We start from the raw sequence: 56,470 nt of genomic DNA on the forward strand, positions 1-56,470 counted from the left end.
GGAACGCCCGCTGCCCGCCACCGCGCCCTCGCCGTCCGCTTCCTCGGCGGCCTCGTCCTCGCTGCTGGCGACCAGGTCCTCCAGGCGCGAGCGGGTCGTGTGCGAGAGCCGCTCCATCCTGCTGCGGCAGAACCGGGCCTCGAAGTCCTTGACCGCCTTGCCCACCAACCGCCCGACCTGCCCCGGGGCTGGCGGCTCGACGTGGTCGTTGCGACACCGGGCCACCACCGCCGCCACGAGCCGATCCCGCGACAACTCCACCGGACACAACTCAGCGGCCAGCCGCTCCTGGTCCTCCTCGGTGATCGCCCGGAACCCGTACGCCGCTCGGATTTCCTTGCGGTGCCGCTTGATCCGGTCGCCTTGCCAGTCGTAGTCCACCCATGCCCCGGCGGGCACCTTCACCTGCTGGGCCACATACTCCACCGCTGCCCCGGGCATCTCCTTGGCGGACTCCGGGAACCGGGCCTCTACCTCGAAAAATTTGAGCAACAGGGCGAAACCCAACCGGGTCGCTCCGGACTTGTTCCGTACCTTCTTCATGTCGTCTTCGAGCAGCGTCCAGACCTCGATCAGGTCTTCCGGCTCCCAGTCCTGCCGCACCCGTGCTCCCTCGCCCAACCGGTTGGATCACCACAGCGTCGTGAGACGGAGCCAAGCGAAGACCAGAAGAACGCAACCGTTGCCAGATGGTTACTCAGCGCTACATGCCACCTGGTCGTAGCAATACGAGAACAGGGCCTACGCGGCGGGGCGCCGCCAAGTGGCCGGCCAAGGTCTCATCGAACACTGCCACTGGCAGCGCCAGAACCGCCTTGAGGCGTATCAGCGCGTCCTGACCGCTTGCGATGCCCTCGCCAGGGCCTTGGACGTCTGGCCTGTCCCTCTCAGCGAGAGCAAGGGTGGCGTCCACCGTTCCGTCCACGCACTGACTCAGGTCACTTGGGCCCTACGTTCGGATCACGCCTTGCTGGACGTCGGGCGCGTTGTGAGGGCAGATATCTGCGGTCCGGATCCCATATGCCGGACTGATCATGGCGGCTGTGAGCCGCGCGGGCAGTCTCCGATGAAACGAATGCCCAGTCGTCGACGTTCGACTGGGATGCCTCGACGTAGGTCGCGGAGCTGGCCGAGGGCCACAGCGAGTTCGGCGCGGAGCTGTTCGTTCTCCTCGCCGAGTTTGCGGTTGGCGTCCCGCAGGGCTCTGACCACGTTTCGTGTGAGATTCCCCCAGGGGCACCCGGAAGCAGAATCGGCGACCGCGGGGGGGTCCTCCCGCAGCCGCCGATCGTGAGTAACGAGACCGGCGTTTCCGCAGCTACGGCGTGGTGACGGTCGGCCGGGGCGCGGTCGCCATCCCGCTGCCGATGGCGAAGCTGGGATGCGGCGGCTGGTTGTACGCGGTGTTCTGCCAGGCCAGTGCCGTCCGGTACATGGTGTCGTGGAGCAGTGTGGTGATCTTCGTACCGGTCTCGTGCGGTGTGGAGTAGATCCGCAGGGCCGTGTTGTTGGTGGTCGGCCAGACGACTTCCTCGCGCCAGTCGCCGAAGAGGTCGCCGGAGATCGCGGGCGTGGCCTTGGTGCCGTTGTTGGAGTGGACCGTGGCCCCGGTCAGCAGGCGGGTGTCGGCCGAGGTGCCGTACTTGTCGATGTGGGTGCCGTCGAGGAGCTCTCGGGTGGTGTCGCCGTCCCACCAGGACAGGAAGTTGGAGCTGGAGGGCTTGCGGCTGGTGACCACGTCGCCCTTCGGGCCGCGTACTCCGGAGACGGCGGAGGACCAGGACTCGGCACCGGCGCTGCCGGACCAGATGTCGCCCGACACGCCACGCCCGTTGTCACCGCTCGCCGGCGTGGACCAGAGGATCTGACCGGTCCTGGCGTCCGCCATCCACGAGGACGGCTTCGAGCTGTCCTCGTCGACCTTGAACTCCTCGAGGCCCGCCCTGGACGGATCGAGATCCCCGACGTGCATGGCGTCGCCGTGGCCGTTCTTCGTCGTCCACAGTCCGCTGCCGTTGTCGTCCACGGCCATGGCGCCGTAGATGATCTCGTCCTTGCCGTCACCGTCGGCGTCGGCGACGGACAGCTGGTGGTTGCCCTGACCGTCGTACCCCTTGCCGGAGTTGGTGGAGCTGTTGGTGTCGAACGTCCAGCGCCGGGTGAAGGCGCCGCCCCGCCAGTCCCAGGCGGCGACGACACTGCGTGTGTAGTAGCCGCGCGCCATGATCAGGGACGGCCTGGCACCGTCCAGATAGGCGGTGCCGGCGAGGAAGCGGTCGACCCGGTTGCCGTAGGAGTCCCCCCACGAGGACACCGTGCCTCGCGCGGGCACGTAGTCGACGGTGCCCATCGCCGCGCCGGTCCTCCCGTTGAACATTGTCAGGAACTCGGGTCCGGACAGGACGTAGCCCGAGGAGTTGCGGTAGTCGGCAGAGGAACTGCCGATCACCTTGCCGGCCCCGTCGACGCTGCCGTCGGCGGTCTTCATCGCCACCTCGGCCTGGCCGTCGCCGTCGTAGTCGTACACCTGGAACTGCGTGTAGTGCGCGCCGGAACGGATGTTGCGTCCGAGGTCGATCCGCCACAGCCGGGTGCCGTCGAGGCGGATTCCGTCGATGACCGTGTTGCCCGTGTAGCCGGACTGGGAGTTGTCCTTGGCGTTGGTGGGCTGCCACTTCAGCACGAAGTCGAGGGCACCGTCGCCGTCGAGGTCGCCGACGGACGCGTCGTTGGCCTCGTAGGTGTAGGCGACGCCGTCAGGTGTCGTGCCGCCCGCGGGCGGGCTGATCGGCACGTCCTTGTAGCCGGCCCGGAACTGGATCGCGTGCACGGAGTCGCTCTGCTCGACGCCGCCGACCACGGCCCGGACCGTGTAGTCGGCGGTGGCGGGCGCGCCGGAGTGGAAGTAGTTCGTCGAGGCGCTCACCGGCGACGCGTTGACCTTGGTGCCGGCGCGGTAGACGTTGAACGACACGTTGTCGGGGTCGGTACCGAGCCAGCGCCAGCTGACGAGGTTTCCGCTGTCGGTGTGCACGCTGACGACGCCTCGGTCGAGCGCCTCGGCCTGCCGGGCGGTCGCGGCCTGCGAGGCCGGTCCGAGGGCCACGAGCCCGCCGGCGGCCAGCAGCCCCGCCGTCAGAGCGCCGACCAGCGCGCGGGTACGGGTGATACGGCGTCTGCGGCGGGGACGGGAACGGGGGTGGGGAAGCACAGGCTCCACGGGAGGCACCTTCTGGCCGGGGACGGCTTACGCCCCCTCAGTTGCTCCCGGAGGCCGAAAGGTTGCCGCCCGGTTTCGCTTGTGTCGACGCCGTCCCACGCCCCAGGCCGGCCGCGTGCGCCGCGGTGTGCAGTGAACGCAGCGCGAGCAGCAAAAAGCCGATGTCGTCGAGATAGACGGGGTCGGGCACAAGGTCGACGGGCGACACGGTGTAGATGACCGCCGCCCACACGAGTGCCTTGTTGTGCAGCGGGATGCCCGCGTCGGCCAGCAGCTTTCTGGCCCGGATCACGCGCACCAGGAGGACGGCGGCGGCGCCTGCCATGAGCAGGAGTACCAGCGCGCCGATGATGAGCCAGACCGAGGTGTCCATGGCTCATCGTCTCCCCGCGGGGCGGCCTGGTCCAGGAGGTGTCACCCGTGGCTCCTGGCGTGCTGCCGGGCACGACGGCGCTTCAGGGCACGGCGTTCGTTCTCGTCCAGGCCTCCCCAGACACCCGAGTCCTGTCCGTTCTCCAGGGCCCATTCGAGGCACGGCTCCCGCACCGGGCAGGTGCCGCACACGGTCTTGGCCTCCTCGGCCTGTACGAGCGCGGGGCCGCTGCTGCCGATGGGGAAGAACAGGTCGGGGTCCTCTTCGCGGCACGCCGCGTGCATGCGCCAGTTGTCCATTTCTCTCACTCCTTCTCCCAGGGGCGGTCCGTAGGTCTCCGCCGGGCTCGGCCTCGGTTTTCGGTCTTCGTACTCTGCGCGTGACCGTCATCGGGCGTTCGAAACCACAACGGGGCAACGGCCTTCAAGGGTTTTGGGCGCTCGGGCCGCTCTCCGGCAGGGGCTGCCCCGGGGGCGGCGCCGCCGTGCACGCGCCGTCCAGCCTGATGCGGTAGTCCATGACGGCGGCCGGCTCGTCGATGATGTCCACTCCGGTCCCGGGGGTCTCCAGGACCACCCGGTCACCGATCTCCGGGGCCGGGACGCGCAGCAGGTGAAGTGGCGGGACACCGGTCATGGGGTGCGGAGGAAAGTCGAGCGGCATCACCTGCACCGTGAGGTGCTGCCGCTGCGCGGCATCCTCCAGCGCCGCCCGCTGTTCGGCCATCACCGAGGGGCCGCCGACGCTCGTGTGGAGGGCGGCGGCCGGGAACAGGGCCCACAGCACCGCCCCGCGCTCCGCGAGCCGGCGCTTCCGCTCCGCCAGGAGTTCGAGACGGCTGTCGGTATCCGGCGCGGAAGCGGCGGTCAGGGCCCGGCACAGGGCCGCCTCGTAGGCAGGGGTGCGCAGCAGCTCGGGAATCAGCGCGGGGTGCCAGGTCCTGACGAGCGCGGCGGAGGACTCGATGCCGATGACCTCCTGCTGCCACGGCTCCATCGCGTCCCGCCACCGATGCCACCAGCCGGGCAGATTCGCGGCGGCGAGGCCCGCCATGATCGGCTCGACGTCCACGGCGGAGACCGCGTAGCGCTCCAGGAGTACGCGCACCTGACGGGCGTCGAGCCCGGTCTCGGCCCGCTCGATACGGCGGACGGTGGCGGGGTGGGCACCCAGTGCCACGGCCGCCGCCTGCAGACTGACGCCCGCACGCTCCCGCAGCAGCCGCAGGCGCGCCGCCAGGACTCGGTGTTCGACGGTGGGGCCGGACCGGGGCCTCATCCACGTACCCTTCTCGCGCGCTCCGATGCGGTGCGGTATCCGGAGCCGACAGACCCGATAACGGGCCATTCCGACATTCTGCCTCTTGCAAAGTATGCACTTTGCACGGAGAGTACATACATGTCCGAAATAGTCGCGAGCGCGCGTCCGGCCCCGGAGGACTCGGGCCGGCGGAGCGCACAGAGCTGGTGGATGCCCCGCGCTCCCCGGAGTGTCCCCATGGCAAGGCACCGGGTGCAGGAAGCCATGCGGAGCTGGGGAGAGCCCGACGACCGGGTGGAGAGGGCGGCCCTCGTCGTGACCGAACTGGTCACGAACGCGGTGGAGCACACCGCGGGCCGGCGCATCCGGTGCCGCGTCCTGCGGACCCCGGGCCAGCTGCGTATCTGCGTGTGGAACCGAGGCCGGCGGCACGCGTCCGGGCTACCCGGGCTGCCCGGGCCGCGCTCCCCGCAGCACTCCGGTGCGCCCGCCGACGGGCCTCGGGGCACGGATGGCCCCGGTCCGGTGGCCATGGACGGGCCGGACGGGAACGACGGCTTCAGTCTCGCGTCGGTGGCCGAGGACGGCCGGGGGCTGATGCTCGTGGACGCCCTGGCGACGCGGTGGGGCACACGCTCCAGCGTGTCCGGGCGGCTCGTCTGGGCAGACATCTGACCCGCCGCAGTCCGCCCCACCCCGGCACGGCTCAGGCGAGTGCCGCCCGGCACTCCGGGTGACCCCAGCCGTTCGGATTCTTGGCGATCATGTCCTTGGCCGCGTAGGGCTTCCCGCAGTGGCACCGGCCCGCGAACTTCGCCCGGATCGTCCCGCTCGAACGCGTCCGATGCGTGGAGCCGCTCGCCGCCCCACCCTCGGTCGCTCCCGCCGTCCGGCCCTTGGTCGAGCGGGCCGGGACAGGAACGGGCATGTCCGCCGTGCCGTACGCGGTCCCCGCCGCCTGCTGCGAGACGGCCACCTCACTCGCGGCCTGATCGGCCAGAGCGTTGAGCGGATCGCCTCCCACCTGGTGTGCCGGCACGTAGCGGAAGGTCACGCTGCGGCTGCTCAGCAGCTCGTCGATGCCGACCACCAGCTCGCGGTTGGCGACCGGCTTGCCCGCCGATGTCTTCCAGCCGTTGCGCTTCCATCCCGGCAGCCACTTGGTCACCGCGTTCATCGCGTACTGCGAGTCCATCCGCACCTCGAGGGGCACGGCGGGATCGGTCGACCTCAGCAGTTCCAGCAGGGCCGTGAGCTCGGCGACGTTGTTGGTGGCGGTGCCCAGTGGGCCCGCCTCCCACCGCTGGGGGTTCTCCTGGCCGTCGGCCAGGACCCACGCCCAGGCGGCAGGTCCCGGATTGCCCTTCGATGCCCCGTCACACGCGGCGATGATGCGCTCGTCCATGCCCTGATCATGCCAGCCGGGAGGACGGGGGCACGATCGAGCCGGGGAGACGCGGGGCTCCCGGTCGGCGGAAACCGGCCGGAAGCCCCGTCGCGTGCCTCAGAGAACGCCGGACTCGGAGACGGCGATCTTCGCCTTCGTGCTGCCGTTCGAGGAGCCGTACGTCTCGATCTTGCGGACGAGCTCCATGCTCGTCTCGTCGGCGACCTCACCGAACACGACGTGCTTGCCGTCCAGCCACGGGGTGAGGACGGTGGTGATGAAGAACTGCGAACCGTTGCTGTTCGGGCCCGCGTTGGCCATCGAGAGCAGACCCGGCTTGTTGTGCTTCAGGGTGAAGTTCTCGTCGGCGAACTTCTCGCCGTAGATGCTCTTGCCGCCGGTGCCGTTGCCCCGGGTGAAGTCACCGCCCTGGAGCATGAAGTCCGGGATGACACGGTGGAACGGCGAGCCGGCGTAGCCGTAGCCGTGCTCACCGGTGGCCAGCGCGCGGAAGTTCTCCGCGGTCTTGGGTGCGACGTCGTCGAAGAGGTTGAACACGATCCGCCCAGCGGGCTTCTCGTCGATGGTGATGTCGAAATACGCCTTGATGGTCATGGGTCCATCCTGACATCACCCACCGTCTCCCGATGCACAGACCCCGCCCTACGGCGGCTGTGGGCTGCACGAATACGGCGTACCACGGGGGTGAGCCGTGGTACGCCGTTTCAGTCAGGGAGAACGCCGATCCCCCCTACCGTGCTGTTCAGCGGTTGCCGCGGTGACCGCCGTCACGGTGACCACCGTCGCGGTAGCCACCGTCGCGGTAGCCACCGTCGCGGTAACCACCGTCGCGGTGACCACCGTCCCGGTAACGGCCCCAGGACTTGGAGTCCACCTTGTGCCCGCGGTTGTCACGGAGCGTCGCGGTGTCCCGGCTGTCCCAGACGTACTGGCGGCGGTCCTGGTACACGTCGTGCCGGGTGTCACGGCCGACACCGGTGTGGACGCGGACGGAGGAACGGGCGGGCAGCCGCAGGTCGAACGTGTAGGTCCGACGGCTCTCGTCCGACAGCGTCCAGCCGCGGAGGTTGACGGCGTGACGGCCCGTGTTGGTGACGGTGACCCACTCGGCGTTCAGACTGCGGTTGGAACCGTTGTCGCGGCCGGGGCTGTCGTACTGGATCTTGCCCAGGACGACCGACGAGCGCTGCGACGGCCGGTTGTGACCGTGGTCCCGGCCATCGGCCGATGCCGGCAGAGCCGCTGCGGCGAGCAGCGCGCCCGAGGCAAGAACGGTGGCGGTGATCCGTCGTGCGGAACGGGACATGGAAACCCCTCATCATGCAGGCCCGGAATGGAGCGCCGGGCGTTTTCCGACCCCGGCGTCGTGCCGGGAACGCAAACTTTGTCCCGCTTTCCCGGTGGCCGGAAGACGCCCTGATCCGTGTGACGAAGTACGGACATTTCTGTCACACACGACTGCATCCGACACGCATGCCGACGGTCGTAGACCTGTCAACCGTTGATCGTTGCACCGACCCTTTGGGGGGCTGTTCACATGGTCATCACATCTCGTTCACCCTGGACCCACTCCCCCAGCAGCCCTGCCCGGAGGGTGTGGATCCGTGTAACAGAAGAGACAGCGCTTACCTGGACAAAGGTTTCATTACCGCCGGGAAAGCAGCTCGTTCGTTCGAGCCTTCAGCATCCACCGCGAAGGGGCGAGACGGACGCGCTGCCCTCCACCGGTGACCAGCGCGTTCACAGGGGCCATCGGGTCCAACGCCATGGTCCTGGCCATGAGGACGCCGACGGCGAGCGGGAGCAGGGCCACGGCCAGGGCCGTGCCGGCGCTGGTGAGGTTCTTGATGCGGGGGCGCGTCGGCGCGTCGGGGACCATGGTTCCCATTCGACCGGTGGGCGCGCGTTCCCGGATCGGGGCACGTACTCAGACGCGCGGCCTCCCGTACTCAGTCCGGCCCGGGTCCGCTGACGGAGGGAGCGGATTCAGCCGTCCGCCCCTCGCCTGCCCTCGGCGTCGGCCCGTCCGCCTGCCCCGAGGAGCCCCGTGGGCTCGAACGCGGCCTTCCGCTCCAGCTTGGGCAGCTCGTGTTTCGAGAGCGCGGTGACGACCGGGGGCATGGCGGCACGCACCAGCTGCGTGGCGCGTAGCCATGCGGGCACGTACACGGAGGCACGGCGCCGCTCGACTGCCCGCACCATGTGACGCGCCACGGTCTCCGCCGGGTAGACCTTGCGCGCGGGCCTCGGCATGTGCGCCCGGAGCTCGCGCAGCACGGGGTGCTGGTCGGCGTCGCGGATCATGTCGGTGTCGGTCCAGTTCAGGTAGCCGATGCCCACCCCGACGTGCTCGTGGGCGAACTCGGCGCGCAGCGCGTGCCCGAAGGACTCCACACCGGCCTTGGAGGCGCAGTAGGCGCTCATCATGGGCGCGGCACCGATGGACGCGAGCGAGGCGATCTGGAGGTAGTAGCCCCGGGTCGTACGCAGGTGGGGCACGAAGGCACGTGCGGTGATCGCACTGCCGACCAGGTTCACCTCGATCACGCGCCTCCAGGTCGCCGGGTCGGACTCGGCGAAGGGTCCGCCCTCGGCGAGCCCCGCGTTGGCGACCACGGCCGAGGCGTGCCCGAGCTGTTCCCGGACCTCGTCCGCCACCTCGGCCATGCGGGCGTCGTCCGTGACGTCGGCCTCCCAGCACCGTGCCGGGCCGGGGAGCGTGTCCCTGACCTCGGCCAGTGTCGACTCCTCCCGGCCGATCAGCGCGACGGTGGCGCCCCGGTCCGACAGCTCCCTGGCGATGGCCGCGCCGAGGCCCCGTGCGGCGCCGGTCACGACGGCGACCCGGCCCTCCAGAGGACCTGCCGTGCCCGTCATACGCGTCTCCTCACGGTCGCCCCCGGCGGCGCTCCGTCCCACCGGCGTGCGAACGGACTGCGCGTGGACCCCAGCATTCCGGATGGCCGCTCACCCCGCGAGGCGAACCGGCGCGGGCGCGCTGCGGGGCGCGATGGAAGGGCTCCCCCGGGCGGCGGCCTCCAGCCACGGGACGTGGCTCCGTCGGGCCGCCGGGCCGGCCGGCGCTCAGTCCGGAGGGGTGGGCGGGCCCCAGTGGGAGAACCTGGGCAGCCACTTCACCCGGTAGTCCGGATGCCCGGCGTGCTCCGCTGCCGTCTGCCGCACGACGAACCCCAGTCCGACGGCGCGGCCCGAGATGAAGTCCTGGGCCGGGCGGTCGGTGTCCAGGACCGCGATCTCCTCGTACTCGTCCAGGAGAACCCTCGTGGTCTCGATGCGGCGCAGTGTGCGCGCCGGGTCCTGGAAGACGATGTGCCGGTCGTAGGCGCGCGAACGTACGACGAACGCGATACCGCTCGTGCGGTCGTGCACCTCGCCGGGTGCCTCGGCCGGCGTCCGCCAGCCGTCGCCGCCCGCCTCCCGCGCGATGTCCTCCTCCTCGGCGAGGCGTGCCCGCACGAATGTCAACAGGTCCGAGTTGTCTGCCATCTGGTTCCGAATCCTTCTCCGTCACAGACCGCGGCGGTGGGTCCACCCACCGCCGCGGGCCCGCTCTGCCCGTCCAGCAGAGGATGCCTCACCTGCCCGCCGGAGGCGCAGTCCACACCGGGCGCGTTCCGGATGGCGGACGGTCGCGCCCGGTTGTGACCGGTGTGGACGGGCGGACGGGCGGCACCCGGCGGGCGGCGTCCGGCCCCGCGGCCGAGGCGCTGGGCGGACGGCCGGAGCCGGTAGGCCTGTCAGGGCAACGAGGGCTCCGTGCCCGCCCGCGCGCAGACCGAGGCCGCGGCTCGGGAGGCGAAGGACAGCATGTCCCGTAGCTCCTGCGGATCCGGTGCCGCCGTGAAGGAACCGAGGGCCCCCATCCGGCTCAGCAGGCCCGCCGCGAACGCGTCGCCCGCGCCGATCGTGTTGACCACCTCGACCGGCGGGGCCGCGACGGACATGGGCGGTTCCGTCGCCGTGTACGCCGTACTGCCCCTCGCGCCCCTGGTGAGAACGACCAGCCGGCCCCCGGCCGCCAGCTTCCGGCAGGTCTCCTCCGGATCCGCCCCCGGCCAGAGCCGCTCCAGGTCCTCGTCGCTGGCCTTCACGACGTGCGCGAGGCCGCACAGTTCGCGCAGCGCCGCCGAGCCGTGGTCCGGGCCGAGGGTGCGGTCCTGGCGGACGTTGGGGTCCACGACGAGGAGCGAGTGCTCGGCCGCCGCGAGGGCGGTCGCCCGTACGACAGCCGCCGCCGGCCCGACCACGGCCGCGAGGCCGCCCACGTACACGGCTCCGAACCCGGCGGCCCGCGCGGACAGGTCCGGCAGCCGGAACGTCGCGGTGTCCTGGAGGTGGAAGTGGTAACCCGTTCCACCTGCGTCCGGCTCGGCGACTGCCAGCGCGGTGGGCAGGTCCGAGCGTCCGCAGAGTGTGAGGTCGACCCCGGCGGCTTCCAGCCGTCCCTCGATCATGCGGGCGAATCCGTCGCCGCCGAGGCCACCGGCGAACGAGACGGGGGTGCCGAGCCTCGCCAGCCCGACGGCGACATTGGCCGGGGCCCCGCCGAACTGGGCCGTCCGCACGCCCCCGTCCCCGGCCACGGGGACGAGGTCGACGAGTGCCTCGCCGAGCACGAGGACGGCGTCGGGCCCGCCCGTCACGGCTCGACCACGATCTTGCGGCCGATGCCGGCCTTGAAGCGGTCGATGGCCTGCGGGTACTGCGCGAGCGGAAGCCGGTCGCTGATGAAGACGGCCGGGTCGAGGACTCCGGTGGCGAAGAGCGCGGCGGCACGTTCGTAGCTGTGCAGGACGGCCATCGAGCCGGTGATGGTGATCTCCTGGTTGTAGATGCGGTACGGCTCGATCACCGCCGTCGTCGCGTAGTCGGCGACCCCGAACTGGAGGAAGGTCCCTCCCTTGGCGACGCGTCCCAGGCCGTCCTGGATGGCTGCCGCGTTGCCCGTGGCGTCGATGACGACGTCCCAGCCGCCGGGGCGGTCCAGCTCGTCGGCAGCGGCCGCCGACCGGGAGCAGCCGAGGAGACTCGCGGTGGCGAGGCGGTCGGGGTTGACGTCCAGGACGTCCACGCCTGCCGCCCCGGTGCGCTTGGCGAGCTCGAGCATCATCAGGCCCATGGTCCCGGAACCGTAGATCAGCACCTCGGCGCCAAGAGTGCTGTTCAGCACGTCGTAGCCCCGGACCGCGCAGGACAGCGGCTCGATCAGGGCGGCGTCCTTCACGTCGATGTGCTCGGGCAGCCGGACGCAGTTGGCGACGGGGGCCACGGCGTACTCGGCGGCGCCGCCGGAGACCGTGACCCCGATCGCGGCCCAGCGTTCGCAGAGGTTGCCGCGTCCGCTGCGGCAGTAGCGGCACTCGTGGCAGTGCAGGGACGGGTCGACGGCGACCCGGTCGCCGATGGCCAGCTCCGTGACGTCGCGTCCGACGCCGACGATCTCCCCGGCGAACTCGTGGCCGGGAACGAGGGGCAGTGTGGGCGCGAACTCGCCCTGCAGGATGTGCAGATCGGTGCCGCAGAGCCCGCAGGAGGCTACGGACACGACGACGTCGCGAGGGCCGGGGGTGGGGTCGGGGACGGTGGTGACGGAGACCTTGCCGGGGGCTTCGACGATCGCTGCCTGCATTATTTCACTGCTCCGAGAGACAGGCCCTGGACGAGTTTGTCCTGGGCGGCGTAGCCGGCGGCGAGCACCGGCAGGGACACGACGACGGACGCGGCGCACAGCTGGGCGAGGAAGAGGCCCTGGCTGGTGACGAATCCGGTGAGGAAGACGGGTGCGGTCTGGGCGACGACGCCGGTGAGCACCCGTGCGAAGAGCAGTTCGTTCCAGCTGAAGATGAAGCAGATCAGGGCGGTGGCGGCGATGCCGGGCGCGGCCATCGGCGCGACGACCCTGGCCAGGACGGTCGGCAGCCTCGCGCCGTCCACCTGGGCGGCCTCGATGACGGACACCGGCACGTCCGCGAGGAAGGACTGCATCATCCAGACCGCGATCGGCAGGTTCATCGAGGTGTACAGCAGGACGAGGAGCCAGATGTTGTCCAGCATCCCGGCGTTCTTGGCGAACAGGTAGATGGGGAGGAGTCCGGCGACGACGGGCAGCATCTTCGTGGAGAGGAAGAAGAACATGACGTCCGTCCACTTGCGGACGCGCCGGATGGACAGGGCGTACGCCGCCGGGAGGGCCAGCAGGAGCACCAGGACCGTGGAGAAGAAGGAGGCGCCGAGGGAGTTGAGCAGCGGCGGCCACGGGGTGACCCCGGTGTCGGCGCCGAAGAAGGCCCGGTAGCCGTCCAGGGTGAGCGGTGCGAAGAGGGAGGGCGGGTTCGTCGCGGCGTCCGACTCCGCGTGCAGCGAGGTCAGCAGCATCCAGAGCGCGGGCAGGCAGAAGGCGAGTCCTGCGGCCCAGGCAAGCAGGCCGAGCGCGGCGGAGCGCCGGCCGGACCTGCGCAGGACGCGCGGCGCGGACGGGGCCTGAGCGGGGGCGGTGGTGGTCATGCGCGGTTCGCCTCCTCACTGAAGAGGGACGAGACGGTCCGGAGCGCGAAGGTGGCGATGATGATCGTGCCGATCACCACGACGACTCCCGCGGCGGACGCCAGTCCGTATTCGTGAGCCTGGTAGAAGGTCTGGTAGATCGTGTACGGGAGGTTGGCGGTGCCGAGTCCGCCGGCGGTGATCGTGAACACCGCGTCGAAGTTCTGCACGATGTACACGGCGCCGAGCAGCACCCCGAGTTCGAGGTACCGGCGCAGGTGCGGCAGGGTCAGGTAACGGAAGGTCTGCCAGGCGCTCGCGCCGTCGAGGCGCGCGGCCTCGACGACCTCGGCGGGCCGGCTCTGGAGGCCCGCGAGCAGGATCAGCATCATGAACGGCGTCCACTGCCAGACCAGGGCGGCGACGACCGCGAGGAGCGGCATCTCCGCGATCCAGTCCGGCTGGCTCGGGGACGTGTCGCCGAACAGCTCACCGACCCAGCTCAGCGCGCCGTTGAAAAGGCCGTACTCCGGGTTGTAGAGCGCGTGCTTCCACAGCAGCGCCGCGGATACGGGAACGATCAGGAACGGGGTGATGAGCAGGGTACGGACCATGCCGCGGCCGAAGAACTTGCGGTCCAGGAGCAGTGCGAGGGCCAGTCCGATGACAACGGTGGCGATGACGACACTCGCGGTCAGCAGGATCGTGGTGAGGACCGATTCGCGGAGGGCGGCGTCGGTGAAGACGGACGCGTAGTTGTCAAGCCCGTTGAAGGCGCGTTTGTCGGGGTTGAGCGAGTTCCAGTCGAAGAGGGAGATCACCAGGGTCGCCACGAAGGGCAGTTGGGTGACGACGATCAGGAAGACCAGGGCGGGCAGGAGCGGGGCCCTGGTGGCCCAGGCCCGGGGACCGGTCTTCTTCGGCCGCGGGGGAACGGCCGCCCCGGGCGGTGACTTGGGTGTGGTGCCGACTGCTGTGGTCATCGGTACTCCTTGGCGACCTGCTCGGCCAGCTTCTGGGAGGTGGCCAGCGCCTTGTCGACGGACTGGCGGCCGGCGATGGCCGCGCTGATCTCCTGCGCGACCCTGGTGCCGAGATCGGTGAACTCGGGGATGCCGACGAACTGGATGCCGGGCACGGGGCGCGGCTGGGTGCCCGGGTTCTTCGGGTCGGCGCCGGAGATGGCCTGTTCGGTGACGTCGGCGAAGGCGCCCGCCGCCTCGACGTATTCGGGGTTGTCGTAGGTGGAGGCCCGTTTGCCGGCCGGTGCGTTGGACCAGCCGCTGGTCTCGCCGACGAGCGACTCGTACTCCTTGCTGGAAGCCCAGGAGACGAACTTCCACGCGTCGTCGGACTTCTTGGACGCCTTCTGGATGCCCCACGCCCAGGTGTAGAGCCATCCCGAACTCTTGGTCTCCTCGACCGGGGCGGGCACGTAGCCGATCTTCCCCTTGACCGGCGAACCGTCCGCCTCCAGGGAGCCGGCACCGGCCGTGGCGTCGTACCACATGGCGGTCTTGCCCTGCGTCATGTTGTTGAGGCATTCGGCGTACCCGGCCTGGGAGGCGCCGCGTTCCCCGTGCTTGCGCACGAGGTCGACGTAGAACTTGGTGGCCTTCTTGAACTCGGGTGAGGTGAGCCGGGGTTTCCAGTCCTCGGTGAACCAGGTGCCGCCCATGGTGTTGACCACGGTGGTGAGCGGGGCGATGAGCTCGCCCCAGCCGGGCAGGCCGCGCAGGCAGATGCCCTTCATGCCCGGCTCGGCACCGTCCGCCTCCGCCGCGAGGCCGGCCACCTCCTTCCAGGTGGGGTGCGCGGGCATCGACAGGCCCTTCGCGTCGAAGACGTCCTTGCGGTACATGAGGAAGGACGACTCCCCGTAGAAGGGCTGGGCGTAGAGCTTGCCCTCGGCGGTGAGAGACTCCCGCAGCGGTTCGAGGATGTCGTCCTGGTCGAAGGCGGTGTCCTCGGCCGCGTAGGTGTCGAGCGGGTGCAGCCAGTCGTTCTTCGCGAAGAAGGGCACCTCGAAGTTGCTGATGGTGCCGACGTCGTACTGTCCGGCCTGGTTGGAGAAGTCCTGGCTGATCTTGTCGCGGACGTCGTTCTCCGGGAGCACGGTGAAGTGCACCTTGATGCCGGTCTCCTCGGTGAAGTGCTCGGCGGTGAGCTGCTGCAGCTCGACCATCTGCGGGTTGTTCACCATGAGTACGTTCAGTGCGTCACCCCCTCCGAACGCGGTTCCGCCCGCTCCGGCACATCCGGCGGCGAGGAAGGTCATCACTGCCGTGCCCGCGACCGCACGCACGCGGGTCCCACGGCGTCGTTGCTGGTGGGGCATAAGTTCTCCTGATCGGTCGTAGCGGCTCGTGGATCTGTGCCCGTGCCCTGGTTCTCCTGTCGGTTCCGGGCATGGCGGGGCTGCCCTCCGGTCTCCGACGGGAGCGGGGAGGTGAGCGGGGGGTGGCGGCGGCTCCGGGGCCGCCGTGGGGTGGGGTCAGACTCTGATGACGTTCGGGCCGAGCAGGGAGTAGCGCTGGGCCTCCGCCGACGACAGACCGGTGTCGGTGACGATCGCCTCGAAGTCGTCGACACCCGCGAAACGGCAGAAGCTCACCGCTCCGAACTTCGAGTGGACGCCGGCGAAGACACGGCGGCGGGCACTGCGCATGGCCTGCGCCTTGACCTCGCCGACCGCCGGGTCCGGGGTGGTCAGGCCGTACTGGCGGGAGATGCCGTTCGCACCGACGTACGCCAGGTCGATGACGAAGTCGGCGAGCATGCGGGTGGCCCAGTGGTCGACGGTCGCCATGGTGCTGCCGCGCAGGCGCCCGCCGAGCAGGAGCACCGCGGTCTTCTCCGCGTCCGCGAGGACCGTCGCGACGGCCAGGGACGCGGTGACGACGGTCAGCGGCCGGTCCCGGGGGAGGGCCTCGGCGATGAGCTGCGGGGTGAAGCCCTCGTCGACGAACACCGTCTCGGCGTCACCGAGCAGGTCGGCGGCGGCCGTTGCGATCCGTGACTTCTGAGGCACGTGGTGCGTGGTGCGCATCGCCAGTGTGGTTTCGAACCCGGCGCTCTCGACCGGGTACGCACCGCCGTGCGTGCGACGTACGAGACCGTGCTCCTCAAGGGTGTGCAGATCGCGCCTGATGGTCTCCTTGGCCACCTGGAACCGTTCGGCCAGCCGGTTCACGTCGACCGCCCCGTCCTGCCGGGCCGTCTCGAGTATCCCTCGTCGGCGTTCCTCGGTGCCCACGACACCTTCCCTGCTCTAGTGGATCGATGTGGTTCCCGGCGTCCGTTCGGGCCCACGCATTGTTTGTACAAGCTAAAACGTCTGTTCGGCCAGTTCCTTCGCTCCACGGCCTGCGCCCGATCATGCCCGTTTCGCCACGGGGACCGGCGCTGGTGGCCGGACCGGACGGGCGCCCGGGCGGTCCGGAAGCGCCTGATTCACCCGTAACCGCGCCCGTTTCACGCCCGTCAGCGGTCACAGAGACGCCGGGACGCCTAGCACAGGCCTTCCGGCACCGCATCGACAACAGCCTGCAAATGTCCAATTGCACACGCCAATGCCTGATTTCGGCCAACAATTCATGTCTGATGACTCTTCGGGCAACCTCCGGTCGGGGTTGTCGTCTCTCACGGGCAAAGCGACTCCACCGCCCCAGGGGCAATCGGACATCGGAGAACGATGAGCACCAGCACCCCCCGCACCAGACTCCGGCGGCCCGTGGTCGCGGTCGCCGCCGCGATCACCGTGATCGCCGGAGTCGTCGCCGCCGCGCCCGACGCCGGACGGACGACTCCCCTACCGTGGCTCGGCCTGGTCGCCGCGTCGAAGTCCGTGACACTCGACTCGTGGAAGGAGGACCCGGGCGTCTATCTGGACCTCGGGACGTATCTCACGGCCTCCGGGGCCCCGTTGGAACTGCGGGTGACGCGGAAGAGCTACAAGGACCCGGTCGTCGCCACCCAGATCATCCGCAAGGGGAACATGACCCGGACCAGGGCCCTCCCCCAAGACCTGGTGAAGGATTTCTCAGGGCTGCCGGACTTCGTCCGCATCACGGTCCGGGACGGTGCGGGCAAGGAGGTGGTGAGCCGTACGGAGTCGTTCTGCCCGAACAACGCGTCAGGCAGGATCCTGCCCGACGCCCCGGCCACGTCGAAGTATCCCGAGAGCTGCCCCACGAACCCCTTCACGCTGGGCTCGGTGTGGGGCGTCGAGAACGGATGGGCATCCAACACCTACGCCGGCCACTACTCGGCGCCGGTCGCGCTCCCGGCCGGGAAGTACACCGCCGAGGTGGCGGTCACCAAGCGGTACCGCGACCTGTTCAAGATCGCCGACGAACCCCGGACGGTCGACGTGACGGTGCGGGAGCGAAGCTGGGAGGAGGAGAGCTCCGGCCTGACGCCAGGCGCGCGCTCCGCGTCCGGGCACGCCGCACATGGTGCCGGCCACTCGGGCCACACCGCGGCACGCACGCCCGCTCCGTCTTCCGCGACCACCGGTGCCGGCCCCTCGTACAACGTCGGCCACGGACCCCACCCGCCGGCGCCCGCCGCCGTGCCCTGGGCCGACGCGCGCGAGGGTTTCCGGCCGGCCCGGGGCGACGGGCCGGGACGCACGGACGGCTCCCGGCAGGCACCCGCCGTGCGGCCCAACGACCGGCGTCCCACGGGTACGGCCACGGTGCCGGACGTCCCCAAGCCCGACCTGCGTTCCCTTCCCGCCTACGGCATCACCATCGGCGAGGGTGACACCGGCACGCCCGGCAGGGACTATCTGGCTTTCAGCGCCAACGTGTGGAACGCGGGCCCCGCGCAACTGGTGGTGGACGGATTCCGCAAGCCGGGCAACGAACTGATGGACGCCTACCAGTACTTCTACGACGCCTCGGGCAAGCAGGTCGGCTACACCCCGACCGGCACCATGGAGTGGGACCCCCGTCCAGGTCATGAGCACTGGCACTTCACCGACTTCGCGAGCTACCGGCTACTGAAGGCCGACAAGAAGGAGACCGTACGCAGTGGCAAGGAGGCCTTCTGCCTGGCCAACACAGACGCGGTCGACTACACGGTGAAGAACGCCAACTGGCACCCGGACAACACGGACCTGTCCACGGCCTGCGGCCAGGAGAACTCCATCTCCGTACGGGAGGTGCTCGACGTGGGCTCCGGTGACACGTACACCCAGGACCTTCCGGGCCAGTCCTTCGACATCACCGGGCTCTCCAACGGCACGTACTACATCCAGGTGCTGGCCAACCCGGAGAAGCGGCTCAAGGAGACGGACCTCGGCAACAACAGCGCCCTGCGCAAGGTGGTCCTGGGCGGGAAGCCCGGCGCCCGCACGGTGACCGTGCCCAAGCACGACCTGGTCGAGGCCCCCTGACACGGCCCCGCCCGCTCGGTGCCCCCGGGAGACTTCCCCCGGGGGCACCGCCCCCGCACGAGACGACGAGGTCAACGGCTGCCGTCCGGGCACGAGTTGCTGTGGCAGACTTCGCAGGCAGACCGGTTCACCTCATCTGCAACGGAGCTCGTCATGACGGCTGGGACACCTCTGCCCCCGATAGACACCAGCAGGCCCCACTCGGCTCGCGTCTACGACTCGCTGCTCGGCGGCAAGGACAACTACCCGGTGGACCAGGCCGTGGCCCAGCAGCTGCCGGCCGAGGCCAAGGCCGGGGCGTTCCAGAACCGTGCCTTCATGAACCGCGCGACGGCCTGGCTCGCCGGCGAGGGCGTCAGTCAGTTCCTCGACATCGGTACGGGCATCCCGACCGAGCCGAACCTGCACCAGACGGCCCAGGAGATCAATCCGCGGTCGCGGGTCGTCTACTGCGACAACGACCCGATCGTCCTGCGGCACGCGGAGGCCCTCCTCATCAGCCGTCCGGAGGGTGTCACGGACTACGTGCACGCGGATGTGCTCGAGCCCGCCACGATCATCGAGGCGGCCCGCAAGGTCCTGGACTTCGACCGGCCCATCGCCCTGTCGCTCCTGGGCCTCCTCCACTTCCTCCCCGACGACCTGGACCCCCGGGCCATCGTGGGTACCCTGGCCGCCACCCTCCCGTCCGGCAGTTACGTGGTGCTGTCCCAGGGCGCCTCGGACGTGAACCCCGAGCGCGGGCAGCGGGGCGCGGCCGAGTACGGCAAGGGCGGCATCCGGCTGGCACTGCGCACCCGCGCCGAGTTCGCCCGGTTCTTCGACGGCCTGGACATCGTCGAGCCGGGGCTCGTGACGGCTCCCGAGTGGTTCCGCGGCACACCGGCCCCGCGGCCGGAGCTGAGCGGCGTCTACGTCGCGGTCGCCCGTATCCCGTAACAGCGGTCCGGAAGGAAACGTACTCATGGCCGACGGCCACCAGCACCCGGCAGCCGAGGCGTTCGACGCCATCGGGGCCGGCTACGAGACGGCCTTCGCCGGTTCGGCCGCGCACCACGCCTCGCTGAACCGGCTACTGGGGCAGCTCGCACCCCGCAGCAGGGTTCTGGACGTGGGCAGCGGAACGGGCCGGCCGACCGCCCACACCCTGGCGGCCGCGGGGCACGACGTTTTGGGCATCGACGTCTCGCCCGTCATGGTGGAGCTGGCGTCCCACCGTGTCACCGGCGCGTCCTTCCGGTGCGCGGACATCCGTGAGGTGCCCCTGGAGGAGGAGAGCTTCGACGCGGTCTGCGTCTACTTCTCACTCCTGCAGATGTCGCGCGACGAGCAGCGCGCTCTCGTCCGCCGTCTGGCGGGGGCGCTCAGGCCCGGCGGCCGCCTGGTCCTGGCGACCGTACCGCTGGACGTGGAGGGCGTGAGCACTGTTTTCATGGGTCAGGAGGTGCGGGTGACCAGTTTCGGCCCGGAGGGGTTCAGGGCGCTCGCGGCCGACGCCGGACTCACCGTCGTGAGCGAGGAGGACGCCGTGTTCACGCCGGACTGTCCTGGGGCCGTGCCCGAACCGCATCTCTATCTGGACTGCCGCCGCTGACCGCGGTGCTCCGTCACCCCGCGCCGTTCACTCCGGCTGCAGCAGTTGTTCCGTCCAGATGACCTTGCCCCCGTCGTCGGTGTAGCGGGTCCCCCACCGTTCGGCCAGCTGGGCGACGAGGAACAGCCCCCTGCCCCCCTCGTCCATGCCGGCCGCCTGACGCAGGTGGGGCGCGATGCTGCTGCGGTCGGACACCTCGCAGATCAGTGTCCGGTCACGGATCAGCCGTACGCGGATGGGGCCGGTGGCGTAACGGATGGAGTTGGTCACCAGTTCGCTCAGGATCAGTTCGGTCGTGAACGCCTCCTCGTCCAGACTCCACTCGGCCAGCTTGCGGGACACGTCGGAGCGGACCCGGGCTACCGCCGAGGGGTCGGAGGGGACGTCCCACTCGGCCACGTCCTCGGCGGCGAGGCGGCGGGTACGGCCGACGAGCAGCGCGATGTCGTCACGGGCCCTGGCGGGCACCAGGACGCGGAGGACGGCCTCGCAGGTCTCCTCCGGTGTCCGGTCGGGGTGTCCGGACAGCGTCTCGCGCAGCATTTCCAGGCCCTCGTCGATGTCGCGTTGCCGGTCCTCGACGAGCCCGTCCGTGTAGAGAACCAGCCGGCTGTCCTGCGGAAGCTGTACGTCGAGTGTCTCGAACGGCATGCCGCCCAGTCCCAGGGGCGGGCCGCCGGGCACATCCGCGAAGACGGCTTCGCCGTCGGGGCCGACGATCACCGGCTGGAGGTGACCGGCCCGCGCCATGGTGCAGCGCCCGGACGCGGGGTCGTAGATGGCGTAGAGGCAGGTGGCCCCCGTGACGCCTCCTCCCTCGTAGCCCTCGGACGACTCGTCCTGGTCGATACGGGCCACCAGCTCGTCCAGGTGCCACAGCAACTCGTCCGGCGGCAGGTCCAGGGTGGAGAAGTTGTGGACCGCCGTGCGCAGGCGGCCCATGGTGGCGGCGGCGTGCAGCCCGTGCCCCACCACGTCACCGACCACGAGGGCGACCCGGGCGCCGGGCAGCGGGATGATGTCGAACCAGTCGCCGCCGACGCCGCCCAGCCCACCGAGCCCGGCCTGCGCGGGGAGGTACCGGTAGGCGGCGTCGATGGCGCTCTGGTCGGGGAGTCCCTGCGGCAGCAGGCTGCGCTGCAGGGTGACCGCCACGTTGTGCTCGCGCGAGTACCGGCGCGCGTTGTCGATGCTGACCGCGGCGCGGGCGACGAGCTCCTCCGCGACGGACAGGTCCTCCTCCTCGAAGGGCTCCGGGCTCTGGGCCCTCCAGAACATGGTCACGCCGAGGATCACCCCCCTGGCTCGCATCGGGACGGCGATCAGGGAGTGCAATCCGCACTCCACGATGCGCTCGGCCCGCGCCGGGTCCGGTTGCCAGCCGGAGAGCCGGGTCAGGTCGGTGTAGAGGAGTGCCTCGCTCCGGAGCAGGCCGGCACCGATGTCCGTGTCCGGCAGGAAACGGAGCACCGCGCCCAGCGGGTGGAGTCCCGTGTCGTCCCGGGCGCCGCTGAAGGCCGAGCGTCGCAGGCCGTCGGTGGTGGCGCGGGCGAGCGTGGGTTCCTCGCCGCGCAGCACGCCCTCGGCCAGGTCCACGGTGGCGTAGTCGGCGAACCGGGCCGTGGCGAAGTCGGCCAGCTCCTCGCACGTCTGGATGACGTCCAGAGCGGTGCCGACCTCCGTTCCCGCGTCGTAGAGGAGCTGGAGCCTGCCGCGCGCGATGGCGGCCTTGCCCGTGAGGGCCTGCAGCTCCGTGGTGTCGCGCAGGGTCGTCACGCTGCCGGGCGGCCCGCCCTTCCGGTCGGTGGCCCGCTGGCTGACCGCGAGCAGTCGCGTGCCGACGGAGTGCACCTCGTCGGTCGCGCTGCGTCCCGAGACCAGCAGCCCGGTGATCACCGGGTCGAGGCCGAGCTCGGCCACGGGCCTGCCCTCGACGTCCGGGGGGAGGTAGAGAAGCCGTCGCGCCTCGTCGTTGGCCAGCAGGAGCGTCCTGTCGCCGCCGACGATGACCACTCCTTCCCGTACGGAGTGCAGAACGGCGTCGTGGTGCTCGTACATCCGGGTCATCCCGGTCGGGCCGAGACCGCGGGTCTGGCGTCTCAGCCTCCGGGTGACGAGTGCGGTGCCGCCCATGGTGAGCAACAGGATTCCACCGGCCGAACCGAACAGGAGCGGGAACTGGTCCTCGACGACCCCGCTGACACTGCTGATGGTGATTCCGGCGGACACCAGGCCCACGACCTCGTGGTCGGCGCCGAACACCGGCACCACGGCCTGGACGAGGGGGCCGATGGTTCCGTCGATCCTCTGGGTGACGACCCGCCCGTCGAGTGCGGGTCCCACGTCGCCGACGAACTTCTTCCCGATCCGGTCGGGCAGCGGATGGGTGAAGCGCACGGCGTCCAGGTTCATGACGACGACGAAGTCCACCCCGGAGCCCCTGCGCGCGGCCTCGGCCTTCGGCTGGAGTACGGCGGTGGGGTCGGGGCTCTGGAGGGCCGCTTCCATTCCGGGGGCGGCCGCGAAGGTCTCGGCAACGGCGACCGAGCGATTGCGGGCCTCGCGTACGCTGCCGGCCCGGGACTGCAGCACGAGCGCGGTCACGGATGCAGCGACGAGCAGCACCACGATCGCCACTTGCAGGAGAAAGACCTGACCAGCGAGGGTTCTCATTCGGAGAAACGAACGCGGGCGGCCGTAGCGTCCGGCCATGTCCCCCTTTCTACACGGCTTCCCGCTTCCCCGCCGCCCCGCCGTCCTCGCGGGCCAGCCGGTGCGGCCACCAGACGCGCGGTCCGATGTCGAGGAACAGGGAGGTGACCAGCACGGACCGCACGACGAAGGTGTCGAGGAGTACCCCCAGCGCGACCGCGAAGCCGATCTCCGCGAAGGCCACCACCGGCAGGGTGCCGAGTACCGCGAAGGTCCCTGCCAGCACCAGGCCGGCCGAGGTGATCACCGCCCCGGTCGCGGCGAGACCGGTGACCACGCCCGCACGGGTGCCCTGGTGCAGTGCCTCCTCACGGATCCGGGTGGTCAGGAAGATGTTGTAGTCGATACCGAGGGCGACCAGGAACACGAAGACGAAGAGCGGGAAGTCCGTCGTCTCGCCGGCGTAGTCGAAGACGTGGCGGAAGACCAGGGCACTGACACCCAGGGCGGCGGCGAACGACAGCACCACGGTCGCGATGAGCAGCAGCGGCGCCAGCAGGGCACGCAGTACCAGCGCGAGGATGATCAGCACGACCAGAAGCACGAGCGGGATGATCAGCACGTTGTCGTGCCGGGTGGCGTCGTCCATGTCGAGTGCCGCCGCCGTGTCGCCGCCCACCCGTGCGTCCACCCCCGAAAGCCCGTGGACGGCGTCGCGGACCCGCTCCACGGTGCGCTCGGCCTGCTCGCTGTCCGCGGCGTCCGCCAGGGTCGCCTCGAAGATCGCCCGGCCTTCGTGCACCGGTCGGGCACCGGGCGGCACGACCAGGGATCCCGGTACCACTCCGCGGGTCCCCTCGACGGCGGTGCGCACCTGTGCGCTCCGGTCCGCCGCCGCGATGACGACGAGGGGACTGCCGCTCCCGGCCGGGAAGTACCGGTTCTGTACCTCCTGTCCGGCGATGGAGTCCGGTTTGTCGGGGAAGGAGTCGGCGTTGCTGAGCCCTGCCGCGCGCAGCTGGACGAGCCCCAGCGACAGCGCGGCGAGCACCAGTGCGGTGGCCACCCAGACCCTGCGCGGGTGCAGGGCGAGCCGCTGTCCGGTCCGCGCCCAGAAGCCGTGCTCGGTGGGCTCGGGGGTGCCGAAGTGCGGTACCGCCGGCCAGAAGACCCAGCGGTCGAAGATCACCAGGAGGGCGGGGAGGAGCGAGAGCATGGCGATCAGTGCGATCGCCACTCCGATCGCCGCCACCGGCCCGAGACCGCGGGTCGAGTTCATCTCGGCCGCCAGCAGGACGAGCATGCTCAGCACCACGGTGCCACTGCTGGCCAGGACGGCCGGCCCGGCTCGGTGCAGTGCCCGGGCCATGGCCTCGTGCCGGTCCTCGTGGCGCCGCAGCTCCTCGCGGTAGCGGGCGACGAGGAGCAGGGCGTAGTCCGTCCCGGCACCGAAGACCAGCACGGTCAGGATGCCCGCGCTCTGGCCGTTCACGGTGAGGCCCGCGTGCGCCGCGAGCAGGTAGATGAGTGCCTGTGCGGTGAGGAGGGCGGCGACGACCGAGACGACGGGCAGTACGAGCAGCGTCGGACTGCGGTAGGTGATCAGCAGCATGACGACCACCACGGCCAGCGCGGCGAGGAGCAGGGTCGAGTCGATGCCCGAGAAGGCGTCGGCGGAGTCGGCCGCGACTCCTCCCGGCCCGGAGATGTGGACCGTGAGGTCCCCTTGACCGGTCCCCACGATGTCCCGTACGGAGTCGACGGCGGGGCCGATCCGCTCCCAGCCCTTCTCGTCCATGGTGATGGGAACGAAGATCTGGGCGGCCGAGGGGGCCGTCCTGCTGTCGTAGAGCGGGCCGCGCGTCTCCTCGCCCCGTACGCCGTGGGCGCTCAGCGCCATGAGCTGCCGCTTGTCCCCGGCGATACGGTCCCGGTCCGCCGCGGTCAGACCCCCCTCGCGCGCGTAGACGACGACGGCGGTGATGATCTCGGGTCTGAAGCCCTTGGACTCCTCCCAGACCTGCGTGGATTCGGCGCTGCTCGGCAGCCAGGACGCGGCGTCGTTGTCCTGGGCCCCCATGAGCTTCCCGGCGAGGGGTGCCGCGACCACGACGACAACGAGCCAGAACACCACGACGAGCCACTTGGTGCGCCGTCCGCACAGCAGCCGGGCCACTTCGCGCATGCCGGTCCCCCGCCTCGTCCTGTTCCGTGGCGGCGAGATTAGAGGGACGCGTGTACGGGCGGGTGCGCGACATGCCGTGTGCGCCGTCGACGGGCCACGGTCGGACCACCCGCCGGACGCGGTGGACGGCCCGACGGCGCGTACGCGCTGTGCGTACGCGCCGTCGGGTGTGAGGCCGCCGTTACTGGCCGGCGAGACCGGTGTGCGCGATACCGCGCACGATCTGCCGCTGGAAGAACGCGAAGACGATCAGGAGGGGCATCCCGGCGATCACGAGCGAGGCCATGATCTGGGCGTACCGCACCCCGAAGGTCGACTGGACGCTGACGAGGCCGACCGGCAGGGTCATACCGCCCGGGTCGGTGGTCACGAGGAACGGCCAGAGGAAGTTGTTCCAGGTGGAGATGAAGGTGAAGATCGCCACGGCCGCCAGCACGGGCCGGGACAGCGGTACGACGATCGTCCAGAACACCCGCCAGCGGCCTGCACCGTCGACGAAGGCCGCCTCCTCGAGTTCACGGGGGACGCCTTCGAAGAACTTCACCAGGATGAACACCATGGCGGGCACGGCTACCTGGGGAAGGATCACACCCCAGTAGGTGTCGACGAGGCCGAGCTGGACCATCTCCCGGAAGAGGGGCGCGATGAGCACCTGCGGCGGCACCATGATGCCGGCGAGGACCAGTGCGTAGAGCGGACGCCTGCCGCGGAAGTCGGTGCGGGTGAATCCGTAGGCGGCCATCGCGCAGGTCACGACGGTCAGCAGGGTGGTCATGAGGGAGATGTACGCCGAGTTCATGAGCCAGACCATCAGGTCGCCCGACTCCCAGACCTTGCCGTACGCGTCGAGGGTGACGCGCGAGCCGAGCCAGGAGAGCGGTGTCCTCGTCGTGTCTCCCTCCGGCTTCAGGGAGGTCGCGACGGCCCAGGCGGGCGGCAGGAGCCAGGCCGCGGTGAGGAGCAGGGCGATGACGAGCAGGGCGATCCTGCCGCGTGTCCAGCGCGGGCGGCGGCCCCCGGCGTCGGCGGACCGGTCGGAGCCCGGGGCGGGGCGGGTGGTGACGGTGGCGGAACCGCTCACTTCGCGGCCTCCTCAGCTCGGCGCCGGGGCAGCAGCGGCTGCACCAGGGAGACGGTAAGGATCAGGGCGAAGAAGATGTACGAGACGGCTGAGGCGTAACCGATGCGATAGCCCGTGAAGCCCTGCTGGTAGACGTACTGGAGGATGGGCCGGGTGGACTCGTCGGGGCCGCCGCCGGTCATGATGTAGACCTGGTCGAAGATCTTCAGCGAGGCCAGCACCTGGAGGACCACGACCAGTCCGGTGGTGCGGCGGAGCATCGGCAGGGTGATGTGCAGGAGCCGCTTGCCGGCGCCGGCGCCGTCCAGCTCGGCTGCCTCGTACAGGTGCGCCGGGACGGCCTGGAGTGCGGCGAGGTACAGCAGGAAGTTGAAGCCGACGGTCCACCAGACGGTGGTCGCCACGATGCTGAGCATGGCGTACCGCTCGTCGGTCAGCCAGCCGATCTCCGGGGTCAGGCCGACGGCGGCGAGCATCTGGTCGGCGAGACCGAAGTCGGACGGCAGGATCATGTTCACGAACAGCAGGCAGACGACGCCGGACGGCAGCAGGAACGGTGCGAACCAGCTGAGCCGCCAGAGCCACTGCACGACCCGCAGTTCGTGTGCGAGCAGCGCCAGCACGAGACCGACGACGACGAGGGGAACGGTGGACAGGACGGTGAACCAGACGGTGTTCCACAGCGAGGACCAGACGTCGGGGTCGCGTATCGCCTCGGTGTAGTTGTCGAGGCCGACGAACCCGCCGCCGGTGCCGGTGATGTTCTCGCTGGTGAGGCTCATGCCGAGACCGGAGACCAGCGGCCAGATCAGGAACATGGCGTACACGAGGAGGAAGGGCGCGATGAACACCAGGCCGTGTTCCGTCCACTTCCTGCGTACACCGCGGGCCTGACGCCCGGCCGCTCCTCCGGCGGGTTCCGCCACGGGCGCCGGCGCCGTCGCGGTGGTGGAGGTCATGACGCGGCTCCCGGGAGGGGGTTGCGGGTGTCGAGGAGTGCCCGCAGCCGGGTCCTGGCCTCGGTCAGGGCGTTGCGCGGGCTCCGGGAGCCGGTGAGGACCCCGGAGAAGACGGCACCGAGCTCGATCCACAGCCGGGAGGCGGAGCCGGCGAACCAGGCGGGTTCGTCCAGCGCCACGTCGTCGATCACCGTGCGGTACTCGGACTGCGGCTTCAGGGCGAGGTAGGCCGGGTCGTCGAGCACCGGCAGATAGGCGGGGACGTGGCCGCCCTGGGCCCAGGCCACGGAGTTCTTCAGCATCCAGGCGGTGAGGGTGTGGGCCGCCTCGTTCGTGGCGCCGCCGCGGTCCCTCTGGTGCGGCAGGACGAAGGCGTGGCAGTCGGCCTGGGTCGCCGCGCTGCCGAAGAGGGCGGGGATGCGGGTCATGGAGAACGGGAGGCCGGTGGTCAGGAAGGTGGTGATCTCCCATTCGCCGTTGAGGTGGAAGGCGGTCTTCCCGCCGTTGAAGACGCCGATGGAGCCCGCGTAGTCGACGCGGCGCACCATCAGCCCTTCCTCGACGAGACGGGCCAGGTACTCCAGCACCCGTAGCGCTTTGGCGTCGTCGAGCGCGAGTCGCTTGCCGTCCGCGGAGAGCACGGTGCCGCCGGTCTGCGCGTAGAAGCTGGAGAAGAGCCGCCAGGGGGTGATGCAGTCGGGCCCGAGTGTCTCGGTCACCAGACCTGGCTGTCCGGTCGACTTCTTCGCGGCACGTAGGGCGTCGGCGAACTCGTCGGCGCCGCTGATCGGCCTGAGCCGGCCGCCCGCCATGAGTCCGGCCTTCTCACAGAGCTCGGTCTGGTAGTAGAGGACGAAGGGGTGGGTGTCGAGCGGGACGGCGTACTGTCTCCCGCCCATCTGGCCCCGGCGCCAGATGTCCGGCGGGAAGTCCTCCTGCCGGATGCCGTGTTCGGCGAGCAGGTCGAGGTCGAACGGATCGAGGAGCCTGCCGGGGGCGAAGCCCGCGAGCCGGGCGAGGTGCAGGGCGGCGAGCTCGGGGGCCCGGCCGCCGGCGCCCGCCATGCCGAGCTTGGTGTAGTACGGGGCGCCCCACTGCAGGGTCGAGGCCTCCAGGGCGATCTCCGGGTGCCCGGCCCGGAACTCGTCGAGCATCCCCCGCATGTTGACGCCGTCGCCGCCGCCGAACAGATGCCAGTACCGCAGCAGGGTCTGCCCCGGGCCGGCCGCGGTCGCGGGCGCGGCGCAACCGGACAGGGAGCCCATGGCCCCGGCCGCGGCAAGGGCACCGGCACCGCCCGCGAGGGCTCGGCGCCGACTGAGGGAGGGTGGTTGCATGGCGGCTCGTCTCGTCTCGGCTCGGCTCGTTCCGGAGGTGCGGGGACGCGTGAAGGAGGAGCAGCGTGTTCGAAATCCCGGCAGCCGCCCGCCACTTCGGACGGGAACGTAGGCCCGGGAAAACCGCGCGTCAATGACTCGCGCTGAAATTGCGAACCATGTTCGATATACCGAACCTCCTCCCGTCCCAGACAGGCGGGAGACGCGTGCACGGGGGCGTGCGCGAGGAGATATCGCGGGGATGAGGGCACATTTCTTACTGGGGGGTAGGCCCACCCGGCCCCCTTGCTATACCTTCCGTCTAACAAGGAGACGGAGGAGCGCCCTGCGAGGGCCCGCACCGTCCCCCGCGCCGCCGCCTTCTCCGGTGGCCGGCACGGCACATGACGCACCGTCACCGAAGACGCTCAGGTGACAGCACCAAGGACATCGCTGACGAACCGAGGAGCCGCATCATGGCAAGCAGCACCGTTCGGCCGGACGCCGAGGACCGGCCGCCCGAGGACCATCTCACCCGCCGCCTGCTCGACTCGGCCGCCGTGCTGGCGTACGACCCCGCCACGGAGGTCGACTGGGACACGCCGCTGGACAAGGAGTTCCACGGCGCGAGCCCCGAGTGGAGCACCCTGTACGGCACCACGTACTGGGGTGAGCTCACCGAGGAGCAGCGCAAGGAGCTGACGCGCCAGGAAGCCGCTTCGGTCGCCAGCACAGGCATCTGGTTCGAGATGATCCTGCAGCAGATGGTCCTGCGCGACGTCTACGCGAAGGACCCCACGAGCGCGGACGTCCAGTGGGCGCTGACCGAGATAGCCGAGGAGTGCCGGCACTCCATCATGTTCGCCCGCGGCGCCGAGAAGCTGGGCGCCCCGCCCTACCGGCCGCACCGGTTCGCGGTGGAGCTGGGGCGGGCCTTCAAGACCCTCGCGTTCGGCGAGGCGGCGTACGCGGCGATCCTCGTGGCCGAAGAGGTCCTCGACGTCATGCAGCGCGACTGGATGCGGGACGAGCGGGTCGTGCCCTTCGTCCGCACCATCAACAACATCCATGTCGTCGAAGAGTCCCGGCACATGAAGTTCGCCCGCGCGGAGACCCGCAAGCACCTCAGCGGCGCCGGCCCGGTACGACGACGGATCAACGCGCTCGTCATCGCCATCGCGTCGTACGTCATCGTCACCAGCATGGTGAACAAGGACGTCTACGCCAACGCCGGGCTGGACAAGAAGCGCGCCCTCGACGAGGCGAAGGCCAACGAGCACCACAAGTCGATGATGCGGTCCAGCTGTTCGGGCCTCATGGACTTCCTGGCATCGGCCCGCCTGCTCACCAAGCCCGCCCTGGTGTTCTACAAGCGTGCCCATCTGATCTGAGCGGACGACATGACCTACGCCATCACCCAGACGTGCTGCAGCGACGCCACCTGTGTTTCGGTGTGCCCCGTCAACTGCATCCATCCGACGCCGGAGGAACCGGACTTCGGCCGGACGGAGATGCTGTACATCGATCCGCGGTCCTGCATCGACTGCGGTGCCTGCGCCGACGCATGCCCGGTGGAAGCGGTCTTCCCTGTGGACAGTCTTCCCGCCGCCCAGCGGGAGTACGGTCCGCTGAACGCGGCGTACTTCGCGGACCGGGAGCCCGGCCACGACCCCGAGGGGCCGAACTTCCACGAGTGGGGGGCGCCGTCCTTCAAGCGCAGCCTGCCGTCGGACTTCGCGCCGATCCGGGTCGCGGTGGTGGGTACGGGACCGGCGGGGATGTACGCCGCCGAGGATTTGCTGCTGCACACGGGCGCCGAGGTCACGCTGATCGACCGGCTGCCCGTCGCGGGCGGACTCATCCGCTACGGCGTCGCGCCCGACCACCAGTCGACGAAGAGGGCGGGCGACACCTTCGCCAGGTTCCACACGCATCCGAGGGTGCGCATGCATCTCGGTGTCGAGGTGGGCAGGGACATCACCCCGGAGGAGATCGCCGCGCACCACGACGCGGTGATCTACGCCGTCGGCGCGTCGGCCGGCCGCAGGCTCGGGATTCCCGGGGAGGACCTGCCCGGCAGCATCTGCGCGACGACGTTCGTCTCCTGGTACAACGCCCACCCGGAGGTCGCGCCCGATGCCGTCGACCTGTCCGCCGAGCGGGTCGTCGTGGTCGGCAACGGAAACGTCGCGCTGGACGCGGCGCGGATCCTGGTCTCGGACCCCGACGCGCTCGCCGCAGGGGACATCGCCGGGCACGCACTGGAGGCGCTGCGCGCCGGCACGGTGCGCGAGGTGGTGCTGCTGGGGCGGCGGGGGCCCGAGGACGCGGCGTACACCAGGTCCGAGCTCCTCGCGCTCAAGCATCTGGCGGGCGTGGAGCTGATCGTGGACGATCACGATCCGCGGACCGGCGCCACGATCGACGCGGCGGACCCGAGTGACCGGGCGGCACTGCTGCGGGGCGTCACCCGCGAGAGGGTGGACTGGTCGCGCCCGCCGTCGGCGGGACGCCGCATCGTGTTCCGATTCCACTCCGCGCCGGTGGAGGCGGTCGGTGACGGCGGAGTCACCGCACTGCGGGTCACGGACGGCGCGGACGGCGGCGGGGAAGGTGGTGCGGACGGCACGAGGAGCATCCCTGCCGGGCTGCTCCTGCGGGCGGTCGGTCAGCGTGGACTGCCGGTCGCGGGGCTGCCGTTCGACGAGACGACGGGGACCGTCCCGCACGAGGGCGGCCGGGTGACGGGCCTGCCCGGGACGTACGTCGTGGGATGGATCAAGCGGGGCCCCTCGGGCGGCATCGGGGCCAACCGCACCTGCGCCGCCGAGACCGTGGGCACGCTGCTGGACGATGCCGTCGGTGGCACGCTGCCGGAGCCGGAGCGCGACGCGAAGTCGTTCCAGCGGCTCGTGCGACGCCGTAACCGGAGGGTCGTGGATGCCCGCGGCCTGGCGGAGATCGAACGTGCCGAGCTGGCCCTGGGACGCCGCGACGGTCGCCCCAGGGTCAAACTGGCGACCCTCCCCGAGCTGGTGGCGGCGGCGCGGGGCGGCCGACGGAGGATGCCCGGCTGACCGTACGGGCCGGCGGCCCGTCGAGGAATCGGCGCGCCGCCGGCCCGGCTTCGGGGCCGGCCGGCAGGGGCGCTCTCACCGCGGCCGCGGGCCGTGCACCGGCTCCGTGCCGGCGCTGAGCGGAAGGCCGCTCCCGCCGCGCCGTACGGCGATGATCTCCGCCAGGACCGAGAGCGCGGTCTCCTCGGCCCCCCTGCCACCCAGGTCGAGACCGATCGGGGAACGCAGACGGGCCAGTTGCGCCTCCGTCGCGCCGGCCGCTCGGAGGCGCGCCACCCTGTCCTGGTGCGTACGGCGGCTTCCCATGGCACCCACATACCCCGCCGGGCTGCGCAGGGCGCGGCTGAGGACCGGGATGTCGAAGCGGGGGTCGTGGGTCAGTACGCATACCGCGGTCGTGGGGTCGATCAGGCTCTCATGGGCCTGGAACCAGCGATCCGGCCGATCGGCGACGACCTCGTCGGCGCCCGGGAAGCGACCGGGGTCCGCGAACGCCGGTCTGGCGTCGCAGACGGTCACCCGGTGTCCGAGGGCCGCGCCGAAGTCCGCAAGCGGCCGGGCGAACTCGGTGGCACCGAAGATCAGCAGCCCGGGCCGGCGGGCGAAGGACTGCACCAGGAGCTCGCGCACCGGCTCGCATGCGGGTCCGGCCGGTCCTCCCTCACCCCGCCGCTCACCGGTGCTCACCTCCGCCTCCCCCGCGCTCACCAGGCCGCTCTCGCCGCGGCCGAGCATGCCTTCGGCGGCCAGGACGCCGACCCGGTCGGCAGCCGCACCACCCAGCGTTCCGCTCACCGCCCCCCGGCCCACCGCCAGACTGCCGCGGCCTTTCAGCGGCGTGACGAGCGCGACCGGCACCCCCGCCGCCAGGCACGCCGAGACCCGGTCCAACGGCGTCTCGGGGCTCACTTCGCGGATCAGTACCTCGATCGTCCCGCCGCAGGTCAGCCCGACCGCGAAAGCGTCCTCGTCGCCGACCCCCCAGCGTTCGACGACCGGCGGTCCTCCGGCGAACACCTCCTCGGCCGCCGCGATGACGGCGGCTTCGACGCATCCTCCGGACACGCTGCCGACGATCCGGCCGTCCTCCGCCACCAGCATGGAGGCGCCGGGCCCGTGCGGGGCCGAACCCCAGGTCCGCACCACGGTCGCCATGACGCAGCGGGTGCCGGAGCGCTGCAGGGCAGCCGCCTGTTCGATGACATGTCGCATTCGCTCACCTCGGGCAGTGCAGCCGCGAGAGCCTCTCGCGGGCGAGGAATCGCAGAACGAATTGTTTCAGGTACCGGATGGGTTCGTGCGCGCCGACCGCCCGTCGGCGCGCCACCGGGCTCACCGAATTCATCGAGCGGCACGGTCCGTCCGTGGCGTGCTTCGGTGTCCCGGCCCGCGCCGCGCAGATCCGGCGACCTCTGCCGGCCCGCGGCCGGGCAGCTCGCCGGCTCCCGGCTGGTTCCGTCGGCGGGGGGTGACCCAGCGGATCGACCGGTCGGAGTCGGACGGGCTCATCTTGCCCGGCGGGGCGGTCGGGGACCGTAGCCGGGAACGGGACGGTCAGGACCGCGGGGTGGTCTGCTCAACGCCTGACGGAGAAGGGCCTCGGCACGGGGGACGCCGCGTTCGCCGAGCCCCTCGACGGCGAGGACCGGATGCCGGCAGGGCGGCCCGTCAGCCCTTCAGGCGCGCGCCGAGCTCTTCGGTGTCGGAGACGAACCACGTCTGGTTTCCCCGGTTGCATTCGCGGACGAAGTCACGAAGAGCGGAACTGGCCTCGGTGTGGCGGGAGACGTCACCCAGTACCACCAGCCCCAGCCGGTAGTTGGCGAACTTCTGGACGATGTCGCCGGCGACACGGGTCTCCAGCCGGAAGAAGCTCTCGCCGAGGCGTCCTGCGGGTACGACGACCCACCGGGCGCCCTGGTAACCCGCGTCACCGATGAGATCGAGGGCCTCGCGTTCGCCGTGAATGGTCTCGCCCTCGGAGGAGCACATCAGGAGGGGCACGTCGTGGAGAGTCTGCAGGGTGCTCATGAGTGGTCAGACTATGCGACGGCGCAGGAGGGCGCTCGGAGTTCGACGCGGGTGCCTGGCGGCGATCATCTCGCGGGCGACCGTCTCCGGCGGCCCGACCGGGTGCACAGTGCGGTGCGTCCGCGCCGGCCGCCCGCGCCCCTCACGACCCGCCCCACGACCAGCCTCAGTCGTCGTGCGGGCGAGGTCGGGCCGACCGACCTCGTCGGACTCTGCCGTGACATGCGCACCCCACCGGCCATGAGCGGGGCACGTCGATCGGACTGTGCCGGGAGCAGGGGCGGCACCGATTGCGTGATCAAAATCCGGTGCGGTTAACATATGAGCACCGCCTAGCTCGAAAGATGGACTTGTGACTGCCACCGAGGACTCGTTCACCAATTGGAAGACCCGCGAGGAGATCGCGGAGTCGATGATCCCGATCATCGGGAAGCTGCACCGGGAGCAGGACGTCACGATCCTGATCCACAGCCGCTCCCTGGTGAACAAGTCGGTGGTCAGCATCCTCAAGACCCACCGGTTCGCCCGCCAGATAGCCGGCGAGGAGCTCTCCGTCACCGAGACGCTGCCCTTCCTGCGCGCCCTCGCCGCTCTCGACCTCGGCCCCTCGCAGATCGACCTCGGCATGCTCGCCGCGACGTACAGGACCGACGACCGCGGCCTGTCGGTGGAGGACTTCACCGCCGAGTCCGTGGCCGGTGCGACGGGCGCCAACAAGACGGAGCGCCGCGAGGCACGCGATGTGGTCCTTTACGGCTTCGGCCGCATCGGCCGACTCCTCACCCGCCTGCTCATCGAGAAGACCGGCTCCGGCAACGGCCTGCGGCTGCGCGCCATCGTCGTACGCCGGGGTGCCGGGCAGGACATCGTGAAGCGCGCCTCGCTGCTGCGCCGCGACTCGATCCACGGCCAGTTCCAGGGCACGATCACCGTGGACGAGGCGAACAGCAGGATCATCGCCAACGGCAACGAGATCCAGGTGATCTACTCCGACGACCCGACATCGGTGGACTACACGGCGTACGGCATCAAGGACGCCATCCTCATCGACAACACGGGCCGCTGGCGCGACCGCGAGGGCCTGTCCAAGCACCTGCGTCCCGGCATCGCGAAGGTCGTCCTGACCGCACCGGGCAAGGGCGACGTCCCCAACATCGTGCACGGCGTCAACCAGGACATGATCAAGCCGGACGAGCAGATCATCTCCTGCGCCTCCTGCACCACCAACGCGATCGTGCCGCCGCTCAAGGCGATGGCGGACGAGTACGGCGTGCTGCGCGGCCACGTGGAGACCGTCCACTCGTTCACCAACGACCAGAACCTGCTGGACAATTACCACAACTCGGATCGTCGTGGCCGGTCCGCGCCGCTCAACATGGTCATCACCGAGACCGGTGCCGCGTCCGCCGTCACCAAGGCGCTGCCCGACCTCGACGCGAAGATCACCGGCAGCTCGATCCGCGTCCCGGTGCCGGACGTCTCGATCGCGATCCTGAACCTGCAGCTCGCGCGGGGCACCAGCCGCGAGGAGGTCCTCGACTACCTGCGCAGCGTGTCGCTGACCTCGCCGCTCAGGCGCCAGATCGACTTCATCACCGCTCCCGACGCGGTCTCGAGCGACTTCATCGGTTCACGCCACGCCTCGATCGTCGACGCGGGCGCCACCAAGGTCGAGGGCGACAACGCGATCCTCTACCTCTGGTACGACAACGAGTTCGGCTACTCCTCCCAGGTCATCCGGGTGGTCCAGCACGTCTCCGGAGTCGAGTACCCGACCTACCCGGCCCCGGCGGTCTGATCTCTCCCACGACGCCTCCCGGTGCTGCGAAGCGGCACCGGGAGGCGTCGTTCTGCGCCTCCCGGCTCCCGCGGGCGGCCGGGAGGCGCACCGGACGCGCGGGGCGGCAGGGAAGCGGAACCGCCCGCAGCGGTCAGGCACCCCCGAGGGGACCGCCCGGGTGGAACGCAAGCTTCGCGAAGCGCTCACCGATGCGGCGGTGCGTGACGGCATCAGGGTGCAGCGCGTCCGGCAGCGGCAGCTCGTCGGCGTCCGCCTCACCGTAGAGTTCGCGGCCGTCGAGGTGGTACAGGTTCGGGTCCTCGGCTGCCCGCTGCCCGACGATGCGGGCGAGTTCGTCCCTGATGATGCTCAGGGTGAGCTTTCCCGCAGCCGTTTCCGCGGGGTCCCCAGCGGCGCGGAAGTACAGCTTCCCCGCACTCAGGGCACTGGGGTCCGGCGCGCTGGGGCCGGGCGTGTGCTCGTGGATGGGGCACAGGATCGGCGATACGACCAGCAGCGGGGTGGTGGGGTGGCCTTCGCGGACCGTGTCGAGGAAGCCGTGGACGGCCGGGGTGAAGGCACGCAGGCGCATCGCGTCGGTGTTGACCAGATTGATGCCGACCTTGACGCTGATGCGGTCCGCGGGTGTGTCACGCAAGGCGCGGGCCGTGAACGGGTCGAGGAGCGCACTTCCGGCGAACCCCAGGTTGACCAGCTCGACACCGCCGAGGGCCGCGGCGAGTGCGGGCCAGGTGGTCGTCGGGCTCGCGGCGTCGGACCCATGGCTGATCGAACTGCCGTGGTGCAGCCACACCGTGCGGTCCCGCAGCGGGACCGGGCCGACCGGGGCGTCGGAACGCAGCGCGACCAGCTCGGTGTGCTCGTTGTGCGGCAGCCAGATCTCGACGTCCTTCGATTCGGCGGAGAGACCGCTGAAACGGAGAGTGCCCACCGGACCCGGCCGGACCTCGGCGGATCCGGTCGCCATGTCGATGGTCATGACGTTGCCGCCGGCCACGACGGCCCGGTCCGCGAGCCGGCCGTCCACCAGCAGGTCGTAGACCCCGTCGGGCCGGGGCGGGGCACCCACGTACGCACGCTTGGTGGGAAGGGTGTCCAGCTCCACGACCGTCGCCCGGGTGCGCAGGACGAGCCGTACGCCGGATGGCTGGGCCTCCGCCATGGCCAGCTGAACGTCCGCGTTCTGGGCGCGGGCACGGGCGGGCAGCCGGTGCGGCAGCAGACCGTGCTCGGTGCGCTCCAGATCGAGCGCGCCGCGCAGGAGGTCCGCGGTGATGGGGGTGCTTGTCAGCTGGGGCCGGATGCTCATCCTCCGCTCCCTTCCCGGGTGGGCGTGTCTGATTCGGCCGGGACGTTCTCACCCGGCCGGGGCGCGGGCCAGTTCCTCAGCAGGGCGTCGAGGGCGTCCAGGACCCGCGACCAGGTCTCGTCCGTACCGGGGGCGCTGTGGCTGAAGCTTCCGCCGGACTCCAGGCTGATGTATCCGTGGAAGACGCTGCCCAGCAGCCGGACCGCGTGCGTCTGGTCCGGCTCCGTCAGGTCGTAGCCGCGCAGTATCGCCCGCGTCATCTGGGAGTGCCTGACACCGGCGCCGGCTGCGGCGGCCTCCGGGTCGAGCCTGAGCCGAGCCGCGGTGTAGCGGCCCGGGTGCTCCCTGGCGTAGTCGCGGTAGGCGTTCGCGAACGCCTCCAGCGCGTCCTTGCCCGCACGCCCCGCCAGGGCGGCGGCGACGCGGTCGGCGAGTTCGGCGAGCGCCAGCAGGGCGATCCTCGTCTTCAGGTCCTGGGAACTCTTCAGATGCGAGTAGAGGCTCGCGTCCTTGACACCGAAGTGCCGGGCGAGCGCCGCCACGGTCACCTTGTCGAAGCCGACCTCGTCGGCCATCTCCGCTCCGGCCTGCGTCAGGCGCTCCGCCGTCAGCCCTGCTCTTACCATGGAAACCTCGCCCTCCAGTGGATTTCATTATGCATTTGCCTAGGAGTATTAGGCAAATCACCCAGCCCCCTAAGATCCGAACCGGCCATGACGGCTCTGTGGGCGTGACGTGACCGGACACGGCTACGCACCCTCGTCACGGCGTGTCTCGCACCCGCGGCCGAGTCCGAACGGCGAGCCGGCAGCCTCCGCGTACGGACCGCGTCAAGAAGTCCGCCGCCACCGTATGGAGCCCGTCAACGGCGCACACAGCGCTGCCCGCCGTGGGATTTGCTCATGCACGGCCGCAGAGGCCGATCCCATTTCCCTCACTTCACACAGGAGCCCACGATGGCCGATCTGGCCTTCGTCGTCACCACGATCGCGGTCTTCGCACTGGTGGCCATCGTCGCGAGGGGGGTGACGAAGTCATGAACGCCGACACCGTCGCCGGCCTGGTGGTGGCCGTCTCCCTGCTCGTGTACCTCGTCCTGGCGCTGGCGTACCCGGAGAGGTTCTAGACCGATATGAGCCCCGTAACAGCTGGTGTGCTCCAGATGCTCGCGCTGATCTCCGCGCTCGCCCTGGCATACCGTCCGCTCGGTGACCACATGGCCCGGGTCTACTCCTCGCACAGGCATCTCGGGCCGGAGAGGTGGATCTACCGTGCCATCGGGGCAGACCCCTCTGCCCCGATGCACTGGCCGGCCTATCTGCGCGGCGTACTCGCGTTCTCCGCGGTGAGCGTGCTCCTCCTCTACGCGCTTCAGCGTCTGCAGGGGTCACTGCCCGGCTCGCTCGGCTTCGTGTCGATCGACCCGGACCAGGCGTTCAACACCGCCGCGTCCTTCGTGTCGAACACCAACTGGCAGTCCTACTACGGCGAACAGGCCATGGGCCACGTCGTGCAGACGGGCGGCCTGGCGGTGCAGAACTTCGTCTCGGCCGCCGTGGGCATGGCCGTGGCCGTGGCCCTCGTACGCGGCTTCGCGCGTTCCCGCACCGGCGAGCTGGGCAACTTCTGGACGGACCTGGTGCGCGGAACCGTACGCGTCCTGCTGCCGATCTCGGTGATCGGCGCGCTCGTGCTGGTGGCGTGCGGTGTCATCCAGAACTTCTCCGGAATCCACGAGGTCGGCCAGTTCTCGGGCGGCAGCCGGCAGTGGAACGGCGGCGCGGTCGCCTCGCAGGAGGTCATCAAGGAGCTCGGGACGAACGGCGGCGGTTACTTCAACGCCAACTCCGCCCATCCCTTCGAGAATCCGACCCCCTTCTCCAATCTCTTCGAGATCTTCCTGATCCTTCTGATCCCGTCCGCACTGACCCGCACCTTCGGCCGCATGACCGGGGACCTGCGGCAGGGCTACGCGATCCTCGCCACGATGGCCACCATCTGGATCGGCTTCACCGCCCTGATGATGTGGACCGAATTCGCCCACCACGGGCCGGCCCCCGAGATCGCCGGCGGAGCGATGGAGGGCAAGGAGACCCGCTTCGGCATCGCCGGATCGTCGATCTTCGCCGTGGCGACCACCCTCACCTCGACGGGAGCGGTCAACTCCTTCCACTCCTCCTACACGGGGCTGGGAGGCGGCATCACCATGCTGGGCATGCAACTGGGCGAGACAGCGCCCGGCGGTGTCGGATCCGGCCTCTACGGCATGCTGGTCATGGCGGTGATCGCGGTGTTCACAGCCGGCCTCATGGTCGGGCGTACGCCGGAATACCTGGGCAAGAAGATCGGCACCCGCCAGATCAAACTCGCGGCGTGCTACATCCTGATCACCCCTGCGCTGGTTCTCGGCTTCACCGCGGTGGCCGTGGCGCTGCCCACTCCGGCCGACTCGATGACCAACAGCGGCGCCCACGGGTTCTCGGAGATCCTCTACGCCTACACGTCCGGCGCCAACAACAACGGCTCCGCCTTCGCGGGGCTCGACGCCGACACGCAGTGGTTCAACACCACCATCGGCACAGCGATGCTGCTCGGCCGCTTCCTGCCGATCGTGTTCGTCCTGGCACTGGCCGGCTCGCTGGCCGAGCAGCATCTCGTGCCGCCCACGGCCGGCACGCTGCGGACCGACACGCCGCTCTACGCGGGTCTGCTCGTCGGCACGATCCTGATCGTCACCGGTCTGACCTACTTCCCGGCCCTGGCGCTGGGTCCGCTCGCCGAAGGACTCGCCTCATGAGCACCGTAACCCCCACCCGTGCCCCGCACGAAGACCCGTCCGGCGGCGGCGTCGCGTCAGTTCGCGCCGGCGGGGGGCTCTTCGACCCGGAGCAGTTGCTGAGGTCCTTCCCGGACGCGGTGCGGAAACTCGATCCCCGCATCATGATCAGGTCCCCGGTCATGTTCGTGGTGCTCGTCGGCTCCGTGTTCACCACCCTGCTGGCGATCCAGGACCGGGGTGACGTGTTCGGATGGGCCATCGCGGCCTGGCTGTGGCTGACCGTGCTCTTCGCCAACCTCGCCGAGGCAGTCGCCGAGGGGCGCGGCAAGGCGCAGGCCGACACACTGCGCAAGGCGAAGACCGGCACGGTCGCCCGCCGGCTGGACGGCAGTGACGAGGTCGAGGTGCCCGGCACGGAGCTGCGGGTCGGAGACCTGGTCGTGTGCGAGGCCGGCGACACCGTTCCCGGTGACGGTGACGTCGTCGAGGGGGTCGCGTCCGTCGACGAGTCGGCCGTCACCGGCGAATCCGCCCCGGTGATCCGGGAGTCCGGTGGCGACCGCAGTGCGGTCACCGGCGGCACGAAGGTGCTCTCCGACCGGATCGTCGTCCGGATCACGACCAAGCCGGGTGAGAGCTTCATCGACCGGATGATCGCCCTGGTCGAGGGCGCTGCCCGGCAGAAGACGCCCAACGAGATCGCACTCGACATCCTGCTGGCGTCGCTGACCGTCGTCTTCCTGCTCGCGGTCGTGACGCTCCAGCCGTTCGCCATCCACGCCGGCGCGCGGCAGTCCATGATCGTACTGACCGCACTGCTGGTGTGTCTGATCCCGACGACCATCGGCGCACTCCTCTCCGCGATCGGTATCGCGGGCATGGACCGCCTGGTCCAGCGCAACGTCGTGGCCGTGTCGGGGCGCGCGGTGGAGGCCGCGGGTGACGTCTCGACGCTGCTGCTCGACAAGACCGGCACGATCACGCTCGGGAACCGGCAGGCTGCGGAGTTCGTCCCGGCGAGGGGTGTGACCGAGGCGGAGCTGGCGGCTGCCGCGCAGCTGTCCTCGCTGGCCGACGAAACCCCCGAAGGCCGCTCGATCGTCGTGCTCGCCAAGGAGAAGTACGGTCTCCACGAGCGCCGCCACAGTGAGCTGGCCCACGCCACCTGGGTCGCGTTCACCGCACGGACCCGCCTGTCGGGAGTGGACGTCGACGGTCTCAAGGCCCGGAAGGGAGCGGCCGGTTCGGTCATGGCATGGGTGCGGGAGCGGGGCGGCAGCGTCGCCGAGGACGACGGCCGGCTCGCCGACCGGATCTCGGAGACCGGCGGCACACCCCTCCTGGTCGCCGTCGAGGACGCGAGGGGCGCCCGGATCCTCGGTGTCGTCCACCTGAAGGACGTCGTCAAGGACGGGATGCGGGAACGGTTCGACGAACTGCGCCGGATGGGCATCAGGACCGTCATGGTCACAGGTGACAACCCGCTCACGGCGAAAGCCATCGCGAAGGAGGCGGGAGTCGACGACTACCTCGCCGAAGCCACCCCCGAGGACAAGATGGCCCTGATCAAGCGGGAGCAGGCGGGCGGCAAGATCGTCGCCATGACGGGTGACGGCACCAACGACGCTCCCGCGCTCGCCCAGGCCGATGTCGGCGTGGCGATGAACACCGGCACCTCGGCCGCCAAGGAGGCCGGGAACATGGTGGACCTGGACTCCGACCCCACCAAACTCATCGAGATCGTCGGAATCGGCAAGCAACTCCTCATCACCCGGGGCGCCCTGACCACCTTCTCCATGGCCAACGACGTCGCGAAGTACTTCGCGATCATCCCGGCCATGTTCGCGGTGGTCCACCCCGGCCTGGAAAAGCTCGACGTGATGGGTCTCGCGTCACCGGAGTCCGCGATCCTGTCCGCCGTCATCTTCAACGCGCTCATCATCATCGCCCTGGTCCCGCTCGCGCTCAAGGGGGTCCGGTACCGGCCCGCCGGCGCCGACAGGATGCTCCGCCGCAACCTCGGGATCTACGGACTGGGCGGCCTGATCGCCCCGTTCATCGGCATCAAGGTCATCGACCTGCTCATCTCCCTCGTTCCCGGGCTCTCCTGAACCAGAAACGGCTGATCAGCCTTGAACACCTCTCTCAAGAACACCGCCCGCCCGCTCGGTGCGGCGCTGCGCGCACTGCTCTGCCTGAGCGTCATCTGCGGCGTCCTCTATCCACTCGCCGTCACGGGCATCGCCCAGGCGCTCTTCGGCACGAAGGCCAACGGTTCCGAGATCAGCGACGCCAACGGCGTCACCGTCGGATCGTCCCTGATCGGGCAGACGTACAACCTGCCGAAACGGAACCCGGACGATCCGGAGGAGGTGGCGAAGCCGGACCTGCGGTGGTTCCAGCCCCGCCCCTCGAACGGCCTGGGCAACAACGGTGTGAACACCCGGTACGCGCTCATCCTCTCCGGTGCCACCAACCGCTCCGCGGACAACGCCGAGCTGGTCACATGGGTCACGGAAGCGAAGGCAGCGGTCGTGGCGGACAACTCCACCCCGTCCTGCACGGTGCGTCCCGAGGACGTACCGGCCGAGGCGGTCACGTCGTCCGGCTCGGGCCTCGACCCGCACATCTCCCCGGCGTACGCGAAGCTCCAGGTCCACCGGGTCGCCGAGCGGAACGACCTCTCCGTCCGGCAGGTCGCCGGACTCGTGGCCGAACACACCGAGGGCCGCACCCTCGGGTTCATGGGCGAGCCCCGGGTCAACGTCCTCGAGCTCAACACCGCGCTCAAGGACATGCGCAGATACTGACACGCGCGGTGCCGACGATACGTACGCTTCGCCCGGCCCCCCAGTTTCGAAAGTTTCGGAACGGTCCGACCCGATTCCTGATACTCAAGCCGCACTGATGGACAGAGCGAGTTATGCCTCTCGCCCCATATCCCATTCGAAGTGCGAAAACATCAAGACTCCGCTCTACACCCTGCACCGATGCTTTCGTAATTTCCGTCGAAAGCATTGACACCCGACGGAGCCGGATCAACACTGTTCGCCGTCTACAGACTCCATCCACGTCGATCCGGGTCCGCCCCGGGCCGGTCGTCGAGCGCCCCGGCCGGCCTGGTCAGGCCGGGGCGCGCAAGCCCACGCACCGCCGTCGCCATCGCCTGTTCGCCACACCCCCGAACGGCGTCGCTCGCCCGCACACCGCGCCGAAGGGGCGGCAGCGGTCCCGGCCGTCGCCGCCCCGCATCCAGCGGTTCCGCACCCGTCCGATCAGGAGAAGGACTCACGCCATGCGCATCACAGCACGCCTGTTCTTACGGCCCGTGGTCGCGGCGCTGGCCGTCGTCACCATGGCCGCGACCGCCACCGTCACCACCGGAACGACTCCCTCGCACGCCGCCACCGCCGCGGCCTGCAACGGGTACGTCGGTCTCACCTTCGACGACGGCCCGTCCAGCAGCACACCGGGCCTGCTCGACGCCCTGAGACAGAACGGGCTGCGGGCCACCATGTTCAACCAGGGCCAGTACGCCGCCTCCAACGCGGCCCAGGTCGCAGCCCAGGTCGACGCCGGCATGTGGGTCGGCAACCACAGCTACACCCATTCGCACCTGACGCAGCTGAGCCAGGCGCAGGTCGACTCCGAACTCTCCCGCACCCAGCAGGCCATCGCCGCTGCAGGCGGCGGCACGCCGAAACTGTTCCGCCCTCCCTACGGGGAGTCCAACGCGACGGTGCAGGCCTCTGCGGCCAGGTACGGCCTGACGCAGATCATCTGGGACGTCGACTCGCAGGACTGGAACGGTGCGAGCACCGATGCGATCGTGCAGGCCAATGCCCGGCTCACCGACGGACAGATCATCCTCATGCACGACTGGCCGGCCAACACACGCGCCGCGATCCCGCGTATCGCCCAGGGTCTGGCTAGCCGCGGGCTGTGCGCCGGCATGATCTCCCCGCAGACCGGTCGCGCCGTCGCCCCCGACAGCGGCGGAACGGGCGGCGGTAGCGGGTGTGCCGCCACCCTGACCGCGGGCAGCAGGTGGAGCGACCGCTACAACATCGACGTCGCGGTCTCCGGATCGAGCAACTGGACCGTCACCATGACCCTCCCCTCCCCCGCGAAGGTCCTCTCCACCTGGAACACAAGCGCCACTTATCCCAGCACACAGGTGATGACCGCCAAGCCCAACGGGAACGGCAACCGCTGGGGCGCCACCATCCAGGCAAACGGCAACTGGACCTGGCCCACCGTCACCTGCGCGTCCGGCTGACACCGGTTTCCCGGGACCGGTGGGGGCGTCCCGACCCTCCACCGGCGCCCGCAGCCCCGCGCCGGGGCCGGTGGAGGTGGAGGGCAGCCGCGGCACCGTGCTCCAGCGCCCCGGGCGTCGTCGACCCGGCGGTCCCGACGACGACTTCAGGATGAACAGGGCTCTCCCGCCCCCTCGTTCCCTATCCTGTTGGCAGCCGATCATCCGCTGCCGCGCACACCCAGGAGTCCGCCATGTCCCGACCGGAGAACGATGCCCCCGTCCAGCGCATCGACACCAGCAGACCGCATCCCGCCCGGATGTACGACTGGTTCCTCGGTGGCAAGGACAACTACCCGGTGGACGAGGCCATGGGCCGCCAGATGCTGGCCGTGGAGCCCGGAGTCCCGGTCATGGCCAAGGTGAACCGGGCCTTCATGCACCGCGCCACCCGGTGGCTGAGCGGCCAGGGGGTACGCCAGTTCCTCGACATCGGCACGGGGATACCCACCGAGCCGAATCTCCACCAGGTGGCCCAGCAGGAGGCGCCCGCCACGCGGGTCGTCTACTGCGACAACGATCCCATCGTCCTGGCGCACGCCGAAGCCCTGCTGAAGGGAACACGGGAGGGGGCCATCGACTACGTGCAGGCGGATGCCCGCGACGTGGACGCCATTCTCGAACGCGCGGGAAAGACACTGGACTTCAGCTGCCCGGTCGCCCTGTCGTTGATCTCGTTGCTGCACTTCGTGAGCGACGAGGACGGCGCGTACGACCTGGTGGACCGGCTGACCGCGGTACTCGCACCCGGCAGCCATGTGGTGATCTCGCACCTCACCGCCGACTTCCACCCGGCGGAGGCCCGTGAGGTCGACCAGATGTACAAGGCCAACGCACTGACTCTGGCGCCGCGCACCCGTGAGCAGTTCACCCGCTTCTTCGACGGACTCGACATCGTCGGACCCGGAGTCGTGGCAGCCGAGGCGTGGCACCCCGAGCTCGGTGAGCCGGTGCCGGGCCAGGACGACGTCATCAGTGCCGGCTACGTGGCGGTGGGCCGCAAGCCGTAGCCCCTCCGGTGCGGCCCGGTCCGGCCGCATCCGGCAGGCCGCGCCGCCCGCGCGGCCGGTCACCCTGCGTCCCGTGCCTCATGCGGAGCGGCCGGCGGTCCGGACGCAGGAGAGGACCACGACCAGAGGCCAGAACGACTGGGCGAACGTGATCACGCGCTCAGCCGCTCCGGCGGTGTCGAGTACGAAGAGTGCGAGCAGGAACCAGGCGCCACCGAGCCACATCAGCGCGGCCGCCGTCACGGACGGTCCGGCCCGCAGGCCCCACGGCGGGACGGCCGCGCGGGTCCTGCCTGCCGGACCCCCGCCGGGCGGGGTCCATCGGCCCGGGACGCCACGTCGCACCGCCATGACCGGCCACACCGCGAGCAGCGAGAATCCCACGGCCACGACCACACCGTGGGCGAACGACCCACCACTGCTCGGTGCGGGGAAGAGGGCCAGCATCATCGCCGAGAGTCCGCCGCCGGCCAGCGCCACCCGTCCGGCGAGCGCGGCGGGTCGCAGTCCGCACGCGGTGACCACGTGGCAGGTTCCCAGAGCGAGCAGGGCCGATGTCATCACCCAGTAGCCGCGGGAGCCGTCGGAGGCCAGGATGCTGATCGTCGCCGATGCGGGATCGTAGCCGGGGCCGTGAAGCTCCGCCGAGATCGCCCAGCCGCCGACGAGCAGGACCGGGGCGCACAACGAGGAGAACAGAATCCACCAGGGGACAGATCGCATCGGTGAACGGTAGAACGCGCGGACCGTCACCCGCCGGTTGTACACGCAGGCGAGCCGCCGCTGCGTACTCCACCCTCGGGGGGGTACACGCGTGTTGCCGGATCACATGACGCTGCGTGAACCGCACCGCCTGGCGGACCGGCAACGGCCCCGTATCCCGGTGCGCCGCATCGGACGAGGATCGAACCCGGAGGAGAACCTGCTGTGCTGACACCCAGTCCTCAGGACCTGAGAGTGGCTATGGCCCGTTATGCAGACGCGCGGATCGAGGACGCGCGCCGCTCCACGGCAGCTACCACCCGGGCCGTCGAGGACGCCGCCTACACCCTGTGCGTCATGACCGGCACCCAGGCTGTTCCGCAGGCCCTGCACGTCGCCGACAGCATGCTCGGCATGCGTGCCACGGTGTCCCCGGCTCTTCACCGGCCCGTCGGTACGCATCAGGAAGACCGTCTCCAGACCGCCTGAGATCCCGTCAGCCCGGTTGTCCGTACCGCGCCGCCGCGTGGCCCTGGTCACGCCCGGCGCGTCGCACCTCGCTCCACCCGCGCCGTTCCTCCCGGCTGTGCCGCCGGTCAGACGAACTGCTGCACCACCAGCACCGACGCACCCGCGATCGCCAACGCCGTGGCGGCGACGCGGGTGCGCCGCGCGTTCAGCCGGTGCGTCAGCTGCCGGGAGAGCAGCACTCCGGCCACAGCGGCGGGGGCGAGAAGCACGGCGCCCCGCAGGGCATGTGCTCCGACCGCCCCGGCGGCCGTCAGTGCGGCCAGGCTCATGAGCGACCCGGCCAGGAAGAACGCGCTCATCGTGGCGCGCAGTTCCGGGCCGCGCCGCCGCTGCCAGACCATGGCCATGGGCGGGCCGCCGACGGACGTCGCCGTACCCATCAGGCCCGAGGCCATGCCGGCCAGTACCACCGTCGACCGCCGCTGCCGTGGAACGTAGCCGGCCATGCTCACCGCGACGCCGGCGAGGACCACACCGGCGATGAGAAGGGCGAGGTGGCGGGCGGGGAGGGCGACGACGAGCAGGGTGCCCGCCAGCACTCCAGGTACCCGTCCGAGCAGTGCCCATCCGCAGCCGCGCAGGTCCGCCCGGCCGCGTTCGCGCAGCAGCCCCGTCGCCGTGACCCCGCCGGCGAGCAGCAGGACCGCGGCAGGGGCAAGGGCCGGGTCCACAAGGGAGAAGACCGGCGCGGCGATCATGCCCAGGCCGAAGCCGATGGAGACCTGCAGCAGGGCACCGACCCCGACCGTGACACAGAGCAGGGCGAACTCCGGGCCGGTCACGCCCACGCGGACCCAGCCTCCAAGGGGAAGTGGCACAGGGCTGTGTGCGGTTCGGCCACGCCTCCCGTCGCCCTGGTGACGACCGGAGGTGTGCGAGTGGCGCACAGGTCCTCGGCGCGCCAGCAGCGGGTGCGGAAGCGGCAGCCGGAGGGGATGTCGAAGGGCGAGGGGATCTCGCCCTGGAGGTGGATCTCCTGGTGGCGGGCGTCGCGGGTGGGCTTCAGGACGGGGGCCGCCGACATCAGCGCGGCGGTGTAGGGGTGTTGTGGGCGTTCGAAGACGCTCTCCGTGTCTCCCTGTTCGATGACCTTTCCCAGGTACATGACCGTCACCCGGTCGGAGATGTAACGCACCACGGAGAGGTCGTGGGAGATGAAGACGTAGGTGACGCCGAGGCGTGTGCGCAGCTCCGAGAGGACGTTCAGGACCTGCGCCTGCACCGACAGGTCGAGGGCGGAGACGGGCTCGTCGCACACGATGAGGTCGGGGTCCAGGGCCAACGCGCGTGCGATGCCGATGCGCTGGCGCTGCCCGCCGGAGAACTCGTTGGGGTAGCGGTGGGCGTCGCTCTCCCTGAGTCCGACCAGGGACAGCAGTTCACGGATCCGCTTCTCCCGGGCCTTGGCGCCCGGCACGACGTCCCGGTGGGTGCTCCAGGGCTCGGCGATCAGGTCGGCGGCCGACATGCGTGCGTTGAGCGAGGCGAAGGGGTCCTGGAAGACCATCTGCACACGGCGGCGCCAGGCCAGCAGTTCCTTGCCTCGCAGGGCGAAGGGGTCGGTTCCGTCGAAGCGCACGGTGCCCGCGTCCGGACGTTCCAGCCCGAGCAGCACCCGGGCCAGGGTCGATTTGCCGCAGCCCGACTCCCCCACGAGCCCGAGCGTCTGACCGCGGCCGATCTGTACGTCGACCCCGTCCAGGGCCGTCAGCCGCCGCCTGCCGCTGCCGAAGGTCTTGGTGAGCCCCCGGACCTCCAGCAGCGGAGGGCCCTGCCGCGGGTCGTCCTCGCCGGTTGTGGACGTGGCGGTGGTGGCACGGGAATCAGACACGTGCGAGCTCCTCGGAGAAGTGGCAGGCGGCCATGCGGCCGTCGCCCGCGGTACGCAGCGACGGCCGTTCCCGGACACAGCGTTCCCGGACCAGTGGGCAACGGGCCTGGAAGACGCAGCCGGACGGCACCGCGCTCAGTTCGGGCGGGCTGCCGGGAACGGCGGGCAGCGGGCGCCCGCGCACGCTGTCCTCCGGAACCGAGTCGAGCAGCCCCCGGGTGTAGGGGTGGCGGGGCGCGGAGAAGACGTCGTCCACCGGCCCGTTCTCCACGACCGTGCCCGCGTACATCACGACCACGTCGTCGGCGCGCTGGGCTACGACGGCCAGGTCGTGGGTGATCAGGACGACGGCCATGTCCCGCTCGTCCTGGAGGTCCCGCAGCAGCCGCATGATCTGTGCCTGCACGGTCACGTCGAGGGCGGTGGTGGGTTCGTCCGCGATGAGCACGTCGGGAGAGAGCGCGACGGCCATGGCGATCAGCAGCCGTTGCCGCATGCCGCCGGAGAACTGGTGGGGGTAGGACCGTGCCCGCTGCCTCGGTTCGGGGATACCGACCCGTGTCATCAGCTCGACGGCCTTCTCGTGGGCCTGGCTCCTGGAGAGTCCGCGGTGGATGCGGAAGGGTTCGCCGATCTGCCGGCCGACCGGCTGCACCGGGTTGAGGGCGGTCAGGGCGTCCTGGAAGACGATCGACAGCACGGGTCCGGCCAGCTTGCGGCGTTGTGCCGGGCTCATACGGAGGGTGTCCTCGCCCCTGACCCGGACGGCGCCGCCGGTCACCGACGCCGCGGGGTCGAGCAGTCCGACCACGGACAGAGCCGTCATCGACTTGCCGCAACCGGATTCGCCCAGGATGGCCAGGGTGCGTCCGTGACGGACGCTGAAGCTGACGCCGTCGACGGCGCGTACCGTCCCTGAGGACGTGGTCAGGTCCACGCACAGTCCTTCGACGGCGAGGGCCGGGGTGTCGGTGCCGGACGGGGAGGGGGTGGTGGTGGTCGTCACGGAATCATCTCCGGAGGCACGGCGGGCGAGACGGCCCGGCGCTTCGTCGGCAGCGTCAGGCGCCAGCGCTGCGCGGGGTCGGTGGCGATGCGGGCCCAGGCGGCGAGCACCGTGGCGGACACCGTGGTGAGCACGATGGCCAGCCCTGGCAGAACGGTGATCCACCAGGCGGTCTGCAGGTACTGCCGGCCCTGGGCCACCATCAGGCCCCAGCTCACGTCGGGGGGCTGGATTCCGATGCCCAGGAAGCTCAGCGACGACTCGGTGAGCATCACGAAGCAGAAGTCGAGGGTGGCGACCGTCAGCAGGGTCGGCAGGGCGATCGGCAGAAGGTGCCGGTAGATGATCATCCGGCCGGCTGTGCCGAAGGTCCGGGCCGCGTCGACGAACAGCCGGCTCCGCAACTCCGCCGCCTCCGCCCGCGCGGTGCGCAGGTACACCGGGATGCGGGTCACGGCCAGGATCAGTACGAGGTTCAGCGCGCTGGGTGAGAAGACGTACAGCACCACCACCGCGATCAGCAGCGAGGGGAAGCTGAGGATCACGTCGGCGATCCGCATGGCCACGCTCTCGCGGCGTCCGCCGTGGTATCCGGCCCACAGGCCCAGGGCCGAGCCGATCACCAGGGAGCTCAGGACGGCGGGGACGGCCACGGACAGCGTGGTGGCGGCCGCCTCGACGAGCCGGGCCACCATGCTGCGCCCCAGGACGTCGGTACCGAGCAGGCCGTACATCCCGTCGCTGAGGGAGGGCGGCCGCAGGGAGGCGTCCAGGTCCTGCCGCTGTGCGCGGTCGCCGATGAACAGCCGGCCGAAGACGGCCACGAGGGCGACGACGGTGAGGACCGCGGCCGCGGCGGCCGCGGCTCGGTCCCTGCCCAGCATCCGCCACAGACTCGGCTGCGTCGTGCGGGCGGGGGCGGGCGTGTCCCCGGTGGAGGACTCCTGGGTCATGGTGCTTCCTTCGCTCACGCCGGCACCGCCTGACGAACTCGGGGGTCGGTCAGCGCGTGGCAGACGTCGACGAGGATGTTCAGCGCGAAGATCGTCACGGCGGTCAGGAGGACGGCTGCCTGGAGGACCGCGAAGTCACGCTGGAGAATGGAGTCGATCATGAGTTTGCCGATGCCGGGCCAGCCGAAGATCGTCTCGACGATCACGGCACCGTTGACCAGCCCCACCGTCAGGTCGCCCGCCACGGTCAGCACCGGGGTGACGGCGTTGCGCAGCGCGTGGCCGAAGATCACCCGCCAGGGCGTTGCGCCCTTGCTCCGGGCGACCTTGACGTAGGGCGCGGAGAGCGCGGTGACCATGCTGCCGCGGACCACCTGCACCAGCACGCCGAACGGGCGGATCAGCAGGGTCGCGATGGGCAGGATCCAGATCTCGGGGCCGCCGATCGTGCCCGAGGTAGGCAGCAGTCCGAGGCTCACGCCGAAGACCAGCACGCCCATGATGGCGAACCAGAAGTCGGGGATGCTGGCGGCCGTCATCGAGAGCAGGCTGGCGATCCTGTCGATCAGGGAGTTGGGGCGGTAGGCGGCCAGACTGCCGACGATCAGTGCTCCGGTGATCGCCAGCAGCATCGTCAGACCCGCGAGTTGCAGGGTGACGGGGAATGCCTCGACCGCCATCGAGGCCGCCGACTGGCCGGTGCGCAGCGAGGTGCCGAAGTCGAACTGCACGGCGTCGACGAGGTAGTTCCACAGCTGGGCCGGGATCGAGAGGTCGAAGCCCTGTGCGGCGGAGAACTCCGCGCGCTGCTCGGAGGTGGCGCTCAGGGGGAGATAGAGGTCGACGGGATTGCCGGTCATCCGGGCCAGGAAGAACACGCCGAGGACGACGCAGACCAGGGGGACGGCGCTGGAGAGTACGCGCTTGCGCAGGAATGGGATCATGTCAGTGCTTCGCCCCCTCGGCCGGGCCGACCTCGGCCAGCCGCAGTTCGTCCCCGGTGGCGGAGTCGGGCCGGTACCGGATCGACTCCGACAGACCGAGCAGTCCGCTCATGTGGGCGATGTGGGTGTACTGGACGACGGATTCGTTCTGGTCCGCGAGCAGGCCGGCGAAGGCCTTCTGGCGCTCCTCGCCGGACAGTACGGCCGATTCGGTGATGCGCCGGTCGAGCGACTCCGTGCCGAACGTCGACTGGGGGCCGTCGCTCAGCAGGTACTGGCTGGTGGTGAAGGCCGCGTCACCGGCCTGGTTACCGTGCATGATCAGCAGGGCGATGGGGCCGACGTCCTTGGGCAGTGGGCGGAGCTGGTACTGGAGCTGGGTCGCGGTGTCGGCCATGCGGACCCGTACGCTCAGCCCGATCCGCTCCATCTGGTACTGGAGTGCCTCCGCCGTCTCCGACACCCCGGCGAACATGCCGTTGCGGGCGACCAGGGTGATCGGCCGGTCGGTGGGCACACCGTCGGCGGACGCCTCCTCGATCAGGGCACGGGCTTCGGTGATGTCCTGCCGCGTGGGTTCGATCGTGTCGCTGTGGCCCACCACTCCGGGCGGAACCAGCTGGCCGGCGGGTTCGGCCAGACCGCCGAGCAGGGCGTCGATGATGCCCTGACGGTCCACGGCCAGGTCGATCGCCCGCCGCACCCGCAGGTCGTCGAGCGGAGCCTCGCGGCCGTCGAGCCGCAGGGCCGTCGTCTCGTTGTTGGGGTAGGCGACCGTCGTGTCCTTCTCCGCCTCCATCGGGTCCAGCGCCACAGCGATCTCCGCCTCACCCTTGTCGATCATGGCGGCGCGGACGCTGGCATCGCTGCGCCACACGTAGCGGGCCCCCGCGAAGGGCGGGGACTCGCCCCAGTAGTCGCCGAAGCGGCGGAGGGAGATCGCCGCTCCGGGCTTCCAGGAGCGGACGGCGTAGGGGCCGGTACCGATCGGTATGCGCACCTTGGCCTCGGCGTCGGTCGTGCGGGGGACGATCTCCACGAAGCTCAGGCGCAGCGGGAGGATGGGGTCCGGCTTCGTGGTGGTCACGGTCAACCGGCGGTCGTCCACGGCCTCCACCTCGAGGTCTTCGTTCCCGAAGACGTAACCCTCGACGTTGCAGGCCAGGTCGGAGTTGACCGCCCGGTTGATGGAGAACGCGGCGTCCTCGGCGGTGAAGGGCTCGCCGTTCTGGAAGGTCACGCCGGAGCGGATGTCGAAGCTCCACGTGCGGGGACCGGTCTGATCCCAGCCGGTCGCCAGCAGGGGGTCGAGTTCGCCGGACGTGGGGTCCCGTTCGACCAGGGGTTCGGTGATGTTGGACCGGACGACGACGCCGGTGCCTGTCAGCGATGCCTCGCAGGGCTCGAGAGTGGGCGGTTCCTGAGTGAGCACCACCCGCAGGGTGCGGCCGTCGGCGCGGCCGGCCTCGCCGCCCGCGCTGTTGGCCACGGCGCACCCGCTGGATGTGAGCACGGCGCCCGCCAGCAGTGCCGCGATCAACTTGGGGGGCCGCCTGGGCGCGGCGCGCTGGGTGGATGAAACGGTGGACTTCATCGTCACATGTCTCCGGGGAATCGCTGATGTGTCGCGTTCCGTGCACTGGGGTAAGAGGCGGACCACCACAGCTGTCTACAGTTGCGTACTCGGTCTGTATCTGTGAACGCGAAGCTAAACCGGCGTCGCGGCAGCGTCAAGACATGCGGAACAACGGACATTCCAGCGCCGGGTCCCGATCGGATCCCGCCGAGCGCCACACATCCCCGAAATCGTCGACTGATACCGGAGCTTCACCTTGCCGAACTCACCCCTCCGCACCAGCGCCCCCGACACCGTCCTCCAGGTGTCCGCCCTGCTCCCCGCACTGGAGACCGCCCTGTCCGAGCGGTACCGCACGGTCCGTCTGCCGGAGCTGCCCGACCCCGCCGGCTACCTGCGCGACCACGGGAAGGACGTGGTGGCCGCGGTGACGAGCGCGCGGGCCGGTGTCAGCGACGACCTGATGGACGCGCTGCCGCGGCTCGGGGCGATCGTCCACTTCGGCGTCGGCTACGAGACGACGGACGTGGTCCGGGCGCGGGCGAGGGGCATCGACGTCAGCAACACCCCTGATGTGCTCACCGACTGCGTGGCGGACCTCGCGGTCGGCGCCCTGATCGACGTCATGCGCCGGATGTCGGCCGCCGACCGGTACGTGCGGGCCGGGGGCTGGGACAGCGCACCCTTCCCGCTCGCCTCGCGGGTGAGCGGGAAGCGGGTGGGCATCCTGGGGCTGGGCCGCATCGGCCGGGCCGTCGCGCGACGCCTCGACGGCTTCGGGGTGAGCGTCTCGTACTGCACGCGCTCACCGGTCCCCGGCGTGGACTACCACCACCTGCCCACCGCAAGGGCCCTGGCCGAAGCGTGCGACGCGCTCGTCGTCACCGTCGCGGGAGGGTCCGGCACCGAGGGGCTGGTCTCGGCGTCGGTGCTGGACGCCCTCGGCCCCCAGGGCTACCTGGTCAATGTGGCACGGGGCAGCGTCGTCGACGAGCCCGCCCTCGTCGCGGCGGTGGAGGCGGGAGGGATCGCGGGTGCGGCACTCGACGTGTTCACCGACGAACCGAACGTGCCGCGGGCCCTGTTGGAGTCGGACCGGGTCGTACTGCTCCCGCACATCGCCAGCGCCACTCGCGAGACCCGCGCGGCCATGGGCGACCTGGCGCTGCGCAACCTGGAGCGGTACCTGACCCAGGGCACTCTGCTCACACCGGTACCGGAGGCCTCGCGCTCGTCCCATTGACACCCACGCGAGTCCACACATACAAATATTGTCCACAGATAAGAACGCCGCTCACTCATATCGGGATGGCCTGCATGGCTCGCAGCTCGGAACGCATCGTCGACGTCACCGTGACCCCCGTGGCCTTCCGGGACCACCCCCTGCTCAACACGGTGGGCGTGCACGAGCCGTACGCGCTGCGCACCGTCGTGGAGATCACCACGGAGAACGGGATGAGCGGCATCGGCGAGACCTACGGCGGCACGGTGCACCTGGAACGCCTGCGCCGCGCCGCCGCCGAGCTGGCCGGCATGGACGTCTGGAGCCTCAATGGCCTGATCGCCCGCACCACGCGCGCGCTGGGACCCGACACCGCGGGTGGCGACGGGATGTCCGGGATGGTCACCGGCAGCAGCGCCGTGGACCGGATCATGGCACCGTTCGACGTCGCGTGCCTGGACATCCAGGGCAAGCTCGTCGGCCGGCCGGTCTCCGATCTGCTGGGCGGAGCCGTACGCCCGACGGTCCCCTACAGCGCGTACCTCTTCTACAAGTGGGCCGGGCACCCCGGCCAGGCCGACGACGAATGGGGTGCGGCCCTCGATCCGGCGGGCCTGGTCGAGCAGGCCCGCCGCATGATCGGGACGTACGGCTTCTCCTCCATCAAGCTCAAGGGCGGCGTCTTCCCGCCGGACGAGGAGATCGCGGCGGTCAGAGCACTGCGGAAGGCCTTCCCGGACCATCCCCTGCGCCTTGATCCGAACGCCGCCTGGAGCACGGAGACGTCGCTGCACGTCGCCCGCGAACTCGACGGCGTCCTGCAGTACCTGGAGGACCCGACCGAGGGCATCGAGGGCATGGCGTCCGTGGCCGGGCGGACACCGACTCCGCTGGCCACCAACATGTGCGTGGTCTCCTTCGACGACCTCGCCCCCGCCGTGGCCCGGGGAGCGGTGGGCATCGTGCTCTCCGACCACCACTTCTGGGGCGGTCTGCGGCGCTGCGGCCAGCTCTCCGCGATCTGCGAGACGTTCGGGCTGGGCCTGTCGATGCATTCCAACTCGCACCTGGGCATCAGCCTCGCGGCGATGACCCACCTGGCGGCGGCCACCCCGCGCCTGACATACGCCTGCGACACGCACTGGCCCTGGAAGCAGCCGGACGAGGACGTGGTGGACACCGGGGTGCTGCGGTTCAGGGAGGGTGCCGTCGCCGTCCCGACGGCCCCGGGGCTGGGCGTGGAACTGGACCGGGACGCACTCGCACGGCTCCATCGCCAGTACCTCGACTGCGGGCTGCGCGACCGCGACGACACCGGCTACATGCGCCGGTTCGACCCCTCGTTCTCCGTCAAGACCCCCCGGTGGTGACCCGACCGTGCACATCATGCTGAACCACCGCATCCTCAGCAGGTTCCAGGAACCGCTCAAGGCACGCACGGAGGGCAGCCACGTCTGGGTGGACGCCTGCGACTGGGACGCTGACCGGATCTCCGCCGCGCTCCGCGACACCGAGGTGTACATCGGATCGAAGCTCCGGGCCGAGGACGCCCGCCGTGCGGCGCGGCTGCGGCTCGTGCACGTCGTCGGCGCCGGCTACGACGGCATTCCGTTCGACGCGCTCGACCCGGGGGTGACGGTCGCGACCACCCACCACCACGGCCGCTCCATCGCGGAGCACGTGCTGATGTCCGTACTCATGCTCTCCCGCGACGTGTTGACGGCCGACCGCGCCCTGCGCGCGGGGCACTGGCGCAACGTGGCCGTCGATCCCGGGCTCCCCTTCGGATCGACGCTGAGCGGACGACGGGTCGGGATCATCGGTTTCGGCGAGACCGGAACCGAGGTCGCCCGGCTGTGCCGGGCCGTCGGCCTCGGAGTGCGTGCCGTACGGCGCGACCCGACCGCTCCGATCCCCGCCGGCCTGCGGCCCGACTGGGTCGGCGGCAACGACCGGCTGCCCGAACTGCTCGCCGAGTCGGACGTCGTGGTGGTCACGGTCCCGCTGAGCCCCGCCACCCGCGGGCTGATCGGCCCTGCCGAGCTGAGGGCCATGGGCCCCGGTTCACTGCTGGTCAATGTCGCCCGGGGGCCGGTGGTGCAGGAGGAGGCGCTCTACGAGGCGCTCCGTTCCGGTTCCATCGGCGGCGCCGCCCTGGACGTGTGGTGGTCCGGCCCGCCGGACCCGCCGAGCCGGCTGCCGTTCCACGAGCTGCCCAATGTGCTCATGACCCCCCACAACTCGGGTCACACCACGGACACCTTCGCGGCCCGTGCGGCGGAGATCGCGGACAACATCGGCCGCATGCGGCGCGGCGAACCCCTCGTGAACGTGGTGCGCACCGGCGGGCGTTGAGCGGTGAACGGCGGACCGGTGCCATCGAAGGCAGCCTTCGGTGGCACCGGCTTCAGCGCTCATCCCGCCGCGGCGGTCAGGGATTCGTAGTGCGCCCCGAGCCTGCGCAGGTAGAAGAGGTCTCCGGTGTCCTGATCACGCTCGAAGCGCGGGGCGTCCTTGATCTCTTCCTTGGTGCACCTGACCTTGATCACACGTTCGCCGTGTTCGACGGCGGTCACCATGCCGGCGGGCACGACGACGCTCCTGCCGAACTTCCAGACTCCCGCGTCGATCACCAGATGGTCGAACCCGGGCACCGGCGAGAGCCTGACGACCGTGCCCACGCTCCCGTCGGGTGCCTGCACGTCGTATCCGATCACGTCGTCGCCCAGCGAGCCGTCCAGCTGTTCCGGAGCTGTCCAAATCGTGTCCACGGTCGCCTCCTCCTGGCAGCCGGGTCCGGCCGCCGGATCTTCCATATGCCCCGTCGGGCGCGGACGAAGCAGCCGAACGCGGCTCCGTAACCCGGTCGGCGCTACGACGTCATCTCGTACGCCCCGGACAGCGCCTGGACGCGGTCCCAGACCCGCGCCGACCGGGCGGCGTCGACGACAGGACGCCGTACCGCGGCGAGGGCCCAGTCCTGCTGCTGTCCGGTGGCGGAGTCCTTGCCGTGGAGCTCGACGGCGTGCGCGGAGAAGTCGCGGACGAGTACGGAGAACAGCTCGTCGAGCACGTCCTCGTCCAGTCCGGTCAGCCGGGCCTGCTCCAGGACCAGTTGTCCGTGGACCACCAGGGCGAAGAGCTGGCCGACGGACAACAGGAAGTCGAGGTCCCTGCTCTGCTGCTCGTCGGGCGCGGCGTCGGTCACGAACGCGCAGAGGGCGTCCGCCTGCTCGCGGAAGCGGGCGACGTTGGGGACTGCGGCATAGGCGTCGTAGGCCGGGCGCCAGTCGTGGAAGCGCACCGAGCCCAGGCCGCGGGCAGGCCCCTGCCGGAAGAGGAACGTGTCGTCCGCGGCGTCCAGTCGCGTCGTCACCGGCTCGTACCCGGCCGGGTCCAGCAGATGGTTGCGCATGAACTTCAGGAT

At 70.4% G+C, this 56,470-nt stretch carries 52 protein-coding genes and 1 pseudogene (1 of these 53 only partly in view); 18 read left to right on the plus strand and 35 right to left on the minus strand.

Translation table 11 applies throughout. The features are described from left to right. Positions 1-168: 168 nt before the first annotated feature. The 5 genes and pseudogenes from ABZ441_RS04150 to ABZ441_RS04170 form a co-directional block, all read right to left on the minus strand. Positions 169-603, minus strand: a pseudogene (locus tag ABZ441_RS04150) (DUF4158 domain-containing protein); the annotation flags it as partial. A gap of 715 nt (positions 604-1,318) precedes the next feature. Continuing rightward, a complete protein-coding gene (locus tag ABZ441_RS04155; protein WP_358968071.1) occupies positions 1,319-3,220 on the minus strand; it encodes a rhamnogalacturonan lyase in 1,902 nt (633 codons plus the stop codon). Positions 3,221-3,257: 37 nt separating this feature from the next. After that, the gene (locus tag ABZ441_RS04160) at positions 3,258-3,593 is read right to left on the minus strand and encodes a YkvA family protein (protein ID WP_358968074.1); all 336 of its coding nucleotides are present in this window, start codon (positions 3,591-3,593) and stop codon (positions 3,258-3,260) included. Positions 3,594-3,634: 41 nt separating this feature from the next. Then, positions 3,635-3,892: a WhiB family transcriptional regulator gene (locus tag ABZ441_RS04165; protein WP_205020730.1), complete on the minus strand. Its 258-nt coding sequence runs from the start codon at positions 3,890-3,892 to the stop codon at positions 3,635-3,637. 124 nt (positions 3,893-4,016) lie between these two features. Continuing rightward, positions 4,017-4,871 carry a helix-turn-helix transcriptional regulator gene (locus ABZ441_RS04170; protein ID WP_358968078.1) on the minus strand — a complete coding sequence of 285 codons (855 nt, stop codon included), beginning with the start codon at positions 4,869-4,871 and terminating at the stop codon, positions 4,017-4,019. 192 nt (positions 4,872-5,063) lie between these two features. Here ABZ441_RS04170 and ABZ441_RS04175 point away from each other — a divergent pair, with 192 nt between their 5' ends. Then, on the plus strand, positions 5,064-5,528 hold the full coding sequence (locus ABZ441_RS04175; RefSeq protein ID WP_358968203.1) for an ATP-binding protein: 465 nt from the start codon (positions 5,064-5,066) through the stop codon (positions 5,526-5,528). 31 nt (positions 5,529-5,559) lie between these two features. Here ABZ441_RS04175 and ABZ441_RS04180 read toward each other — a convergent pair whose 3' ends face one another. From ABZ441_RS04180 to ABZ441_RS04235, 12 genes are all read right to left on the minus strand, one after another. Then, a complete protein-coding gene (locus tag ABZ441_RS04180) occupies positions 5,560-6,258 on the minus strand; it encodes a ribonuclease H (protein ID WP_358968081.1) in 699 nt (232 codons plus the stop codon). Between the two features lie 99 nt (positions 6,259-6,357). Next, positions 6,358-6,855 (minus strand): peptidylprolyl isomerase, encoded by a 498-nt coding sequence (locus tag ABZ441_RS04185; protein ID WP_205020734.1) that lies wholly within the window; start codon positions 6,853-6,855, stop codon positions 6,358-6,360. A 148-nt stretch (positions 6,856-7,003) separates the two neighbouring features. Next, positions 7,004-7,567, minus strand: a complete 564-nt coding sequence (locus ABZ441_RS04190) for a lamin tail domain-containing protein (protein ID WP_358968084.1) — start codon at positions 7,565-7,567, stop codon at positions 7,004-7,006. Between the two features lie 339 nt (positions 7,568-7,906). Further along, entirely contained in the window at positions 7,907-8,140 is a 234-nt protein-coding gene (locus ABZ441_RS04195) for a hypothetical protein (protein ID WP_358968087.1), read from the minus strand. A gap of 107 nt (positions 8,141-8,247) precedes the next feature. After that, positions 8,248-9,138 (minus strand): SDR family oxidoreductase, encoded by an 891-nt coding sequence (locus ABZ441_RS04200; protein ID WP_358968090.1) that lies wholly within the window; start codon positions 9,136-9,138, stop codon positions 8,248-8,250. A 207-nt stretch (positions 9,139-9,345) separates the two neighbouring features. Further along, positions 9,346-9,768 carry a DUF6221 family protein gene (locus tag ABZ441_RS04205; RefSeq protein ID WP_205020738.1) on the minus strand — a complete coding sequence of 141 codons (423 nt, stop codon included), beginning with the start codon at positions 9,766-9,768 and terminating at the stop codon, positions 9,346-9,348. Positions 9,769-10,019: 251 nt separating this feature from the next. After that, positions 10,020-10,925 (minus strand): PfkB family carbohydrate kinase, encoded by a 906-nt coding sequence (locus ABZ441_RS04210; RefSeq protein WP_358968094.1) that lies wholly within the window; start codon positions 10,923-10,925, stop codon positions 10,020-10,022. Beyond that, positions 10,922-11,911, minus strand: a complete 990-nt coding sequence (locus ABZ441_RS04215) for a zinc-dependent alcohol dehydrogenase family protein (protein ID WP_358968097.1) — start codon at positions 11,909-11,911, stop codon at positions 10,922-10,924. The genes ABZ441_RS04210 and ABZ441_RS04215 overlap by 4 nt, the downstream gene beginning before the upstream one ends. Then, the gene (locus tag ABZ441_RS04220) at positions 11,911-12,786 is read right to left on the minus strand and encodes a carbohydrate ABC transporter permease (protein WP_358968100.1); all 876 of its coding nucleotides are present in this window, start codon (positions 12,784-12,786) and stop codon (positions 11,911-11,913) included. The genes ABZ441_RS04215 and ABZ441_RS04220 overlap by 1 nt, the downstream gene beginning before the upstream one ends. Further along, positions 12,783-13,748 carry a sugar ABC transporter permease gene (locus tag ABZ441_RS04225; protein ID WP_358968103.1) on the minus strand — a complete coding sequence of 322 codons (966 nt, stop codon included), beginning with the start codon at positions 13,746-13,748 and terminating at the stop codon, positions 12,783-12,785. Before ABZ441_RS04225 ends, ABZ441_RS04220 begins: the two co-directional genes overlap by 4 nt. Then, positions 13,745-15,043, minus strand: a complete 1,299-nt coding sequence (locus ABZ441_RS04230) for a sugar ABC transporter substrate-binding protein (protein ID WP_358968205.1) — start codon at positions 15,041-15,043, stop codon at positions 13,745-13,747. The genes ABZ441_RS04225 and ABZ441_RS04230 overlap by 4 nt, the downstream gene beginning before the upstream one ends. A gap of 216 nt (positions 15,044-15,259) precedes the next feature. Next, positions 15,260-16,021, minus strand: a complete 762-nt coding sequence (locus tag ABZ441_RS04235) for a DeoR/GlpR family DNA-binding transcription regulator (RefSeq protein ID WP_205020744.1) — start codon at positions 16,019-16,021, stop codon at positions 15,260-15,262. Between the two features lie 438 nt (positions 16,022-16,459). On the opposite strand from ABZ441_RS04235, the gene ABZ441_RS04240 reads away from it, so the two are divergent. The 3 genes from ABZ441_RS04240 (at position 16,460) to ABZ441_RS04250 (ending at position 19,760) form a co-directional block, all read left to right on the plus strand. Then, positions 16,460-18,166 carry a lysyl oxidase family protein gene (locus ABZ441_RS04240; protein ID WP_358968105.1) on the plus strand — a complete coding sequence of 569 codons (1,707 nt, stop codon included), beginning with the start codon at positions 16,460-16,462 and terminating at the stop codon, positions 18,164-18,166. Between the two features lie 153 nt (positions 18,167-18,319). After that, positions 18,320-19,105, plus strand: a complete 786-nt coding sequence (locus ABZ441_RS04245; RefSeq protein WP_358968109.1) for an SAM-dependent methyltransferase — start codon at positions 18,320-18,322, stop codon at positions 19,103-19,105. 25 nt (positions 19,106-19,130) lie between these two features. Then, a complete protein-coding gene (locus ABZ441_RS04250) occupies positions 19,131-19,760 on the plus strand; it encodes a class I SAM-dependent methyltransferase (protein ID WP_358968112.1) in 630 nt (209 codons plus the stop codon). A 27-nt stretch (positions 19,761-19,787) separates the two neighbouring features. Here the strand turns inward: ABZ441_RS04250 and ABZ441_RS04255 are convergent, their stop codons facing one another. The 5 genes from ABZ441_RS04255 to ABZ441_RS04275 form a co-directional block, all read right to left on the minus strand. After that, positions 19,788-22,472 (minus strand): SpoIIE family protein phosphatase, encoded by a 2,685-nt coding sequence (locus ABZ441_RS04255; protein ID WP_358968118.1) that lies wholly within the window; start codon positions 22,470-22,472, stop codon positions 19,788-19,790. A gap of 10 nt (positions 22,473-22,482) precedes the next feature. After that, positions 22,483-24,597, minus strand: coding sequence for an MMPL family transporter (locus tag ABZ441_RS04260; RefSeq protein WP_358968121.1), 2,115 nt, complete (start codon positions 24,595-24,597; stop codon positions 22,483-22,485). A gap of 181 nt (positions 24,598-24,778) precedes the next feature. After that, the gene (locus ABZ441_RS04265) at positions 24,779-25,678 is read right to left on the minus strand and encodes a carbohydrate ABC transporter permease (protein ID WP_358968124.1); all 900 of its coding nucleotides are present in this window, start codon (positions 25,676-25,678) and stop codon (positions 24,779-24,781) included. After that, positions 25,675-26,637 (minus strand): sugar ABC transporter permease, encoded by a 963-nt coding sequence (locus ABZ441_RS04270; RefSeq protein ID WP_358968126.1) that lies wholly within the window; start codon positions 26,635-26,637, stop codon positions 25,675-25,677. The genes ABZ441_RS04265 and ABZ441_RS04270 overlap by 4 nt, the downstream gene beginning before the upstream one ends. Continuing rightward, a complete protein-coding gene (locus ABZ441_RS04275; RefSeq protein WP_358968129.1) occupies positions 26,634-27,974 on the minus strand; it encodes an extracellular solute-binding protein in 1,341 nt (446 codons plus the stop codon). Before ABZ441_RS04275 ends, ABZ441_RS04270 begins: the two co-directional genes overlap by 4 nt. Positions 27,975-28,429: 455 nt before the next feature. Between ABZ441_RS04275 and ABZ441_RS04280 the strand changes: the two genes are divergently transcribed. Both ABZ441_RS04280 and ABZ441_RS04285 read left to right on the plus strand, forming a co-directional pair. Beyond that, a complete protein-coding gene (locus tag ABZ441_RS04280) occupies positions 28,430-29,344 on the plus strand; it encodes a diiron oxygenase (RefSeq protein WP_358968131.1) in 915 nt (304 codons plus the stop codon). Positions 29,345-29,353: 9 nt separating this feature from the next. Beyond that, a complete protein-coding gene (locus ABZ441_RS04285; protein ID WP_358968133.1) occupies positions 29,354-31,030 on the plus strand; it encodes an FAD-dependent oxidoreductase in 1,677 nt (558 codons plus the stop codon). 75 nt (positions 31,031-31,105) lie between these two features. Here ABZ441_RS04285 and ABZ441_RS04290 read toward each other — a convergent pair whose 3' ends face one another. Then, positions 31,106-32,242 carry an XdhC/CoxI family protein gene (locus ABZ441_RS04290; RefSeq protein ID WP_358968136.1) on the minus strand — a complete coding sequence of 379 codons (1,137 nt, stop codon included), beginning with the start codon at positions 32,240-32,242 and terminating at the stop codon, positions 31,106-31,108. A gap of 456 nt (positions 32,243-32,698) precedes the next feature. After that, entirely contained in the window at positions 32,699-33,061 is a 363-nt protein-coding gene (locus ABZ441_RS04295) for a DUF4180 domain-containing protein (RefSeq protein WP_358968139.1), read from the minus strand. A gap of 352 nt (positions 33,062-33,413) precedes the next feature. On the opposite strand from ABZ441_RS04295, the gene ABZ441_RS04300 reads away from it, so the two are divergent. Further along, complete coding sequence (locus ABZ441_RS04300; protein ID WP_358968142.1) at positions 33,414-34,859, plus strand: glyceraldehyde-3-phosphate dehydrogenase; 1,446 nt, start codon at positions 33,414-33,416, stop codon at positions 34,857-34,859. Between the two features lie 133 nt (positions 34,860-34,992). Here the strand turns inward: ABZ441_RS04300 and ABZ441_RS04305 are convergent, their stop codons facing one another. Both ABZ441_RS04305 and ABZ441_RS04310 read right to left on the minus strand, forming a co-directional pair. Then, positions 34,993-36,171 (minus strand): SGNH/GDSL hydrolase family protein, encoded by a 1,179-nt coding sequence (locus ABZ441_RS04305; RefSeq protein WP_358968145.1) that lies wholly within the window; start codon positions 36,169-36,171, stop codon positions 34,993-34,995. Then, positions 36,168-36,797 carry a WHG domain-containing protein gene (locus ABZ441_RS04310; RefSeq protein WP_358968148.1) on the minus strand — a complete coding sequence of 210 codons (630 nt, stop codon included), beginning with the start codon at positions 36,795-36,797 and terminating at the stop codon, positions 36,168-36,170. The genes ABZ441_RS04305 and ABZ441_RS04310 overlap by 4 nt, the downstream gene beginning before the upstream one ends. A gap of 276 nt (positions 36,798-37,073) precedes the next feature. On the opposite strand from ABZ441_RS04310, the gene ABZ441_RS04315 reads away from it, so the two are divergent. The 7 genes from ABZ441_RS04315 to ABZ441_RS04345 all read left to right on the plus strand — a co-directional run bounded on the left by ABZ441_RS04315 (position 37,074) and on the right by ABZ441_RS04345 (position 44,278). Beyond that, a complete protein-coding gene (locus ABZ441_RS04315) occupies positions 37,074-37,211 on the plus strand; it encodes a hypothetical protein (protein ID WP_358968151.1) in 138 nt (45 codons plus the stop codon). Beyond that, entirely contained in the window at positions 37,208-37,297 is a 90-nt protein-coding gene (gene kdpF, locus ABZ441_RS04320) for a K(+)-transporting ATPase subunit F (RefSeq protein ID WP_358968154.1), read from the plus strand. The genes ABZ441_RS04315 and kdpF overlap by 4 nt, the downstream gene beginning before the upstream one ends. 6 nt (positions 37,298-37,303) lie before the next feature. Further along, the gene (gene kdpA / locus ABZ441_RS04325) at positions 37,304-38,968 is read left to right on the plus strand and encodes a potassium-transporting ATPase subunit KdpA (protein ID WP_358968157.1); all 1,665 of its coding nucleotides are present in this window, start codon (positions 37,304-37,306) and stop codon (positions 38,966-38,968) included. After that, on the plus strand, positions 38,965-41,061 hold the full coding sequence (gene kdpB, locus ABZ441_RS04330) for a potassium-transporting ATPase subunit KdpB (RefSeq protein WP_358968160.1): 2,097 nt from the start codon (positions 38,965-38,967) through the stop codon (positions 41,059-41,061). The genes kdpA and kdpB overlap by 4 nt, the downstream gene beginning before the upstream one ends. 21 nt (positions 41,062-41,082) lie before the next feature. Continuing rightward, the gene (locus ABZ441_RS04335) at positions 41,083-41,760 is read left to right on the plus strand and encodes a potassium-transporting ATPase subunit C (protein WP_358968163.1); all 678 of its coding nucleotides are present in this window, start codon (positions 41,083-41,085) and stop codon (positions 41,758-41,760) included. 545 nt (positions 41,761-42,305) lie between these two features. Next, positions 42,306-43,229: a polysaccharide deacetylase family protein gene (locus ABZ441_RS04340; protein ID WP_358968206.1), complete on the plus strand. Its 924-nt coding sequence runs from the start codon at positions 42,306-42,308 to the stop codon at positions 43,227-43,229. Positions 43,230-43,462: 233 nt separating this feature from the next. After that, entirely contained in the window at positions 43,463-44,278 is an 816-nt protein-coding gene (locus ABZ441_RS04345) for an SAM-dependent methyltransferase (protein ID WP_358968165.1), read from the plus strand. A gap of 78 nt (positions 44,279-44,356) precedes the next feature. Here ABZ441_RS04345 and ABZ441_RS04350 read toward each other — a convergent pair whose 3' ends face one another. Then, positions 44,357-45,001 (minus strand): DUF998 domain-containing protein, encoded by a 645-nt coding sequence (locus ABZ441_RS04350; RefSeq protein ID WP_358968166.1) that lies wholly within the window; start codon positions 44,999-45,001, stop codon positions 44,357-44,359. Positions 45,002-45,205: 204 nt separating this feature from the next. Between ABZ441_RS04350 and ABZ441_RS04355 the strand changes: the two genes are divergently transcribed. After that, on the plus strand, positions 45,206-45,469 hold the full coding sequence (locus ABZ441_RS04355; RefSeq protein WP_358968168.1) for a DUF5133 domain-containing protein: 264 nt from the start codon (positions 45,206-45,208) through the stop codon (positions 45,467-45,469). Between the two features lie 107 nt (positions 45,470-45,576). Here ABZ441_RS04355 and ABZ441_RS04360 read toward each other — a convergent pair whose 3' ends face one another. The 6 genes from ABZ441_RS04360 to ABZ441_RS04385 form a co-directional block, all read right to left on the minus strand. After that, positions 45,577-46,299: a sulfite exporter TauE/SafE family protein gene (locus ABZ441_RS04360; protein ID WP_358968170.1), complete on the minus strand. Its 723-nt coding sequence runs from the start codon at positions 46,297-46,299 to the stop codon at positions 45,577-45,579. Then, on the minus strand, positions 46,290-47,273 hold the full coding sequence (locus ABZ441_RS04365) for an ABC transporter ATP-binding protein (RefSeq protein WP_358968208.1): 984 nt from the start codon (positions 47,271-47,273) through the stop codon (positions 46,290-46,292). Before ABZ441_RS04365 ends, ABZ441_RS04360 begins: the two co-directional genes overlap by 10 nt. A gap of 61 nt (positions 47,274-47,334) precedes the next feature. Then, a complete protein-coding gene (locus tag ABZ441_RS04370; RefSeq protein WP_358968172.1) occupies positions 47,335-48,348 on the minus strand; it encodes an ABC transporter ATP-binding protein in 1,014 nt (337 codons plus the stop codon). Next, positions 48,345-49,301, minus strand: a complete 957-nt coding sequence (locus ABZ441_RS04375; protein ID WP_358968174.1) for an ABC transporter permease — start codon at positions 49,299-49,301, stop codon at positions 48,345-48,347. Before ABZ441_RS04375 ends, ABZ441_RS04370 begins: the two co-directional genes overlap by 4 nt. Before the next feature lie 14 nt (positions 49,302-49,315). Beyond that, positions 49,316-50,245, minus strand: a complete 930-nt coding sequence (locus tag ABZ441_RS04380; RefSeq protein ID WP_358968176.1) for an ABC transporter permease — start codon at positions 50,243-50,245, stop codon at positions 49,316-49,318. Position 50,246: 1 nt separating this feature from the next. Beyond that, complete coding sequence (locus ABZ441_RS04385; protein WP_358968178.1) at positions 50,247-51,839, minus strand: ABC transporter substrate-binding protein; 1,593 nt, start codon at positions 51,837-51,839, stop codon at positions 50,247-50,249. A 238-nt stretch (positions 51,840-52,077) separates the two neighbouring features. Here ABZ441_RS04385 and ABZ441_RS04390 point away from each other — a divergent pair, with 238 nt between their 5' ends. The 3 genes from ABZ441_RS04390 (at position 52,078) to ABZ441_RS04400 (ending at position 55,398) form a co-directional block, all read left to right on the plus strand. Beyond that, on the plus strand, positions 52,078-53,064 hold the full coding sequence (locus ABZ441_RS04390; RefSeq protein WP_358968180.1) for a 2-hydroxyacid dehydrogenase: 987 nt from the start codon (positions 52,078-52,080) through the stop codon (positions 53,062-53,064). A gap of 74 nt (positions 53,065-53,138) precedes the next feature. Further along, positions 53,139-54,413, plus strand: a complete 1,275-nt coding sequence (locus ABZ441_RS04395) for a glucarate dehydratase family protein (RefSeq protein ID WP_358968182.1) — start codon at positions 53,139-53,141, stop codon at positions 54,411-54,413. Positions 54,414-54,429: 16 nt separating this feature from the next. Beyond that, positions 54,430-55,398 carry a 2-hydroxyacid dehydrogenase gene (locus ABZ441_RS04400; RefSeq protein ID WP_358968184.1) on the plus strand — a complete coding sequence of 323 codons (969 nt, stop codon included), beginning with the start codon at positions 54,430-54,432 and terminating at the stop codon, positions 55,396-55,398. A 59-nt stretch (positions 55,399-55,457) separates the two neighbouring features. Here the strand turns inward: ABZ441_RS04400 and ABZ441_RS04405 are convergent, their stop codons facing one another. Both ABZ441_RS04405 and ABZ441_RS04410 read right to left on the minus strand, forming a co-directional pair. Next, on the minus strand, positions 55,458-55,814 hold the full coding sequence (locus tag ABZ441_RS04405) for a hypothetical protein (RefSeq protein ID WP_358968186.1): 357 nt from the start codon (positions 55,812-55,814) through the stop codon (positions 55,458-55,460). 101 nt (positions 55,815-55,915) lie between these two features. Beyond that, positions 55,916-56,470, minus strand: partial view of an acyl-CoA dehydrogenase family protein gene (locus ABZ441_RS04410; protein ID WP_358968188.1) — the final stretch only. 1,164 nt of this gene lie beyond the right edge of the window; 555 of the gene's 1,719 nt are visible here — the last part of the coding sequence; its start codon lies off the right edge, out of view; the stop codon is at positions 55,916-55,918.

It is taken from the genome of Streptomyces sp. NPDC005752, assembly GCF_040630715.1.
GTDB lineage: Bacteria > Actinomycetota > Actinomycetes > Streptomycetales > Streptomycetaceae > Streptomyces.

Bases quoted from the DNA above. Each gene is read 5' to 3' on its own strand.
- ABZ441_RS04160 (WP_358968074.1), bottom strand. From the start codon at position 3,593: ATGGACACCTCGGTCTGGCTCATCATCGGCGCGCTGGTACTCCTGCTC.
- ABZ441_RS04165 (WP_205020730.1), bottom strand. From the start codon at position 3,892: ATGGACAACTGGCGCATGCACGCGGCGTGCCGCGAAGAGGACCCCGAC.
- ABZ441_RS04170 (WP_358968078.1), bottom strand. From the start codon at position 4,871: ATGAGGCCCCGGTCCGGCCCCACCGTCGAACACCGAGTCCTGGCGGCG.
- ABZ441_RS04175 (WP_358968203.1), top strand. From the start codon at position 5,064: ATGCCCCGCGCTCCCCGGAGTGTCCCCATGGCAAGGCACCGGGTGCAG.
- ABZ441_RS04180 (WP_358968081.1), bottom strand. From the start codon at position 6,258: ATGGACGAGCGCATCATCGCCGCGTGTGACGGGGCATCGAAGGGCAAT.
- ABZ441_RS04185 (WP_205020734.1), bottom strand. From the start codon at position 6,855: ATGACCATCAAGGCGTATTTCGACATCACCATCGACGAGAAGCCCGCT.
- ABZ441_RS04190 (WP_358968084.1), bottom strand. From the start codon at position 7,567: ATGTCCCGTTCCGCACGACGGATCACCGCCACCGTTCTTGCCTCGGGC.
- ABZ441_RS04195 (WP_358968087.1), bottom strand. From the start codon at position 8,140: ATGGTCCCCGACGCGCCGACGCGCCCCCGCATCAAGAACCTCACCAGC.
- ABZ441_RS04200 (WP_358968090.1), bottom strand. From the start codon at position 9,138: ATGACGGGCACGGCAGGTCCTCTGGAGGGCCGGGTCGCCGTCGTGACC.
- ABZ441_RS04205 (WP_205020738.1), bottom strand. From the start codon at position 9,768: ATGGCAGACAACTCGGACCTGTTGACATTCGTGCGGGCACGCCTCGCC.
- ABZ441_RS04215 (WP_358968097.1), bottom strand. From the start codon at position 11,911: ATGCAGGCAGCGATCGTCGAAGCCCCCGGCAAGGTCTCCGTCACCACC.
- ABZ441_RS04220 (WP_358968100.1), bottom strand. From the start codon at position 12,786: ATGACCACCACCGCCCCCGCTCAGGCCCCGTCCGCGCCGCGCGTCCTG.
- ABZ441_RS04225 (WP_358968103.1), bottom strand. From the start codon at position 13,748: ATGACCACAGCAGTCGGCACCACACCCAAGTCACCGCCCGGGGCGGCC.
- ABZ441_RS04230 (WP_358968205.1), bottom strand. From the start codon at position 15,043: ATGACCTTCCTCGCCGCCGGATGTGCCGGAGCGGGCGGAACCGCGTTC.
- ABZ441_RS04240 (WP_358968105.1), top strand. From the start codon at position 16,460: ATGAGCACCAGCACCCCCCGCACCAGACTCCGGCGGCCCGTGGTCGCG.
- ABZ441_RS04245 (WP_358968109.1), top strand. From the start codon at position 18,320: ATGACGGCTGGGACACCTCTGCCCCCGATAGACACCAGCAGGCCCCAC.
- ABZ441_RS04250 (WP_358968112.1), top strand. From the start codon at position 19,131: ATGGCCGACGGCCACCAGCACCCGGCAGCCGAGGCGTTCGACGCCATC.
- ABZ441_RS04255 (WP_358968118.1), bottom strand. From the start codon at position 22,472: ATGGCCGGACGCTACGGCCGCCCGCGTTCGTTTCTCCGAATGAGAACC.
- ABZ441_RS04260 (WP_358968121.1), bottom strand. From the start codon at position 24,597: ATGCGCGAAGTGGCCCGGCTGCTGTGCGGACGGCGCACCAAGTGGCTC.
- ABZ441_RS04270 (WP_358968126.1), bottom strand. From the start codon at position 26,637: ATGACCTCCACCACCGCGACGGCGCCGGCGCCCGTGGCGGAACCCGCC.
- ABZ441_RS04275 (WP_358968129.1), bottom strand. From the start codon at position 27,974: ATGCAACCACCCTCCCTCAGTCGGCGCCGAGCCCTCGCGGGCGGTGCC.
- ABZ441_RS04280 (WP_358968131.1), top strand. From the start codon at position 28,430: ATGGCAAGCAGCACCGTTCGGCCGGACGCCGAGGACCGGCCGCCCGAG.
- ABZ441_RS04285 (WP_358968133.1), top strand. From the start codon at position 29,354: ATGACCTACGCCATCACCCAGACGTGCTGCAGCGACGCCACCTGTGTT.
- ABZ441_RS04290 (WP_358968136.1), bottom strand. From the start codon at position 32,242: ATGCGACATGTCATCGAACAGGCGGCTGCCCTGCAGCGCTCCGGCACC.
- ABZ441_RS04295 (WP_358968139.1), bottom strand. From the start codon at position 33,061: ATGAGCACCCTGCAGACTCTCCACGACGTGCCCCTCCTGATGTGCTCC.
- ABZ441_RS04305 (WP_358968145.1), bottom strand. From the start codon at position 36,171: ATGAGCATCCGGCCCCAGCTGACAAGCACCCCCATCACCGCGGACCTC.
- ABZ441_RS04310 (WP_358968148.1), bottom strand. From the start codon at position 36,797: ATGGTAAGAGCAGGGCTGACGGCGGAGCGCCTGACGCAGGCCGGAGCG.
- ABZ441_RS04315 (WP_358968151.1), top strand. From the start codon at position 37,074: ATGCACGGCCGCAGAGGCCGATCCCATTTCCCTCACTTCACACAGGAG.
- kdpF (WP_358968154.1), top strand. From the start codon at position 37,208: ATGAACGCCGACACCGTCGCCGGCCTGGTGGTGGCCGTCTCCCTGCTC.
- kdpA (WP_358968157.1), top strand. From the start codon at position 37,304: ATGAGCCCCGTAACAGCTGGTGTGCTCCAGATGCTCGCGCTGATCTCC.
- kdpB (WP_358968160.1), top strand. From the start codon at position 38,965: ATGAGCACCGTAACCCCCACCCGTGCCCCGCACGAAGACCCGTCCGGC.
- ABZ441_RS04340 (WP_358968206.1), top strand. From the start codon at position 42,306: ATGGCCGCGACCGCCACCGTCACCACCGGAACGACTCCCTCGCACGCC.
- ABZ441_RS04345 (WP_358968165.1), top strand. From the start codon at position 43,463: ATGTCCCGACCGGAGAACGATGCCCCCGTCCAGCGCATCGACACCAGC.
- ABZ441_RS04350 (WP_358968166.1), bottom strand. From the start codon at position 45,001: ATGCGATCTGTCCCCTGGTGGATTCTGTTCTCCTCGTTGTGCGCCCCG.
- ABZ441_RS04375 (WP_358968174.1), bottom strand. From the start codon at position 49,301: ATGACCCAGGAGTCCTCCACCGGGGACACGCCCGCCCCCGCCCGCACG.
- ABZ441_RS04380 (WP_358968176.1), bottom strand. From the start codon at position 50,245: ATGATCCCATTCCTGCGCAAGCGCGTACTCTCCAGCGCCGTCCCCCTG.
- ABZ441_RS04385 (WP_358968178.1), bottom strand. From the start codon at position 51,839: ATGAAGTCCACCGTTTCATCCACCCAGCGCGCCGCGCCCAGGCGGCCC.
- ABZ441_RS04395 (WP_358968182.1), top strand. From the start codon at position 53,139: ATGGCTCGCAGCTCGGAACGCATCGTCGACGTCACCGTGACCCCCGTG.
- ABZ441_RS04400 (WP_358968184.1), top strand. From the start codon at position 54,430: ATGCTGAACCACCGCATCCTCAGCAGGTTCCAGGAACCGCTCAAGGCA.